This window comes from Streptomyces sp. NPDC008139 (genome assembly GCF_042957025.1).
In the GTDB taxonomy this organism is placed as follows: Bacteria; Actinomycetota; Actinomycetes; order Streptomycetales; family Streptomycetaceae; genus Actinacidiphila.
Map to the genome: position 1 here is coordinate 1 of NZ_JBIBHM010000023.1, position 56,763 is coordinate 56,763.

The window sequence follows — 56,763 nt, forward strand, 5'->3', positions numbered from 1 at the left end:
GGCCGGCTCACCCCCATCGAATACGAGACCGTCATGACCACACCGGCCTACCAGGCCGCGTGACCCAACCTGTCACCCGCCCCTGCACCAGCCCCGTGGTGCGGCGGATGTTGTCGGCGCCGGTCAGGCGGGCTGTCCAGCGTTCCAGGCCGAGGGCGAAGCCGCCGTGCGGGGGCATCCCGTGCGCGAAGGCGGACAGGTAGCTCTCGTACGGCTCCGCGGACTCGCCGCGCGCGGCCAACGCGGCCACGTAGTCCTCGTAACGGTGCAGCCGCTGCCCGCCGGTGACCAGTTCCAGGCCGCGGAAGAGCAGGTCGAAGCTGTTGGAGTACGCAGGCCGCTCCGGGTCCGGATGGGTGTAGAAGGGGCGCTTGGCCATCGGGTAGCCGGTCACGAACAGCAGCTCGCTGCCGTGCTCGCGCAGCGCCCATTCGCTGAGGAAGCGTTCGTGTGCCGGTGCGAGGTCGGGCTCGTCCACGCCGAGCATCGTCATCGCGTCGGCGAAGTGGATCTGCGGGATCTCCGCAGGCACCTCAGGCAGCGTCAACTCCAGCCGCTCCACAGCCTCGGCGGACCGCTCCTCGATGCCCTCGACCATGCCGGCAACGGCTTCCCGCACCACGGCCATCACGTCGCGGTGGTCGGTGATGAACCCCAGCTCGGCGTCGAGGCTGGTGTATTGGGCCAGGTGGCGGGCGGTGTCGTGCGGCTCGGCGCGGAAGACCGGGCCGGTCTCGTAGACCCGCTCGAAAACCCCGACCATGGCCTGCTTGAAGAACTGAGGGGACTGCGCGAGATAGGCGGGGCGGCCGAACCAGTCCAGAGCGAAGACGTTCGCACCGGACTCCGTTGCCGAGGAGACGACCTTCGGCGTGTGGATCTCGGTGAAGGACAGTGCGTCCAGTGCGGCCCGGAATCCGGCCACCGAGGCGGCGGAGAGCTGGAACGGCGCCTTGAGCTGCGGATGGCGCAGGGCTACGGGTGCGTGGTCGAGGATGGTGGGCAGTCCTGCGGACACTGCGGGGCGGTACAGGTCGAACGGCGGGGCTTGGGCAAGCGAGGACAGCGGCTCGATCTGCGGGGAGGTCAGTTCGACCCCGCCGGGCGCCTGCGGGTTGGCGGTGACCGTGCCGCGTACCCGCAGCACGGTCTCTTCGGGGACGTCACCACCGGGCGCGGTCAAGACGACCTGGGCCAGCCCGGAGCGGTCCCGCAGGACCAGGAAGGTGACGGATTTCAGTTCGCGGCGGCGGTGCAGCCAGCCGGAGACTTCGACGGTTTCGCCTACGTGCGCCGGCAGTTCGGCCGTCAGGACGCGGTTCGTAGTGTGGATCATCGCGGCCCTCCAAGGGGCGTCGTGGTGATCCCTTCTGGGTGCGGGCGAGAAGGGCAACTCGCGGTGCCACCGCACCTTCGCCGCCACGCGCAGCGTGACGGCCTCGTTCCTGCCCGGTGACGGGGGCAAACCGGCGGGGCATGGGGCCTTCGGCCGTTCCTCCCCGCGCTCGGGAGTGTCTTCACCCCAGGTCGCGAGGCTGCCTTCTCAGCTACCGGCAGCTCTCTCGGCTCGCGTGGGCCTGTGGTTACTCGTCTCCGTCTACGCGTTACGGCCGAGAATACGGAGACTACTGCGTGTCAGCAACGAGATACCCAGCGGGTCGCTGGTCGGAGAGATCGAGCTGGCCGGCGGACCTGCTGCGGCCGGGCGGCCGCAACCTCGGCCCTCAGCCCGGGGAGAGGTCGGCCCGGCCGCTCTTCATCGCCGGACACCTCGACGCCGGCCCGGCCGCGGGCGTGTGGTTCTTTCCCGGCCCGAGAACCTGAACCAAGTGCCGTCTGGCGCGGCACACGAGGAGCTCGGTCAGGCCCTGGCCGGATGAGACGCCCGGACCTCGTCGCGGGGAAGAGGGACAGGGCTCGGGCGGGCGTTCCGTCGGCCTACGGGGTGCCGTTGCGCCGGTAGCCGACCCAGAGCCGGCCTCCGGCTTGGTCCAGCACCTCGTTCACCATGGTGACCAGCGGCGTCGTCTGGCCTTCGAGGGCTTGCTGGACGGCGTCGTGCAGGCGCGCGCTCATGCCGGGGGCCGCGGCGTCAAGGCGGCGGGCGAGCCACTTGCCGCCGCCGTTCCAGGCGGTGTGGAGCGCGAGGGCGAGTTCGGCGGTGCGGCGGGCGAGTTCGGTGCAGATGAAGAGGCGCTCGCCCTGCTCGGTGCAGCCTGCGAGATCGTCCAGGAGGTCGGTGAGCGCGTAGCGACGGTCTTCGATCTCCTGGGCGGGGGTCGGTGAAGGCCCCGCGGCGGCCAGCGACTTCGCGTGGGCGCCGATGCGTGCGCCTACGCCGTCCCGGTCGAAGAGCAGAACGCCGCCTGCGCACATCCACATGAGCGGCGAACTGCGGTTGCGTACCTCGCGTTCGACGAAGGTGTGCCAGGACTCCTCGGTGTGCACGAGCAGTTCGACCGGCCAGCCGTGCTCGTGGACGTTCAGGCGGTAGGGCGCCGGGACGCCGTGCAGCAGGACCACGATGTCCAGGTCGGAGGTCGCCGTACGGCGGTCTGTGATGACGCTGCCGCCGAGGAAGGCGCCCCGTGCCTCGGGGTGGTGTTCCTCGACTACGGCGTGCGCGGCGTCGATCGGTTCCATGAGGGGATTGTCGACGGTCGGGATCCGGGACGCACCACCGTTTCCTCCGGCGGATCCCGGGCTCGACCGTTGGACTTGGAGAGCTACCGCGCCGATCAGTGGATGTGGTGGCCGTCCACGTTCCAATTGTCGGGGAGGGGCGACTCGCAGAAGACGCAGACGAAGTCGCCCTCGCGCACGACGTTGACCTCATCGCAGGCGGGGCAGCGGCGGAACACCACCTCGTGGGTGAAGCCCCCAGGGTGGACGATTCCGGCGCGGGCAAGGGCTGCGGCGACGCTCGGCCAAGAGCTGGGGTCCGGGCAGTAGCCGGTCGACTGGTTGCTGACGTCGGTGATCGACCACCGCCCGGAGGACTGGAGGAAGCTCATCTCGCCCGCGCTGAGGACCGGTGCTCCTCCGGCACAGGACACATGCTCGCTCCGGCGTGGTGCGAGGCGCAGCAGGCCGTCGGTGCCGATCACGAAGGTGAAGGGCTCCGCCCGTTCCTCCGGCCCTCGGGATGAGAACCAGCGGGCGAGGTCTTCGGGGGTACGGACGCTGTGGCCCTCGTCGCCGGGCCGGACGCGGGCCTTCAGCTCGGCCGGGCCCACGTACCGATAGCTCCGCCACTCCGTGGTCATCTCGTCAAGCTACCCACCCGAGGGGCTGGGGCTGGACGAATTACCTCCTCCGGCTCGGGACCCGCGCAGGCGGCGGAGGAATCTGTGGCACTGGGTGGGGCGTTGGAGTCGGGCGCTGTTGCTGGGGTGCGTACTTCGGGGCAGCGGGGAGGTTGGCCTCGTGGCGGAGGCACCAGAGGAGGACGTCGGTCAGGGAGTCGGCTGTCGTGAGTTCGCGGTTGTCCACAGCCCTGTGGAGGAGGGTGACGGGGTCGTGGCCGGCTTGGGCGGCTTCGGTGAGGGTGGCGGCCAGGGCGGGCCAGTGGGGTTCGGCTTGGATGCAGGCGGCCTCCGTCGGGAGGACAGCGCGGATCACTTCTGCCGCGTGTTGCTGGGCCGAGGCGGGGAGGGTCTGGCCGGTGGCGCGCATCGTCGTGAGGGGCGTACTGGCTGCGGCCTCGTAGGCCGCGCGGAGGTCGGTGGCCGTCTGGCGCGCGGCTGCGGCCTGTTGGGCGTGACCGCGGGCTGCGTGCCAGTGGGCTGCCATCACTGCGGCCGTGATGAGGATGCTCAGGAGCATGGCCGCCGCGGCACCGTCTTCGCCTTTGCCTAGGGCTGGGCCGGACTGGATGAGGTCGCGGGCTGCCTTGCGCAGAACCTGGTTGTGGGCGTTGCTGGCCTGGATGTGGGAGCGGGTGGCTCGTTCGAAGGTGCGGGCTGCCGCTTGGAGTTCGGTGCGGGTGGTGGCCGGGCTGGTCTGTGCGAGAGCGTCGAGGACTTCGCCGATGCCGATGAGGTGGTCGGCTGCGGATTCGTCGTCGTCCTGGGCCAGCGATCGGAGAACGTCTGCTGCGGCTGTGGTTGCGGCGCGACGGGCCCGGGCTGGTTCGGTGGTTCCTTCGGAGGGTGGCGTGGCGTCGGCGGCCAGGCGCTGCCGGATGCGGGGGAGGGACAGGTCGGGGGCGAGCTTCGAGCCGGAGAACCAGATGGGCTTGCCGTCGCGGTTGCGGTCGCCCGGGAGGGCCACGGAGAAGCCGGTCACGTCGCCGGAGGGCGCCACGCGTTAGGTGATCCGTACGCCCTGTGCGGTGAGGCGGTGGAAGAACTCCTCCTCGGTCGACGCTCCTGCCAGGGCGCGGCGGACGGCGTCGCGGAGCTGGTCGCGGGCCGGGCTCTCCAGGCCGCGGCGGTCGGCCTTGCGGCGTTCTGCGCTGCTGGCGCGTTGGGCTGCGGTGCCGTCGCCCGGGTGGAGTTCGCGCAGGCCGTAGTCCTTCTCGATCGCTCGGGATTCGGCCTGGACCGCTCGCTTGTCGAAGTTGCGGCGGGCGGTGCGGCCGTCTTCGCGGACCAGGGTGGCGGCGATGTGGATGTGGTCGGGCGCATGGCGTACGGCGACCCAGCGGCAGGCCTTCGCGTCGCCTTCGGGTGCGATGCCGGCGGCGTGCACCATGCGGCGGGCAACGGCGGCCCACTCGTCGTCGGACAGGTAGCGGTCGTCGGCGGCGGTGCGGACCGAGCAGTGCCAGATCGTCGTCTTCGGGCGCTGTTCGCGGGGGAGGGACTTGACCGGCAAATCGAGTTGGCGGGCGAGCTTCGAGACGGCTTCGCGGCCGGCGGTGGGGCCGGGGTCAGGGGCGAAGCCGTTCCAGGAGGCGACCATGTGCTGGCCGGTGTGCTCGTTGGCTTTGCCGGGGCCGTAGAGGTACGTGATCAGGCCGTACGTGCCGCCTGTGCCGGTGGTGATCTTGGGTATCACGGGGCCGCTACTTCCAGGCGATCTCGGTCGCGACTGCGTCTACGCCGTCGAGGGCAGCACGGGTGAGCCGGAGGGTGCTCTGGGCCAGGGCGTGGAGGGGGTTGGCCGGGCGGAGGTGGAACAGGACCTGGTTGAGGTTGTTGCCGACGCCTGCGAGTTGGCGGTTGGACTCCATGAGCTCTTCGAGTTGGCGGCGGGTGTCGGCGATGGCCGCCCTCGGGTCGGAGCGTCGTGCGGCGAGGAGTGCGGCCGCAGCGGCGTACCCGCCGGGCTTGAGGTTGCAGGTGCCGGCTGCTGTGGTGAAGGCGGCCCATTCGCTGTCGCTGAAGCAGGGGTGTGCGCGGTTCCGGCGGGGTTCGCACATCCGCCTGCGGTGCTGGAGGGTGATTTCGGCGGCCGGGGCACGATGGGGCCGCTTCGGTTCGGTGCGGGGGACGGCAGACACGGCGGAATCGACGTGGCTTACGGCCAGGGCGACGCCTTGGAGGAGGGCGGCCGATCGGGCGTTCGGAGTGCCGCCGGAATTGAGGTGGTGGGCGAGGTGGTTGAGTCGGCCGCCGGTCGCTCCGAGGGCGCTGTTGGCGGTCATCAAGGCTTCGAGGTGGCGGCGTTCGTCGTCGATGCTGGTACGTCGGCCGGTCCGGGAGTACGCCACGGTTGCAGCTGCGGTGAAGCCGCCCGGCGTGAGCTGGCAGGCGTGTGCTGCGGCGGTGATCTCGGTCCATTCGTCGTCGCTGAAGCAGGGGTTGACGCGGTGGCTGCGCGGGACCGCAAGGCGTCGTCGGTGGTGGGTGACGGTTTCGGCAACGGTGGTGATGGGGGCAGTGCTTGCGTCGGCTTCTGGGCTGGCAGCGGGTGCTGTCGTGATGCGGTCGTACGTCCCACTCGGCACCCCTGGGCCGAGAGCCGCCGACGCCGCCCGCCCCGTGGCGGCGGCTTCGGCCCAGCCCGCCACCCCTGGGGCGGGCAGTACCCCGGGATGACTCATCCCGGGACAACTTGCTCCGCCGGACGGTGGGCTGTTGCGGTTGCCCGCGAGCCTGGGTGCGGTGCTGGGGCCGAGGTGCGATGAGGTGGCTGGTGTATGGCTGCTGGCGGGGTTCGACATGGCGGGACTCCGTGGCTGTGGGCCGCTCCCGAGGGTTGGGAGGGCGGCGGCGGGGGCGCTCGGAGGGCTGGTTGCGCCGGTTCTTCGAGCACCACCGCCGTCTCGTCGGCTCAGTCCGTGGGGGATGCGGGCTGCTCTCGGGCGAGCTGGGCGAGGGCTTGGGCGATGCGGTCGTTGCCGGCGGACAGCCCGGCGGCCTGGATCGCTTCGCGGGCCTCGGCTCGGCTCACCTGGCCGGAATCCGGGTACGCGCCGGCGATGACGGCTGCCAGTTCGTCGATGGTGGCGTCGGCTCGTCGGCCGGGGCGGCCGGTGCCGGTCTGCATTCGTGAACGGCTCGGTGCAGTGCGGCGGGTGGGTGCTGCTTTCCGGCCGGAGGTTTCGGCGCGATGGGTTTCGGCCCGTACTTCCGTGAACGGCGTGGTCGATGCGGCGGCCGGAACCCGCTCCGTTACGGCCGGACTGGGGTTCGGTGTTCCGGCCGGTGTTGGTTCCGGCGAGGAGGGGGCGTGGCGGGTGACCAGGACGTGGAGGTGGGTGGCACCGCCGAGGGCCAGCGGGGCGATCGTGGAGAGGATCCCAACCGGGGCGTTGCCCAGGATCAGGGTGTGGGTGCCGGGGGAGTTCAGGCGGATGGCGTGCGGGGCGTTGGCCCACAGGCTGGCGGTGCTCGCGGCGGCGAAGAGGGTCCAGGCGTAGCGGCGGGCGCTCGGCGGAGCGTCGCGCAGGAGGAGGATCGCGCGGACCCCGTACCCGATGAAGCCGTCGACAATGATCGGGAAGAGGTAGGCGAGGACGGGTCGTACGTGGGCGGCCAGGGCGACTTGGCGCAGCGCGTCGAAGGACAGCGTGCACGCGGAGCCGCCCAGCAGCAGGATCGCGAGGCTGTCGAGTGGTCGCGCGCGGCGTCGTCGGGTGCGCTCGGGTATCGGGGTAGAAGGCGTTGGCGACACGGGCGTGGGCATGCGGGCTCCAGGCATGGCGGTGGGCGGTGCGAGGCGCGCGTGAGCGCGGGCAGGCGGCATCGCCCGGTGGATCGGGGGAGGGGCGCGCGTCAGGGCAGGGACGGGCGCGGGGCGGCGACAGCCGCGAAAGGCGAGGTCAGGCTCTTGCGCCGACCAGCGGGCCCGGGCGGTGGCTGCTGAGGGCGGCGCGGGCCAGGGCTCGTCCGCGTGCGGCGGTACGGGCCCGCTCGGCCAGGGCGTCCTGTGAGGTGGCGTCCAGGCCCGCGCAGGTGCGGCAAATGCCCTCGTACGGGGTCGGCCGCGCGCATGCCGTGCACTCGTACCGGCGAGGCGGCGCGGTGATCGGCTCCGGCGCCGGGGGCAGCTTGCGGGTGAGGCGGTCGCGCAGGAAGGCCGACGCGCTGTGCACCCGTTCGGGCAGGCCGCCCAGGAGAGCGGAGGAGAGGTCGCGCGGGCCGAGGCCGCGCTCCAGCCAGGGCGCCACCAGGGGCGCGAGCGTTATCGCCTCTGCTGCCCCGAGGTGCAGGCGCGGCTCCGCTGCGGTCACGCGGTGGAGAAGCGCCGCCGCCTCGGCGAGCGCCGGGCTTGGGGGTGCGGACGGGGTCTCCCGCCGCCCTCCCGGGGCTGGGGCCGGTGTCCGCTGCGCGGGGAGGGTGGGTTCTTTCCCGGGGTCCTTTAGGGGGTGGGCGTCACGAGAACCGCCCGCTGATCGACCGGAGCCCGGACGTACGGCACCCGGTCCCACCCGCGGGGAGTCGTACACGTGGCTCTCGCTGACGAAGGTGCCGTCCGGGCGGCGTACCCGCTCGACGCGGTAGTAGCCGAAGGCGGCCAGCTCACGGAGGGCCTTTGCCACGGTCAGGCGGCCCTGGGGGCTGGTGTCTGCCATGTGGCGGCCGTCCTCGCGCCAGCCGTCGGGGCGGGAGAGGAGATCGGCGAGCAGGCCGCGGGCGGTGTAGGACAGCCGCCGATCTTGCAGCAGCGCGTTGGGCAGGACCGTGAAGCCGCACGTGTGGCGGCTACGATGAATCTGCATGGGGAGTGGGAGCTCCTTGTGCCGGACCCCGGAGCGTTGGCGCGCTGCCGGGGTCACCCTATTAAGTTCACTGGTGACAGAACGTACCACGTGGTTCGCCCAAGATCGACTGCTCTTGGGCGTCTTGTTGCCCGGCGGAACGTTCCTCCCTTGAGCGAGGGCGAGACCGCAGGCGAGAAGCATGCGCACGGCGTCCTCCCTCGGTCGGCGGCCGGGCTCGACCCGGCGGTGGGAGCGGCACAGTACACCCTTTTTCCGGACTGGCCTCCGACGGCGATCCCCGCGTAGCTCCGTCGGGGGCGCGTACGGCGTTCGCTGCTTTCAGGCGCGCGGGAGTGCCAACCACCGTTCGGCGCGACTTCGTTTGTCCGAGTCTCCGGAGCGGAGAGCATGCGCCAGCAGCCGGGCGCGCAGGGGTTCTGGGGAGGCCGGCGACGTCCAGCTTCTGGCGCGGGCGGGTTTTCCAGCCGACCAGGTGCCGCACCGCTCCGGCGTCGTGCCGTTCCTCCGCCCGCTGGTCGGCCAGAGCGGTGAGCAGGTCGGCGATCGGCACCCTGCCGAGCAGTTGGCCGGGCACGTCCTCGTGGACGGGGTAGCCGGAGCAGCGCCCGCTTCCGGAGCCGTGCCAGTGGAGCAGTGCCAGCACCCGTTCCACTGGATCGGGGAACGTCGACTGCAATCGCTCCGTGAGTCCCGCGAGCAGGTCGGGGGAAGGCCTGGCGCCGGTGCGGGAGAGGTCGAGGATCCGGTCGGCGGACCCCTCCAGCCCGGTGGGCATCGCGGCCAGCCAGCTGCGCTCCTCTTCGGCCCCCTCCTCCGCGCGCTGCCGGTCGGCCTCGAACTGCTCCGTGGGGCCGGGCATGCCGTGCCTGTCCAGCCAGGCCAGGAGCAGGTAGCCGTTGGCGAGGACGGCGTCGCCCTCCCACTGCCCCCACCTCAGGGTCGCTCCGTGGTGCAGGACGACGACGGCGAGCCGCTCACCGTCCCGGCCGAAGAATTCGAAGCGGACGTCCCCGAGGCACATGCAGTGGAACCCGGGCAGCGATTCCACGGCCATCGCTGTTCTGAGTTGGGTCGACTCCGCCAGATCGGAGAGGTCCACCCGGATCTCTCAGTTCGCCCCGAGCCCGTTCACCGCGCTCATCCGGGCGACGTGTGCTTGCTGCAGCACGCTGTCCAACGCCGCCGTCTCGTCCGCCAACTGGTCCTCCTCGCCGGGGGCCACGGATGCCCGGTTCGCGCGATCTCACCGCAGCTCCGGCTGTCTCGCAACCCAATTCCCCCAGGCTCGTTGCTCAGCTCGCACGCCGACGGGCGGACCCTTCCGGGGTGAAGACGAAGCTGTCCGTGAACAGGGCGCCGCCGTTCCGGAAGGCCCAGAGGACGGGTTCGGCATGGACGGAAGCCAGCGATTGGCCTGGAGTCTGGGCGAAGTCGTTCCAGAGGTGGAAGCAGAGCAGAGCGTCGTCGCGTTGGTCGGTCGCGTAGGCCAGCGTCTTGGGGCGGTTGGGGTTGTTCCCCCCGAAGAGGACCGAGGGCGGGCCGAACTCCGCAAAGACGTCGCTGAGGAGACGGTCCTTGCGGCACCAGGTCTCGCTGACGCGACGGATCTCGTCGTGCTCGGCCGAGGTGAGGGTCCGGTCACGGCGCAGCCATCCCTGGCGGTGTGCGATCTCGGCGTAGACCGAGGCAACGGCGCCCTCGTGCGCCTCACCCCAGAGATCTTGGAAGGCTCCGCGCACACCGGTGGAGAAAGATGCTCGGCGGGTTTGCAGGTCCTCCAGCTCCTGCTTCCACGCCTGCTCGGCCGCGTCCGTGAACGCCACGGCGTCGAAGTAGAGCCTGATCGCCACCTCGCCGCCATACATTCCTGGGCGGCGCAGGGCGCCGTTCAAGTGCGTGACCAGGTAATCGAGCACATCTTGGACTGTGCGCTCGTCGCTGGGGCCGGTCGCGTCGGTCATCGTCTGCCTTTCGGTTGGCCCTTGGCGAGGCACTCGTCCCAGCCCCGGCGGGCGCGGGGCGTCGTCGGAGCGTGACAGGTCAGCGCATGCGGGAAGATCTCCGGCGGCCTGTCGGCCGAATTCGAACTACCAGCCGGGGAGGGAGGGCCAGCAGCCCGGCGTCGGCGCGTCGAAAACCCGGGCCTCCGCGCGGGCAGCCGTGGGGCGACTACTCGTCGTCCAGGCGCTGGAGGATCTTCTCGAAGTCGCCCTCGTCGAGGGCGCCACTGATCGCCTCGGCCATGCTGACGACGCCGGCCTCGCGAACGATCAGCCCGTCCGAGCACCAGAAGTAGCTACCTCCCGCCTCCTCGCCGGTCTGGGCCCACCTTTCCATCAGGCGCTGCACCTCGTCGACGGTGAACAGGGTCGCGCTCCAGCCTGAGCCGTCCGTCAGTCGGACCTCGACGTCGACGTTGCACACCGCATCCAAGTCCTCGCCCGCTCTGGGCAGGAAGGACGCCACGAACCTGTCGGTGCGGACCCGGTACCAGGGCTCGTCCCACCAGCCTTCGGCCGACTCAAGCGGTTCGTCTGTCATCGGCTAAGTATCCCGAGCGGATCGCCGGGGGCTCAACGGACTTCCTGCGGCGCCCCGAGGCGTGTCCGGGATTTCGTGCTACCGTCCCGCAACGACCGCCCGACCAGGCGAAGTCGTACGCGAATCCGCTTCCGCAGGGCCGCGACAACGAGGTACAACAGCACCTCCGCCAGCCGACCGGCCGCCCGTACCCGTACCGCCGACGAAGGAGGGACCATGCGTTTGCCAGTCATGCCGTGTTGGGACCTCAACCGGCGCCGGAGAACCGCCTGCTGACCTTGCGCCGTTCCGCGCCAAGGGTCTGAGCAATGTCGTCCCGCTGCGCCAACCGCAGCCCCCACGCGCCCTGTTACTGCCCCTCCCTTGTCCTGAGGTCCCACCATGTCCCCTCCCGCTTCCCCGCTGCCCGTGCTCTACCGGCCCGCCCAGATCGCCGACGTCATCGGCTGCTCCGAGTGGTGGGTCAAGGAGCAGGCCCGGCGCCGCCGGATTCCGTTTACGCGGCTCGGTGGCAGCTATCGCTTCACCGCCGCGCACCTCGCGGAGATCATCCGCATCTTCGAGGAACGGCCGCTCGCACCGCCCGACGCCAGCACCCTGCCGTCCGCCAGGTCGGCGTACCGCCACGCTCGCGCCCCCGGACCGGCCGAGCCTCGGCTTAGCGCCCGACCGCCGCGCCGACGGCGGGCGCCCGCGGGACCCCAGACCACCAGCCAGGAAGGTGCCAGACATGGGATACGGCGAAAAGCGCGGCGACTACTGGCGGGCCCGCTACAAGATCGCGCCCGGCAAGTACCGCACCCTCGCCGACGGCAACGGCGAGTTGCTGCGCTTCCGGACGAAGCGGGCTGCTGAGCAGGCCGCCAACGAGGAAGAGGCGAAGGTACGCGGCGGGCGGTGGCATGACCCGGCGGCGGCGCGGATCACCTTCGGGGAGTACGCCAACCGCTGGTACGCCGCCCAGGACCTGGCCCTCTCCACCATGCAGAACTACCGGCGGCACATCGAGGAGCACCTGCTGCCGTACTTCAACGACCTGGAGGTCAGTGAGATCAACCGGCACCACGTCGAGCAGTGGGAGCGGCAGGAGCGGGGGCGGGGATACGCGGCCGCCACCCTGAAGACCTGGCGCAGCACCCTGCATCTGATCCTCGGGGACGCCGTGGACGACGGGCTGCGCGAGACCAATCCCGCCGCTAGGCGCAGGGGGCGCGGCAAGCGTGCCGGGCGCTCGCGCAACCGCGGGCGGGAGAAGGTGATCACCGACGCGCTCGGCATCCTGCTCATCGCCGAGCGCGCCGCGCTGCTCACAGGGCGGGACGACGAGTTCGTCGCCCTCGTCACCAAGGGCTACACCGGTGTCCGGGGGGGCGAACTCATGGGCCTGGAGACGCAGTTCATCCGGCCCGGCACTCTCCGTGTCGAGTGGCAGCTCTACGAGCTCGACGGCGGCGAGTTCCACCGCTGCCCGCCCAAGGACGACTCCTACCGGACCATCGACACCCCGGACTTCCTGACGAGGCTGCTCACGCGCCACGTCTCCGCCAAGCGGCCGGAGCCCTGCCGCTGCCACGGACTCCGGTACGCCTTCAACGGCTACAGCACCGCCAATGGGGCAGCCCGCCGACCCGGTGCGAAGATTGTTGATGTCGCCCGCAAGGCCGGGGTCTCCGCCGGGACCGTCTCCAATGTCCTCAACTGGCCCGACAGCGTTTCGGAGGACAGGCGGCTCCGGGTGGAGGCAGCCATCGCCGAGCTCGGGTACGTCCGCAACGCCAGCTCAGGCGAACTCGCACCCCACTGGCGGCGCAGCGGCTTCGCCTCGTGGCTCTTCTATCCGGCCACCACCGGCTCCTACCCGAACCGAGCCCCGTACGACGCTCACCCGGTGCCGCTGCTCGCCGATCCCTGGCCCGGCATCCCCGCCCGCGGCCGGGGCGCCGCCAACCGGGCCCAGGCATGCTGGGTGCCGATCGCCCCGGGCCTGACGCCCCACGGCCTTCGCCACACCCACCGGACGATCATGGAAGAAGCCGGCACCCCACCCAAGCTCATGGACGAACGCCTCGGCCACGAGGACGGCTCCGTCCAGGCCCGCTACTCCCACGTCACTCCGCGCATGCGCGCCCGCCTCATGGACGCGCTCACCGAGCAGTGGGAGGAGGCACTCGACATACGCCGCGCAATGAATCCCGGCTCCCCGGTCGGGGCGCTCGACGCGCTCCTCAGATCGGGAGAAAGGCCAGGCCAGAAGGCGGAAGAAGAGAGCCCCCGACCAAGATCTTCTCCCAATTTTCTCCCAAGACCCCCTCGGAACGCCGTGAGGGGCGGTCTTCCTGATTGGAAGACCGCCCCTCACCTGCGTGTTTCACCGTCGGGGTGGCGGGATTTGAACCCACGGCCTCTTCGTCCCGAACGAAGCGCGCTACCAAGCTGCGCCACACCCCGGTGCAACGGGGTTTACTTTAGCGGACGGGGGGCTGAGGGCGAAATCCGGTTTCTTCGGGGGGAGGGGCGGTGGTGGGCGAGGAGGATCAGGAGGAGGGAGGGGGCGGCGAGGGCGAGGGCGAGGAGGAGGGTGGCGGGGTAGCCGCGGGTGTCGACGTCGAGGAAGGGATAGGGGTAGCCGGAGAAGGGGCCGCGGATGGGGGCGACGGCGAAGTAGGCGAGGGGGAGCAGGAGCCATTGGCCGGCGTAGCGCCAGGGGAAGCGGCCGGGGGCCGTGAGCAGGAGCCAGTCGAGGACGACTGTGAGGGGGGTCATGGTGTGGAGGAGCTGGTTGGAGAAGGTGAGGGCGCCGGTGCGGGCGCCCAGGGCCTCGGACTCGGAGAAGTCGCTCGCGTCATTGGCGAGGACGAGGTGGTAGACGAGGCCGGTGATCACGATGCAGAGCAGGACGGCGCCGTAGATCAGCGGGGGGATCGGGGGACGGCGGGTCCAGGTGCGGTACGCGGACCAGGCGAAGGTCAGCGCGATCGCCGCGTTGGTGAGGATCGTGAAGTACGTGAAGACCCGCAGCGGCGGGAAGTGCGCGCACTCGATGGTGATTCCCGTCACCGCCGCTGCCGCGATCAGCAGCCGGAAGGCCGCCACGTACGGACGGGGGCTTGCAGGCATGCCTCACCGTACGAGACGGCGGACGGCGGGACGGGTCAGCGGCTGGTGAGCGTCAGGAGTGTCGCCTCGGGCGGGCAGGCGATACGGACCGGGGTGAAGCGGTTGGCGCCGCAGCCCGCGGAGACGTGCAGGTAGGACGTGGAGCCGGTGGCCGTATGGGTGGACAGGCCCTTGACGCGGTCGGTGTCGAGGTCGCAGTTGGTGACCAGCGCGCCGTAGAAGGGGACGCAGATCTGGCCGCCGTGGGTGTGCCCGGCGAGGATCAGCGGGTAGCGGTCGGAGGTGAAGGCGTCCAGGACGCGCAGGTAGGGCGCGTGGACGACCGCCAGGTTGAAGTCGGTGTCCGGGTCGGGGCCGCCCGCGACCGCGGCGTAGCGGTCGCGCTTGATGTGCGGGTCGTCCAGGCCGGTGAGGCCGAGTACGGGGCCGTGGTCGAGCTTGAGCTGCCCGCGGGAGTTGCTGAGGCCGACCCAGCCCGCCGCGTCGAACGCGTCGCGCAGCTCGCCCCAGGGGTTGCGCAGGACGCCGTGCGCGGCGCGGTCCTTGCCGTTCAGACCGTGCTGGCCGCGCGCCTTCTCCACCAAGTACCGGGCGGGATTACGGAACTTGGGACCGTAGTAGTCGTTCGACCCGAAGACGTACGTGCCGGGGAATTGCATCAACGGGCCCAGCGCGTCCAGGACTTCGGGTACGGCGGTGGGGTCCGACAGATTGTCGCCGGTGTTGACGACCAGGTCGGGGCGCAGGCCCGCCAGTGACTGGAGCCAGCGGCGCTTCTTGTTCTGGCCGGACACCATGTGGATGTCGGAGACCTGGAGGATACGGATCGGGCGCATGCCCTCGGGCAGCACCGGGACATCGACGCGGCGCAGGCGGAAGGACCGCGCCTCGAAACCGGCCGCGTACGCCAGGCCGGCCGCGCCGGCCGCCGTCACACCGAGGGGAATTCCGTATCGCGCGCGCATACGTCCATCGTGTCAGAGTCCGGGCCGTGCGCGCGCCAAGGCCCCCGACCGGTGCCGGGCGCACCCTTGAGCCGGGGGCACCCTTCAGGCGGGCGCGCCCTTCAGCCGGGGGCACCCTTCAGGCGGGCGCACCCTTCAGCCGGGGGCACCCTTCAGGCGGGCGCACCCTTCAGCCGGGCGCACCCTGACATGGGCAGCCACACTGGGCAGCCGCACGGGCCCTCGACGGACAGCCGGGCGCACCCTGCCACGGACAGCCGCACAGCCCCCGACGGGCAGTCGCCCCCCACCTCCCTCGTATATGCGGCGCGACCGCCCCGCAGGGATGCGAAACTCGGCGTATGACCACCACGCTCAAGCAGCGACTGCACGACGACCTCACCAAGGCGATCAAGGGACGCGACGAACTGCGCTCCGCCACGCTCCGGCTGACCCTCACGGCCATCACGAAGGAGGAGGTCGCGGGCACCACCGCGCGCACCCTCTCCGACGACGAGGTGCTGAAGGTGATCACGCGCGAGGCGAAGAAGCGGCGGGAGGCGGCCGAGGCCTTCGCGCAGGGCGGCCGGGCGGAGTCGGCGGAGCGGGAGCGCGCCGAGGGCGAGGTGCTGGCGGAGTACCTGCCCAAGCAGCTCGGGGACGAGGAGCTGACCGCGATCGTCCGGGACGCCATCGCCGAGTCGGGGGCCGAGGGACCGCGCGCCATGGGCGCCGTCATGAAGATCGTCAACCCGAAGGTGGCCGGGCTCGCGGAGGGCGGCCGGGTGGCCGCCGAGGTGAAGCGCCAGCTCGCGGGCTGATCCGCCGCACTCATCAGCAGACCTCACGCGTAAGGGGCGCCCTCCCAGGAGGGCGCCCCTTACGACGTCACTTATGCGCGGGCCGACGCCTCACACCTGCGTCGGCCTGCGTCGGCCTGCGTCGACCCCTACGTCGCCCCCGTCGTACCCCCGGCCCGGCCGTTCCCGCCGCCGGTGGTCAGGCCGGGGAAGGTCGGAAAGGGGTTGGGGCTGCCGTTGGTGGCGCCGTTGGCGCCGGTCGCGCCCACGGTCGTACCCGCCGTCGCACCGCCGTTGGTGCCGCCGCCGGTGGCGCCCGCCGTGATGGCGCCGGTGGTCGTGCCCATGGTGGTGACGCCGCCGGGGCCGTGGCCGCGGCCCTTGTGCTTGTTGTCGGTGTTGGTGGCGTTGCCCGGGTTGTTCGGATCGGGCGACGCCGGAGGGTTCTTGCCCTTGTCCGGGATGTTGAGCGGCACCGTCACGAAGCTGAGCACCGGCTTGCCCTCCAGGGACGCGGAGACGGCGTCCTTCCAGATGGGGGCGGGGCCGTCGGCGCCGTATACCAGCGGGTAGTACTTGCCGCCGATGGTGATGTTCTTCATCTTCTTGGAGTGCTTGGGGTCACCCATCCACACGGCCGCCGCCATGTTCGGCGTGTAGCCGGCGAACCAGGCCGCCCACCGGTCGTCGGTCGTACCGGTCTTACCGGCGGTGTCCCGGCCGTCGTCCAGGTTGGCCGCCTCGCCCGTACCGTCGTCGACGACGCCCTTGAGCATCGTGTTGATGGTGTCGGCCGTGTTCTGCGACATGGCCTGCGAGCAGAGCGACTTGGGCACCGTCAGCTTCTTGCCGCCCGCGGCCGTCACGGACTGGATGGCGATCGGCGTGCAGTAGACGCCGCGGTTGGCGAAGGCGGCGTACGCGGCGGCCACGTTGAGCGGCGACACCTCGTTGGTGCCGAGGGTGAGCGAGGCGATCTGGTTCAGCGGCTTGCCGTCGGCGCGGTTGAGGCCCAGCTTGGTCGCCATGTTGACGATCGGGCAGAGCCCGGTCTGGCTCTCGAGCTGGAGGAAGTAGGTGTTGATCGACTTCTTCAGCGCCTCGGGCATCTGGTACGGGCCCACCTCGGACGGGTCCTCGTTGCCCGTCTCGTCGGTGCCGTGGATCGTGTTGTTGTCGCAGGTCGTGACGTCGGGATACGTCATCTTGTTCGGCGACGGCTCCGACTGGTCCGGCTTGTAGCCCGCTTCGAGCGCCGCGGCGGCCGTGATCGGCTTGAACGTCGAACCGTTCTGGAAGCCCTGGCCGCCGCCCATGTTGGCGTTGACCGAGAAGTTGATCTGCGTCTCGTTCTTGCCGAAGCCGTACGGCTTGCTCTGGCCCATCGCGACGATCTTGCCGGTGCCGGGCTCCACCAGGGTGACGGCGGCGGCGATGGCGTCGCTCTTGTAGACGTGCTTGCTGATGCCGTCCAGCACACCCGCCTGCGCCTTGGGGTCGAGCGTGGTCTTGACGGTCAGACCGCCGGTGTCCCAGGTCTTGGCGCGCTCCTCCTTCGTCTTGCCGAAGGCGGCGTTGGTGAGGAAGGTGTTGCGCACGTAGTCGCAGAAGAAGCCCGCGCCGTTGACGGCGGTGATGCAGCCGTTCTTCGGCGAGCTGACCTTCAGGCCGAGCGGCGCCTTCTGCGCGGCGGCGGACTGCTCAGGGGTGATGTCCTTGAGCTGCGCCATGCGCGCCAGCACCGTATTGCGGCGCTTGAGGGCTTCCTGCTCGTCGTTGATCGGGTCGTAGCGGCTCGGCGACTGGACCAGGCCCGCCAGCAGCGCGGCCTCGGTGAGCGACAGGTTCTTGGCGTGCTTGCTGAAGTACCGCTGCGAGGCGGCCTCGACGCCGTACGCCTGCTCGCCGAAGAAGGTGATGTTGAGGTAGTTCTCCAGGATCTTCTTCTTGCCGAGTTCCTTCTCGACCTGGATCGCGTACTTCATTTCCTTGATCTTGCGGCCGATCGTCTGCTGGGTGGCGAGGGCGACCTTGCTGGGGTCGTCGCCCGCCTCCTCCACGAAGACGTTCTTCACGTACTGCTGCGTCAGGGTCGAGGCACCCTGGGTGCCGCCCTCCGACGCGTTGTTGCTGAGCGCGCGCAGGATGCCCTTGGGGTCGAGCGCGCCGTGCTCGTAGAAGCGCGAGTCCTCGATGGCGACGATGGCGCTGAGGACATTGGGGCTCATGTCCTCGATCGGGACGACGGTGCGGTCGCGCGAGTAGACCGTGGCGATCAGGCCGCCGTGCGCGTCCAGGATCTTCGACGCCTGGCTGAGCGGCGGGGTCTTCAGCTCGCCCGGCAGGTCGTCGAAGCCGGCCGCGGTGCCCTTGGCCGACAGGCCGAGCGCGCCCACGGCGGGCAGCGCGATGCCCGCGAGGACCACGCCGGAGAGCACGCTGACGCCGAGGAACTTGGCGGCCTGCTGGGCTGTGCTCAGCCCCCCGCCCGATCGCTTGTGTGCCATGGAGGCAGCCTACGTTGCGATTCCCCGGACGTGCGCCCAACTGTTCGCCTACTCTGTAACGGACAGGGCGCGATCGTCGGGCGCGTTTCTGCCTTCCATCGTCACTCTTGTGAGTGATGAGAACTGCCCGAAATTCGGCATATGCCGAGGGACTTGTCCCTTATGGCGAGACGATGTGTGCCGCTTCGCCTCTTAAGTCCGATATTGGTGCCGCATAAGCCCGCCTCACTCCGTTGGGTGATCTCCCGCGCACGCATAGTCCGTTCGGGCCATGCAAGATTGGGCCGGAAAGGGCTGTTGCGCCGCGCCTACCTTCCGTAACGTCCTCAACTGGCAACGGTGAATATGCCGCTTGCCGCCGTGGGGGAGCCTCGATTCGGGAGAGGACGGCGCCAGCATGAGTAGCTGGGTAACCGACTGGAGCACGCAGGCGGCGTGCAGGACCACAGATCCGGACGAGCTGTTCGTCCAGGGCGCGGCTCAGAACAGGGCCAAGGCGGTGTGCACCGGCTGCCCGGTGCGGACCGAGTGCCTGGCGGACGCGCTCGACAACCGGGTGGAGTTCGGCGTGTGGGGGGGTATGACCGAGCGTGAACGCCGTGCGCTGCTGCGACGGCGCCCCATGGTGACCTCGTGGCGCAGACTGCTGGAGACGGCACGCACCGAGTATGAGCGCAGCACCGGCCTCATCCCGCTCGACGACGAGGACGACTACGCCGCTGCGGGCTGACGACCGGTCAGAACCGCACCATGATGTACGTGGTCCGGCCCCGCGTCACCGCGCGGTCCCACCTCGCACCACTACGCGGCCGCGATCCGACCTCGCACCACTACGCAGCCGCGGGCCGACCGTCCGCCAACTGCTCGCCGATCGCCCGCAACCCGGTCAGATCGTGTACGTCACCGGGCAGCGCTGTCACGTCCACCATGGGCACCTCCGGGTGGACGGACACAAAGCGGTCGCGCGTGCGTCGTTCACGCGCGACCACCTGCATGCGTTCGGCATGGAGGCGCAGCAATCCGGCGGCCAGCCGTTCGGTACCGGCCGCGGTCGCTGTGCTGGACGTGCTCGCAGTGCTGGACGTGCCTGAACCGCTGGCGCTCGAGCTGCCGGCGGTGCTTGCTGGACTGGATGCGGAGGCCCGCTGGGAGTCAGCCTTCCCGGTCGGATGATCCACAATGCCGCCGTCCGCAAGATTTTCTTCCAGCGCCTCCTCCAGGGCCTCGGCGGCGGCCAGCGCCCGCTCCGCGGTGAGGTGCGCGGCGCCGCTGCCGTGGACGCGGTTGAGTACGAGACCGGCGAGCGGCATGTCCTCGGCCGCCAGGCGCTCCACGAAGTAGGCCGCCTCCCGAAGGGCGTCCCGCTCCGGGGCGGCGACCACCAGGAAGGCCGTGCCCGGCGCCTGGAGCAGCCGGTACGTGGCGTCGGCGCGGGTCCTGAAGCCGCCGAACATGGTGTCCATGGCGGCCACGAAGGTCTGCACGTCGCGCAGCAGCCCGGCGCCCATCACCTTGCTGAGGGTGCCGGTCATCATCGACATCCCGATGTTGAGGAACTTCACCCCGGCCCGGCCGCCGACCTTGGCCGGGGCCATCAGCAGCTTGATGAACTTGCCGTCGAGGAAGGAGCCGAGCCGCTTGGGCGCGTCCAGGAAGTCCAGTGCGCTGCGGCTCGGCGGGGTGTCGACGATGATCAGGTCCCAGGCGTCCTGGGCCCTGAGCTGGCCCAGCTTCTCCATCGCCATGTACTCCTGCGTGCCGGCGAAACCGGCCGACAGGGACTGGTAGAAGGGGTTCTCCAGGATCGCGCGGGCCCGCTCCTGATCGGAGTGCTGGACCACGACCTCGTCGAAGGTCCGCTTCATGTCCAGCATCATCGCGTGCAGCGAACCGCCGGCGGACCGATCAATTCCGGCCACCTCGCGCGGGGTGTTGTCCAGTTCGGTCAGGCCCATGGACTGGGCCAGCCGCCGCGCCGGGTCGATCGTGAGTACGACGGCTGTACGGCCGCGCTCGGCCGCGCGTACGCCCAGGGACGCGGCGGTCGTCGTCTTGCCGACACCGCCGGAACCGCAGCACACGATGATCCGCGTCTTGGGGTCGTCGAGCAGCGGGTCGATCTCCAGCACGGGGCTCTCCAGGCTCATGGGTCAGGCCTCGTCTCCGGTGTCGGTGTCTTCGTCCGGGTGAGCGGCGGCGTCCGCAGCGGCACGATCGGCCTTCGAGCCGTCACCCTCGGCGCCCGCAGCGGCGCCACCGGCGTCCGGGCCGTCAACGTCGGCGTCATCGGTGTCTTCGTCCGGGTGAGCGGCGGATTTCCCGCGGGCGCCGTCCTCCGCGAAGGTGCCGCCGAAGCCCGGCACGGCCTGCTTGCGCAGGCTGTCGGCCAGCCGGTAGAGCCCGCCGAGGTCCACGCCCTCGCCGATCAGCTCCAACTCCCTTACGGGAAGGCCGAGTCCGCCGATCTCGGCGCGCTGCTCGCGCTCCAGGACCACCCGCTCGGCGTGCTCGTACGCCTGGGTCAGCAGCGGGTCGACCAGCCGCTCGGCGACCCCGCCGCGCCGGGCGCCGCCGAGCCCGGCCTGGGACAGCGCCTTGGCGACGGCCGTGCGCCGCTTGCCGACGCCGCCACCGCTGCCGACCGCCGGGAGGTCGGTGACCTGGGCGAGGGCCGCGTCCTCCAGGAGCACGGGGCGCACCATGTTGACGATGACGGCGCCCACCGGCAGCCCGGCGGAGCGCAGTTCCGCGACGCCGTCCATCGTCTCCTGGACCGGCATCTCCTCCAGGAGCGTCACCAGGTGGACGGCCGTCTGCGGGGACTTCATCACGCGCATCACGGTCTGCGCCTGGTTGTGTATGGGGCCCATCCGGGCCAGCCCGGCGACCTCGTCGTTGACGTTGAGGAAGCGGGTGATCCGCCCGGTGGGCGGGGCGTCGAGCACCACCGCGTCGTACACCGGCCAGCCCGCCTTGTCCTTGCGGCGGACGGCCTCGCACACCTTGCCGGTCAGCAGCACGTCCCGCAGCCCGGGGGCGACGGTGGTGGCGAAGTCGATCGCGCCGAGCTTCTTGAGCGCGCGCCCGGCGCGGCCGAGCTTGTAGAACATGTCCAGGTAGTCCAGCATCGCCAGCTCGGCGTCGATGGCCAGCGCGTGCACCTCGCCGCCGCCGGGTGCGGAGGCGATTTTCCGCTCCTGGTACGGCAGCGCCTCGGTCTCGAAGAGCTGGGCGATGCCCTGCCGCTCCTCCACCTCGACCAGCAGCACACGCCGTCCCTCGGACGCGAGCGCGAGGGACAGCGCGGCGGCGACCGTGGTCTTTCCCGTGCCGCCCTTGCCCGTCACGATGTGGAGCCTGACGGCGGAAGACTGTTGAGGGCTCACCTTGCGAGCCTAACCACTGAAGGCACCCCGTACTCGGGCGGCCGTCCGGTTGGGGTGACGGCGCGATGACCGCCGGGTGTCGATCCGGGGCGGCGGCGCGGGGCCGAGCGGGGGCGCGGCAGGGGTCCGGACGTGGTCCGCGTACGGTCCCCGCCGGTCGGGGAGCGCCGTGCCGGACGGCCGCCGGGGAGGCACTACAGTCGCCGTATGGCGAAGAAGTGGGAATACGCGACCGTGCCGCTGCTCGTGCACGCGACGAAGCAGATCCTCGACACGTGGGGCGAGGACGGCTGGGAACTGGTGCAGGTCGTGCCGGGGATGAGCCCCGAGCAGCTCGTGGCGTACTTCAAGCGGGAGAAGGCGGCGTGAGCGGCGCCGTCGACGCGCGGCTCGCGGAGCTGGGGCTGACGCTGCCGGACGTGGTCCCGCCGCTGGCGGCCTACCAGCCCGCGGTGATCTCCGGGCGGTACGTCTTCACCTCGGGGCAGCTCCCCATGGTCGAGGGCAAGCTCGCGCTGACCGGCAAGGTCGGCGCCGAGGTCACCGCCGACGAGGCGAAGGACCTGGCCCGCACCTGCGCGCTCAACGCGCTGGCCGCCGTCCGCTCGGTCATCGGTGACCTCGACCGGATCGCCCGTGTGGTCAAGGTCGTCGGCTTCGTCGCCTCCGCCCCCGACTTCACCGGCCAGCCCGGTGTGATCAACGGCGCCAGCGAACTGCTCGGCGAGGTCCTCGGCGAGAAGGGCGTGCACGCGCGCAGCGCCGTCGGCGTGGCCGTCCTCCCGCTGGACGCCCCGGTCGAGGTCGAGGTCCAGGTCGAGCTGACGGACTGAGTCCGCCTGTCCGGCGCCCGCGGGGGAGCTCCCTGCGGGCGGCGGCTCTCGAACGTCGCGGGCAGCTCCCTGCGGGCGGCGGTTCTCGAACGTCGCGGGGGGCTCCCTGCGGGCGGCGGCTCTCGAACATCGCGCCGGATGGACGTAGCATCCCGCCCATGACCAGGACCGACGGACAGATGTTCCCCGCCTCGTGGCCGGACCGCATCCGGGCGCTGACGAGCGGGGAACTGGTCCCCGTCACGCCGCGGCGGGCGGCGACCGTACTGCTGCTGCGGGACACCGACGCCGGCGGACCCGCCGTCCACATGCTGCGCAGACGCGCCTCCATGGCCTTCGCCGGGGGCGCGTACGCGTATCCGGGCGGCGGCGTGGACCCGCGCGACGAGCGTCCCGTGGGGTGGGCGGGGCCGTCGCTGGAGGCGTGGGCGGCGGCGCTGGGGGCGACCGAGGCGGTCGCGCAGGCCGTGGTGTGCGCGGCGGTGCGGGAGACCTTCGAGGAGTCGGGGGTGCTGCTCGCCGGGCCCGACCCCGAGACCGTCGTCGCCGACATCACCGGGGCGGACTGGGAGGCGGACCGGGCCGCGCTGGCCGGTCACCAGCTGTCCTTCGCCGACTTCCTGGCCCGCCGCGAACTCGTCCTGCGCTCCGACCTGCTCGGCCCCTGGGCGCGCTGGATCACCCCGGAGTTCGAGGAGCGCCGCTACGACACCTGGTTCTTCCTCGCCACCCTCCCGGCCGGGCAGCGCACGCGGGACGTGTCGGGCGAGGCGGACCACACCGTGTGGCTGCCGCCCGCCGCGGCCGTCGCGGGCTACGACCGCGGCGAGCTGAGCATGCTGCCGCCGACCGTCACCACCCTGCGCGACCTGCTGCCGTACGCCTCGGCCGCGGACGCGCTCACCGCCACGGGTGACCGCGACCTCACCCCGGTCCTGGCCCGCGCCGCCCTCGACGAGCACGGCGACGTCGTCCTGACCTGGCCGGGCCACGACGAGTTCACCCGCTTCATCCCGGGCACGGCGGGCCCGCTGCCGGACCGGGGCCAGAGCCGGGACCAGGACCAAGACCGGGCTCAGGACCAGGACCGGGCTCAGGATCAGGGCCGGGCTCAGGACGCGGTGCGGAGCGAGGACCCGGACCGGGCCCGGGACGAGGGAGCGGGCCGATGACCGCCGCGAAGCCGCCCGGCGAGCCGCGCGCCACCATCGGCGGCCGGGCCACCGCCCGCGCCCTGTGCGTGCTGGCTCCCAACCCCTCGGCGATGACCCTGGACGGCACCAACACCTGGATCGTGGCCGAACCCGACTCACCGCTGGCCGTCGTCATCGACCCCGGCCCGCTGGACGAGGGCCACCTCGCCCACGTGGTGGAGGTCGCCGAGCGGGCGGGCAAGCGCGTCGCCCTCACCCTGCTCACCCACGGCCACCCCGACCACGCGGAGGGCGCGGCCCGCTTCGCCGAGCTGACCGGCACCCGCGTACGGGCCCTGGACCCGGCGCTGCGGCTCGGCGACGAGGGCCTGGCCGCGGGCGACACCGTCACCACCGGCGGCCTGGAACTCCAGGTCGTCTCCACACCCGGCCACACCGCCGACTCGCTCTCCTTCCACCTCCCGGCCGACGGCGCCGTCCTGACCGGCGACACCGTGCTGGGCCGCGGCACCACCGTGGTCGCGCACCCCGACGGGCGGCTCGGCGACTACCTGGACTCGCTGCGGCGGCTCCAGGCCCTGACGGTCGACGGCGGGGTGGACACCGTGCTGCCCGGGCACGGCCCCGTGCTCACCGACGCCCGCGGCGCCGTCGAGTACTACCTCGCCCACCGCGCCCACCGGCTCGCCCAGGTCGAGACCGCCGTCGAGTCGGGGCTGCTCACCGCCGCCGACGTCGTCGCCCACGTCTACGCCGACGTCGACCGCTCCCTGTGGCCCGCCGCCGAGCTCTCCGTCCAGGCCCAGCTGGCCTACCTACGCGAACACGGACTCATCGATCTGCCATGACACCCACCTCTCCGGCGTCACCCGCCGCCCCTTCGCCCGGACCCGCCTTCGAGCCCTGGTCGCCCTCCTTCGTCGCCGACCCCTACCCGGCCTACGAGGCCCTGCGCGCGGCCGGCCGCGCGCACTGGTTCGAGCCGACCAGGCAGTGGCTCATCCCGCACTACGACGACGTCAACGCCCTGCTGCGCGACCGCCGTCTGGGCCGCACCTACCTGCACCGCTTCACCCACGAGGAGTTCGGCCGCGAGGCACCGCCTCCCGAGCACGAGCCGTTCACCACGCTCAACGGCAACGGGATGCTGGACCTCGAAGCCCCCGCGCACTCCCGCATCCGCCGCCTGGTCGCCAAGGCCTTCACTCCGCGCACGGTGGAGAATCTGGCCCCCACCGTCGAGCGCCTGGCCGCCGAACTCATCACCTCCCTGCACGCCGACGGCGGCGGCGACCTGCTCTCCCGGGTCGCCGAGCCGTTGCCGGTCGCGGTCATCGCCGAGATGCTGGGCATCCCGGCCGCCGACCGCGGTCTGCTGCGGCCCTGGTCGGCGGCGATCACCGGGATGTTCGAGCTGAACCCCACCGAGGAGAGCGCCCGCCGCGCGGTCGCCGCCAGCGAGGAGTTCTCCGCGTATCTGCACGAACTCATCGCCGCCCGGCGCACCGACCCCGGCGAGGACCTGATCAGCGCGCTGATCGCGGCCCGCGAGGACGGGGACGTGCTCAGCGAGCAGGAGATGATCTCCACCATCGTGCTGCTGCTGAACGCGGGCCACGAGGCCACGGTCAACACCACCACCATCGGCTGGCTCAACCTCTTCCGGCACCCCGACCAGCTCCGGCTCCTCTACGACGCCCCCGACCGGCTGCGGGACGGCGTGGACGAGATGCTGCGCTACGACACTCCCTTGCAGATGTTCGAACGCTGGGTGCTGGACGACATCGAGGTCGGCGGCACGGTCATCCCGCGCGGCTCCGAGGTCGCCCTGCTCTTCGGCTCCGCCAACCGCGACCCGGCCCGCTTCACCGACCCCGACCGCTTCGACGTCACCCGCCCCGCCGCCGACAACCGGCACGTCAGCTTCGGCGCGGGCATCCACTACTGCCTCGGCGCCCCGCTGGCCCGCCTCGAACTCGGCGCGTCCTTCGGCACCTTCCTGCGCCAGGCGCCCGGCCTGCGGCTGGTCGCCGAGCCCGCCTGGAGCCCCGGCTATGTGATCCGCGGACCGGAGGAGCTGCTGGTCACCTGGTGACGGCGCGGGACCGTGCGCAGGACGGTGGGGCGGACGGGCGCAGGACCGTACGACGGGCTCGCGCGCACGGCCCTGCGGGGATCGCCGCGGGTCAGCCGGTGACGAGGTCGCGGCGGCGAAGCCCGGCCAGGCCGGCCGCGAGGGTCCCGGCGGTCACGAGTATCAGCCAGGCGTACGGCGTCGCGGTGATATCGCCGCCGGGCAGCTTCGGCACGTGGGTGAACGGCGAGAGGTCGAGCAGCGGCTGCGGCAGCCGCAGCAGCGGGCCCAGCTGACCCATCATCACGAAGAGCCCGAGCAGGCCCCAGGCGGCCGTGGACGCCCTCGGCAGCAGGCCGAACAGCAGGGTGCCGAGCCCGATCAGCACCCACACGGCGGGCGCCTGCGCGACGGCCGCCCCGATCAGCCGGGGGACCTGCCCGCCGATGTCGTTGATGGCGCCGCCGTAGGCCAGGCCCATCAGCAGGCCGCCGGCGGCCAGCAGGACGACGGTGCCGAGCAGCGCGTGGACGAGGTGGCTCGCGGCCCAGCGCACCCTGCCGACCGACTGGGCGAGCACGGCCTCCGCGCCCTGCCCGGTCTCCTCGGTGCGCAGCCGCAGCACGCTCTGCACGGCGAAGACGGCGGCCATGATGCCGAGCAGGCCCATCGAGGTCGACAGGAACGCGTCGGTCAGGCCCTGGTGGCCGCCCATCCGCTGGAAGATGTCGTCCACCTGGCCGTTGCCCCCGATCAGATCCCCGACGGAGTCGGTGACCGAGCCGTAGACCCCGCCCGCGACCGCCAGGCCCGCGGCCCACGCGTACAGGGTGCCGCGCTGCAACCGCCAGGCCAGGGCGACGGGTCCGTTCAGCGAGCGGGCCGCCCACGCGGGTCCCGGACGGGCGGGCAGGAGACCGGCCCCGGTGTCCCGGCGGGCGACCAGCGTGTACGCGGCGCCGCAGGTCAGTACGGCGAAGGCGGCGGCGGGCAGCAGCACCCACCACGCCTCGTCGGCGTACGGGTGGAGGTGTTCGAGCCAGCCCAGCGGTGAGATCCACACCAGGGGCGAGGAGGAGTCGGTGGTCGCGGCGTCCCCGGCGGCGCGCAGCAGGAAGGCGCCGCCTAGCACGGCTCCCGCGACGCCCTTGGCGAGCCGCGCGGTCTCGGTGAGCTGGGCGGTCACCGCGGCGACCCCGGCGAACATCATGCCGCCGACCGCGAGGGCGACGGCGAGCGCGACCGAGCCCGTCAGGCTCTGGCCGAGCACGGTCATGCCGCACAGGACGACCAGGGCGATGGCGACGTCGGCGGTCGCGGCGGCCGACAGGGCGGCGGTGAGCGGGGCCCGGCGGTCGACCATGGTCGCGCCGAGCATTTCCTGGCGGCCGGTCTCCTCTTCCTCACGGGTGTGCCGGACGACGATCAGCATGCTCATCAGCCCGGTGAGGGACGCGCCGAGCACGCCCATCCGCCAGCCGGTGAGCGCGCCGATCGTGTCCCAGTCGTAGATGGGTCCGAAGAGCGCGCGCAGCGGCGCGCTGGCGTTGGTGCTGCGCGCGAGGTCCGCGCGGTCGGCCTGGTCGCCGTAGAGCGTGCGGAAGGAGGCGGCGGTGCCGATGACGGACGCGGCCAGCACGTACAGCCAGGCCGGGATCATCAGCCGGTCGCGGCGCAGGGCCAGTTGGGTGAGGGCGCCGGTGCCCGCGAAGCCGCTCATCGGGGCGTCGCCTTACGCGGACCGGTCGCGGACGGCGTACCGGATGCGGACGTATCGGTAGCGGACGGCCCGTCGGGTCCGGACGGCGTACCGGCCGGGCCCTCGACAGCCGACGCGTGACCGTCGGCGTCCGGGTCCTCGTAGTGCCTGCGGAACAGCTCCTCCAGGGTGGGCGGGCGGCTGGTGAGGCTGCGGACGCCGGTGTCGGCGAGAGCGCGCAGCAGGGCGTCGAGCTTGTCGGTGTCGGCCTGGAGGGTGACGTGGTGCCCGCTGACGTCCACGTCGTGCACGCCGGGCAGTTCGTCGAGGCCGTGCGGTGGGGCGGCCAGTTCGGCGGTGACGCTCGTGCGGGTCAGATGGCGCAGCTCGCCGAGGGCGCCGGTCTCCACGGTGCGGCCCTGGCGGATGATGCTGACCCGGTCGCAGAGCGCCTCGACCTCGCTGAGGATGTGGCTGGACAGCAGCACGGTCGCCCCGCGGTCCCTGGCCTGCTCCACGCAGCCCTGGAAGACCTCCTCCATCAGCGGGTCGAGTCCCGAGGTCGGCTCGTCCAGGATCAGCAGGTCGGCGTCCGAGGCGAAGGCGGCGACCAGGGCGACCTTCTGCCGGTTGCCCTTCGAATACGCGCCGCCCTTCTTCGTCGGATCCAGCTCGAACCGGTCGAGCAGTTCCTGTTTCCGGCTCGCGGCACCGCCGTCGCCCCGCTCGCCGGTCTCCCCGCGCCCGCGCCACCGGCCGCGGACAGCGCCTCCGCCGCCTCCGCCGCCTCCGCCGCGCAGTCTGCCGAAGAGGTCGATGATCTCGCCGCCGCTGAGATTGGGCCACAGCGTGACATCGCCCGGCACATAGGCGATCCGCCGGTGCAGGGCCACCGCGTCCCGCCACGGATCGCCGCCGAGCAGCCGGGCCTCGCCGCCGTCGGCTCTGATCAGGCCGAGCAGGACGCGGATCGTGGTGGACTTCCCCGCCCCGTTGGGACCCAGGAAGCCGTGCACCTCGCCGGTGCGGACGGACAGGTCGAGTCCGTCGAGTGCGTGTGTGCGGCCGAAGGTCTTGCGGAGCCCGGCCACCATGATTGCGTCCGTCATGCTTGTGAAGCTACAGTACATTCAGAAATTTGTGAAGATAACGAAGCGGATAAACTTCACTCAGCGTGACTTGGTCGGATCGGACGAGGGAGGCGGCGGCCATGGCGGACCCGCGGGACGACGAGAGACCTGCGGAGGTGCTGACGTTCATCGAGCGCTTCGCCGCCGAGATGGTCGAGGCCGGAATGCAGCGGATGGCCGCCCGGGTCTTCTCCGCGCTGCTCGTGTCCGAGAACGGCGCGCTCAGCTCCGCCGAGCTGAGCGAAAGGCTCCAGGTCAGCCCGGCCGCGGTCTCCGGCGCCGTGCGCTACCTCGCCCAGGTCGGCATGGTGCACCGCGAGCGCGACCCCGGCTCGCGCCGCGAGCTCTACCGGGTGCACCACGACCAGTGGTACGAGACGTTCACCAGCCGCAGCGGCGTGCTCGCCCGCTGGGAGAACACCTTGCGCACCGGAATAGACACCGTCGGCGAGGAGACGGACGCCGGTCAGCGGCTCGCCGAGACCGCCGCCTTCTTCGAGTTCCTGCAAAGGGAGCTCGGCGCGATGATGGACCGCTGGCGGGAGCACAAGGCCACGATGTGACGCGCGGCCCGCTGAAACGCTCCTGCCGCCCTCAGCGCGGCACCGTCAGCCGCCACGCCGACCGCTCCACCGTCCACGTACGGCTGCGCACCGGCCCGGTGACGGCGGAATCCGCGCGGTAGCGGAAGTCACGGCCCGAGACGGTGATGGTCCGCGCCTGCGCGCGTACGTGCTCCGCGCCCTCCGTGCGGCGGACGAAGACCTCCGCCACGCCCGACGGCGAGGTGCGGACCGAGATCTCCTGCACCGGCTGGTCCAGATCGGCCAGCAGCACGCCGTCGGCCTCCACGCGCAGCCGTTGCCGCGGCTGCTGACCGTTGACCGGGATCGGCGCGGTGAGGGTGCGGACCAGGGAGCGGGCGGTCTTCTCGACCGGCGTCCACCAGTGCGCGGCGGTCTGCGAGACCGGGGTGCCGCACGGGATGCTCAGCGTGCCGAGCACGATCCCGCCGCTCTCGTCGACCAGCAGGTCGAGCTCCCGCTCGACGCCGTCGAGCACCGCCCGCGCCGCCGCCAGCACCTGGCCCGGCACACCGAGGCCGCGGGCCAGCGCGGACCGCGGCCCGATCGGCACCAGCGCGACCGGCGCCTCCCCGAGCGTGCGGTCGCGGTGCAGCGCGCGCACCATCCGCAGCAGCGCCGCGTCGTCGCCGAGCACCACAGGGTGACGGCGACCGCGGTGCGCCAGCGCGCGCTCCGCCTCCTCCGCGGAATCCGGGACGCAAACTTTTACGGAGTACGCGCCCGCGCACAGGACATCTTTGGCGATCCGCACGGATTCGCCGTCGACCGCGCGTGCCGCGGGGTCGATGACCAGGAGCAGGGGGTGCCCCCGGCCGGAGTCCGGGGGAGGATGCCCAGGAGACACGGCCGACACCTTGGTCCTTCCTCAGGTAAAATCTCGGTGCAAGAGCCCCTTGCGCCTTTGCGTCAGGGGCTTCGTCTATTCCGGGGCAGGTTCGACGGCTCTCTGCACGTTGGACATGCCCCGCCCGGAAGGGGTGTACGCCTGTGCCCGCACTTGTGCTGCTCGGTGCTCAGTGGGGTGACGAGGGCAAGGGGAAGGCCACCGACCTGCTCGGTGGCTCCGTGGACTATGTGGTGCGATACCAGGGCGGCAACAACGCCGGCCACACGGTCGTCGTCGGCGACCAGAAGTACGCACTGCATCTCCTCCCCTCCGGAATCCTGTCACCGGGGTGCACCCCGGTCATCGGGAACGGTGTCGTCGTCGACCCGGCGGTCCTGCTCTCCGAGCTGAGCGGGCTGAACGAGCGCGGTGTCGACACGTCCAAGCTCCTGATCAGCGGTAACGCACACCTGATCACGCCGTACCACCAGACCATCGACAAGGTGACGGAGCGGTTCCTCGGCAACCGCAAGATCGGCACCACCGGGCGCGGCATCGGCCCGGCCTACGCCGACAAGATCAACCGGGTGGGCATCCGCATCCAGGACCTGTTCGACGAATCGATCCTCCAGCAGAAGGTCGACGCGGCGCTCAGCGAGAAGAACCAGGTCCTGGTCAAGCTCTTCAACCGGCGCGCGATCAGCACCGACCAGGTCGTCGAGGAGTACCTCGGCTACGCGGAGCAGATCAGGAGCTACGTCGCCGACACGACCCTGATCCTCAACAACGCGCTCGACGAGGGCAAGGTCGTCCTGATGGAGGGCGGCCAGGGCACGCTCCTCGACGTCGACCACGGCACGTACCCCTTCGTCACGTCGTCCAACCCGACCTCCGGCGGCGCCTGCACCGGCAGCGGTATCGGCCCCACGAAGATCAGCCGGGTGATCGGCATCCTCAAGGCCTACACAACGCGTGTGGGCTCCGGACCGTTCCCCACCGAGCTGTTCGACGCGGACGGCGAGCGACTGCGCACGGTGGGCCACGAGTTCGGCGTCACCACCGGGCGCAACCGGCGCTGCGGCTGGTTCGACGCGGTCATCGCCCGTTACGCGACCCGGGTCAACGGCCTCACCGACTTCTTCCTCACCAAGCTGGACATCCTCACCGGCTGGGAGCAGATCCCGGTCTGCGTCGCGTACGAGATCGACGGCCGCCGGGTCGAGGAACTGCCCTACAGCCAGTCCGACTTCCACCACGCCAAGCCGGTCTACGAGTACCTGCCCGGCTGGACGGAGGACATCAGCAAGGCCAAGTCGCTCTCCGACCTGCCGAAGAACGCGCAGGCGTACGTGAAGGCGCTGGAGGAGATGTCGGGCGCGCCGATCTCCGCGATCGGCGTCGGCCCCGGCCGTACCGAGACGATCGAGATCAACTCGTTCCTCTAGAACGGCCCCAGGCCCCAGGCCCAAGCCGAGGCAGTCCAAGTCCAGGCCCAGGCTGCGGCTCCGTAGGTAAGCCCCGCTCACCCAGGTGAGCGGGGCTTACCTGTGTCCGGACGCGGTCAGTGGTCGACCTTGGTGTACGTCAGCGGCGCCTTGCTCGTGTCGAGGTTGTCGCGGCGCAGATGGGTGTCGTCCACCAGGGTGAGCGTGGTGCCGTCGCCGGGGCTGCACGAGGACGCGGGCGTCCCCGTCACCACCTGCGACGGGCTCAACTCGACCGGCGGGCCCACTGAGACGACGTGCATGGACCAGAAGCAGGCGTAGGAGGCGCTGTCGCCCGACAGTTCCACGGAGCCGTCCGCCTTCACCGTCAGCGTCCGGGTGTTGTCGCCCGCGTCGTCACTGGTGAAGGAGGTCCGCCAGGTGCCGACCATGCCGCCGGGCACCGCCGCGTTCGCGGGGTCCGCCTGACCCGGCGACGTCCGCGCGGGACCCGAGGTCGGCGGGGACGTCGGACCGGTGGGTGTGCTCACACCGGGGTCCGGATCGGCCGTGTTCTTCGTGCCCCCCTGGCCCGCGATGTACGCCGTCACGCCGCCTGCGACGACCACCAGGGCGACGATCGCCGCGATCAGCGGCCCGCGCCGCGTCTTGCGCGGCCCGCCCGCGTCCGGCCCTGCCGGCCGCGGTTGCGTGTACGTCGGCGGGGGCGGCGTCGGACCGGCCGGTGCCGCACCGGCCGGGGGCGCGTACGAGCCGTAGGTCGGTGAGTACGCGGTCGGCGGCGGTTGCCTGACCGGGGTCGCTCCGTCGGTGCGCGCGCCGGTGCCCGAGAGATGGCCGGGGTCCGCCCGTGTCGGCGTGGGGGCGCCCGGTCCGCCGACGGCCACGACCCCCACGTCCAGCTCCGTCGGTGTGGGGGACTCCGCCGCCGCCTCCACCTCCAGCAGCCGCACCGCGTGCCGTCCGAGCTGCGCCACGATCGCGCCGGACAGCCACGGCTCGGCGGTCGAGTCCTGCGCCGCGCTGTCGTCGCTCCCGCCGTCCGCCTCGCCCAGCCGCTCCAGCACCCGCGCCAGCGAGGGCCGCTCCCCGGGCTCCTTCACCAGGCAGGCGGCCACCAACTCGCGCAGCCCGTCGGGCACTTTGTCCAGGTCGGGCGGCTCCTGCACGATCCGGAACATCTGGGCGTGCACACCGCTGGCCGCCGCGCCGAACGGCTGGAGACCGGTCGACGCGTAGGCCAGCACCGAGCCGAGGCAGAAGATGTCGCAGGCGGGCGTCACCCGGTCGCCGCGCACCTGCTCGGGCGACATGAAACCGGGGGAGCCCACCATGGCGCCGGTATAGGTGAGGGAGCCGCCGTCGACGACCGTCTCCAGGGCGCGCGCGATCCCGAAGTCGATCACCCGCGGACCGTCGATGGTGATCATCACATTCGAGGGTTTGAGATCGCGGTGCACCAGACCGGCGGCGTGGATGTCGCGCAGCGCGTGCGCGAGCCCGGAGGCGAGCACCCGCACCGAACGCTCCGGCAGCGGACCGTACTCCTTGATCACCTGGCTGAGCGAGGGCCCCGCCACATAACCGGTCGCCACCCACGGGACCTCGGCCTCGGTGTCGGCGTCCAGCACCGGCGCGGTCCACTTCCCGCCCACCCGGCGCGCGGCCTGCACCTCACGGCGGAAACGGGTGCGGAACTCCTCCTGGGACGCCAGTTCGTCGCGGACCAGCTTCACCGCCACCGTGCGACCGCGCTCGGAACGCGCCAGGTAGACGATGCCCATCCCGCCCACCCCCAGCCTGCCCAGGAGGCGGTACGCGCCGATCGACCGCGGATCGCCGGACCTCAGCTCGTCCATCGTCGCTCTTCCCCGTCCCGCTCCGCACTGTGCGGCTCCGTCCCGGCACCGCGCCGCCGCCCACCCGTACGCCGAAGAATAAGCGTATGAACGCCAGGGGGTCAGAGGTGTTCCCCGTTCCGCTCGCCGCGCATACGCGTACGGGCTTCGCATATCGTGTGCGGCAGTCACCCGCGCGTACGAACGTACGAATCACCGGAGTACGTGGGCGCGCGCGACGCACAAGGACGACGAAGGAGACGGCATGCCGGACGGCGGCGTATCGCCTGTGCGGCGCAGCAGTCTGCGCCAGCAGATCGCCGACGCCCTGCGCGACGAGGTGCTGACCGGACGGCTCCAGGCCGGTCGCCACTTCACCGTCAAGGAGATCGCCGAGCTGTACGGCGTCTCCGCGACCCCCGTCCGCGAGGCCCTGGTCGACCTCGCCGCACAGGGACTGCTCGAAGTCGAGCAGCACCGCGGCTTCCAGGTCCGCCGTTTCACCGCGCAGGACTTCCACACCCTCACCGAAGCGCGGCTCTTCGTCGTCGAGGCGTCCTTCCGGCGGATGGCCGAGGTCGGCATGGGCGACGTGCCGCCCGACGCCATCGCGTCCGTACGGCGCCGCGCCGAAGCCGCCGCCCGCGCCGCCCGCTCCGGTGTCCTCGACATCCTCATCGGCTGCGACCTGCGCTTCTGGCGCGAGTTGACGGCCCTCGGCGGCAACCCGCACATCTGCGAATTCCTCGACCGCATGCGCACCCAGACCTGGATCTACGCCGTCCCCCACCTGCGCGCCCTGCACGACACCGCCGGGGTCTGCTGGTCCGACCACGTCGCCCTCGTGGACGCCGTCGCCGCTCGCGACACCGCGACCGCCCGGCAGCTCACCCTGGAGCACAGCGACCACACCAGCGCCCTCATCGAAAAGCTCGTCCCCGCCCGGCCATGACGGGACCGGCGCGGGCGTTTTAGGCTGTACGCCCCCGACCGGATGGAGTGTTCGTGGCCTGCGACTTGTGGCTGGTGCCCCTCGTGGACGTGCTCTGCCACAGCCCGGAAAACCCCTTCTCCGAGGAACTCGCCCGATACGACAAGGCATTGAACGACGCCGGACAGCCGCCCGTCCCCGTCTACAACTACATGCCGGGACTGTCGGGCGACGTCGGCCCGATCGCGTGCTTCGACTACGACGCCCTGCACTTCCTGCGCCGCGCCTATCTGCTCAGCCTCCAGGGGCTCGAGGTCACCCCGGTCGACGCCCTCGGCGGCGACTACGAACAGCTCCTGGAGATGTTCGAGGCCACCGCCCAGCGGTCGCACCTGGTCTGGCACTACGACCACGCGGGCGCGTACGTCCCCCTCGACTTCCCCCAGCCCGTCGTCAACGACGAACTCCTCGAAGGCGGCGGCCCCCTCGGCTCCAGCCACGGGCTGCTGCGCGAACTCGAATTCGTCGCCCCCGTCATCGGCATCGACCCCGCCAACCCGCCGCTGCCGCCCGCGCCGCCCGAACACCACACCACCCTTGAGGAGCCTGCCGTCTCCCCGGTCGTGGGCAACGGGCCGTTCGCGCGGGAACACCACGTGTGGCTCGGCCTGCACGCGGCGGCGACGCGGAGCCTGGGCCAGGGCTCGATGATCGTCTTCAGCTAATCGCACCGGGCTGCTTGGCGAGCCGCACCGCGCTACCTGGCGAGCCGCCCCGCGGCTACCCGGCCACTTGGCGAGCCGCCCCCCCCGGCTACCTCGGGCTCTCCGGCGGCCGTTGGCGCGGCATGTTGGGGCGCGTGCTCGGGTGCGCCAGGCGCGGACCCTGCGACGGCTCCTGGCGGCTCGGCCACCAGGCGGCGGACTGGGTGCGCAGCGGAGCGCCGGAGGTGTGGCCGCCGAATTCGACGATCCAGTCGGACGTCTCCATCCGGACGAGGTCGGCGAGGTCGTCGCAGAAGCGGCGGAGGATGGCCAGACAGCGTTCGGCGGCCTCGGCGGCGGTGCCCTCGGTGGGGCCGAGGACCTCGCGGACGCTCTCGGAGGCCCAGTCGAAGCGCAGGGACTCCAGGCGGCGCTGGACGGCCTGGGCGGTGGCGACGTCGCGCATCCACCCCGAGGTGAGGCCGAAGAGGCGGTCGGTGCCGAGGCAGACACCCGCCAGGAGCAGCGCGAGATAGCCCCAGCTCGCGCCGGTGTCCGCGGTGCCGGTCAGCTCCACGAGCGGCAGGGCGGCGCCGGCGGTGCCGAAGAGCACGGCGCCAAGACGCAGGGCGCGGGCGCCGCGGCGCTTGCGGATCCGGTCGTCGAGGTACCAGTCGGCGGTGCGCAGGGCGCCCGTCTCGGCCCAGCGGTACAGCTCCGCCAGGCGTTCCGCGGGCTCGCCCCAGTCGCCGAGCGGGAACGGCAGCGCCCGCAGGTCCTCGTGCTGATGATGCAGCGCCCGCCGCTGAGGCTCGTCCCGAGGCGCTTCCTCGGGAAACATGTCCGGCTGGCTCACTGCACGCTCCCTCGTATGGCCCCAAGGGCCCCTCGTGGACCTCATATGCGGCTTTCGGCACCGGATGTCCGGCCCGGTGGTGAAGCACTCTTCTTACCGCCGAACGGCTGAGCGCGGGGTAGCGATCTCCGGATATCCGCCCATACGGGCAGCGTGATCAGGTATAGGCCGATGAATGCGGTCGCTCGAAAGAGTGAGGGCGGCCCGCCGCCCCGCGGCCCACTACCCTGGTGCGCGTGAAGGTCCTTGTCATCGGCGGCGGCGCCCGCGAACACGCCCTGTGCCGCTCCCTCTCGCTCGACCCCGACGTCACCTCGCTGCACTGCGCGCCCGGCAACGCCGGAATCGGCGAGGTCGCCGAGCTGCACCAGGTCGACGCCCTCGACGGCGCGGCCGTCGCAGAACTCGCCGTCTCCCTCGGCGCCGACTTCGTGATCGTGGGGCCCGAGGCCCCGCTGGTCGCCGGGGTCGCCGACGCGGTACGGGCCAGGGGCATCGACTGCTTCGGCCCGACGGCGCGGGCCGCGGAGCTGGAGGGCTCCAAGGCGTTCGCCAAGGACGTGATGGCGGCGGCCGGGGTGCCGACCGCGCGTAGTTACGTCTGCACGACGGCCGACGAGGTCGACGTGGCGCTCGACGCCTTCGGCGCGCCCTATGTCGTCAAGGACGACGGGCTCGCGGCGGGCAAGGGCGTGGTCGTCACCGGCGACCTGGCCACCGCCCGCGCGCACGCGCTGAGCTGCGACCGGGTGGTCATCGAGGAGTTCCTCGACGGCCCCGAGGTGTCGTTGTTCGCGGTCACCGACGGCGAGACGGTCGTACCGCTCCAGCCCGCGCAGGACTTCAAGCGGGCGCTGGACGACGACGAGGGCCCCAACACCGGCGGTATGGGCGCCTATTCGCCGCTGCCGTGGGCCGACCCCAAGCTCGTCGACGAGGTCGAGCGGACCGTGCTCCAGCCGACCGTGGACGAACTGCGCCGCCGCGGCACGCCCTTCGCGGGCCTGCTCTACGCCGGTCTCGCCATCACCTCGCGCGGTGTGCGGGTCATCGAGTTCAACGCGCGCTTCGGCGACCCCGAGACGCAGGTCGTACTCGCCCGGCTCAAGACGCCGCTGGCCGGACTGCTGCGGGCCGCGGCCACCGGGCAGCTCGCCGCCTTCCCGCGGCTGCGCTGGAGCGACGGCGCGGCGGTGACCGTGGTCATCGCCTCGTACAACTACCCGGACACCCCGCGCACCGGCGACCCGATCTCCGGGCTCGCGGACGTCGCCGAGAAGGACGAGCACGCGTACGTACTGCACGCGGGCACCCGGGAGGACGACGGGCGGATCGTCAGCGCGGGCGGCCGGGTGCTGTCGGTCACCGCGACCGGTTCCGACCTCGCCAAGGCCCGTGACCGGGCCTATCGCGCGGTCGACCGGATCGGTCTGGACGGTGGCCACCACCGTACGGACATCGCCGCGAAAGCGGCCGGTCTCTGACCAAAGCCACTCCAAGGAGTGATGACTCGGCCATAAGGCTGACTCCTTCCCGGCGCCGAACTATGGTGCCCCGAAAGCGCACTGCGGGACATTGCGGCAATCAGCCGTACGGCCATTGCGATGTCCGTGGGCGGTGCGACAGTGGGGGGAGGCCGCCATCGGGGCGGTCACCACAGCGCAGGGGGTGAGTCGCCGATGGCCGGAGAAGCAGGTGAGGCGGTCGCGCGCTCCCGTGCCCTGGCGGTGCTCCGGGTCCGGGGCGCCGCGCTCGGCGCGGCCCTGCTGCCCGCCGCCGTCGCCGTCGTCCTGCACGCGGGCGGCGCGACCGGCCGGATCGGCTCGGGCTGGGACGGTGTGCGCTGGGGGATGACCGGTGGCGCGCTGGTGGTGCTGCTGGTCGCGGCGGCCGTCGCGGCGGTGATCGTACGGGCCAGCCCCGCGGTCAGTCCCGCGGTGCCGGTGGCCGAGACCGCCGCGCCCGACCTCTACCGGATGGTCCGCGACCTGGCGGAGCGGATGGAGGTGCCCGCGCCGTCGGCGATAGAGCTGACGCCGGACTGCGACAGCTGGCTGGAGGAGCGCAGGGCCGACCGGCCCGCGGGCCGCAAGGCCAGGAAGGCCGCCAGGGAAGAGGGCAGGCGGACCGCGCCCGTGCTGGTGATCGGCTCGCCCTTCATGTGGTGGATGCGGATCGCGGAGCTGCGCGCGCTGCTCGCGCCCGTGGTGGCGGGCACAAGACCGGCCGCCGATCCGGAGATAGCTGCCGCCCGCCGCTTCGTGCGCGGCCTCGACGCGGCGGCCGGAGTCGCCGCGCACGGCCGCGAGGGCACTGTGCTGTTGCGACCGGTGTTCGGCGTCCTCGGCTGGACGGTCCGGCTGCTGCTGAACGGCTGCCGTGTCCATGTCGCCGAGATGGAGCGAGGTGTCGCCGCCTCCGCCTCCGAGCGCGCGCAGGCCGTCGACTACGGGCTGCGGATCGTCGCCCAGGAACAGGTGGGTCTGGCCTACGCGGGCTGGGACCGGCTGCTCACCCGCGTCGCGCTGCCCGCCTGGCGGATGGGCCGCTGGCCGTCCCGGCTGGACGCCGGGGTGGTCGCCGCGCTCACCGAGCTGTCCCGGCGCGACCGGCTGGCCGACGGCTTCGAGACCCGGCTGGGCGAACGCCCGGCCTGCGATCTCCTGGAGGAGCCCGGCGCGATGGACGAGGCCGTCTCGCTGCTGGCCGCCCGGCTCTTCCACGCGGGCCCGCAGCGGCCCGGCCCCGACTGGGCGCCCGTGAGCTGGAGCGGCTATCCGGACGAGGTCGTCGACCGCATCTGGCGCACCGAGGCCGCCCGGCTGATACGCGTCCTGGACGAGGTGCCGCCGCCGGAGCCCGGCATCGCCGCCGCGGCCGAGGAAGAGGACGAAGGACCGGCCGCGATCGGCGGCGGGCGCCGCAGCGGCCTGCTCCTCGGCGACCGGGCCACGACCGGTCCGACCGCCGCCGCCCGCACCTCGGCGGCGGAACGGGCCGCCGCCGCGCTCGCCGACGAGCCGGGCCGCGCCACCCTCACCCGCGTCATCGACCGGCTCTCGCGCGGCGGCAGCGAGGAGCTGGCCGCCAGGATCGGCGCGCTCGCCGCCCGCGACGAGGCGGCCCGGCACGCCGCGACGGCCGAGAACGCCAAGGGCGGCGGCGGAAACGGCGGCGGAACCGGCGGCGGTACGGAGGAAACCCCCGTGCCCGTCTCCCCGTTGCTGCCACCCCGCACCGGCCGTGAGCTGCTGACCGACCACGTCACCGCCGTCGTCTGCTGCGCCGCCGTGGACACCGCGGGCGCCGACGCGGGCCTGGACTGGCTCGACGGCCCCACGCTGCTCGTCGGCGGCACCCGCCGGGCCGATCTGACCTGGCCGGTGCTCCGCCTGGTCGAGAACGGCGACGCGGCACCGCTGCGCTCCTGGCTCAGGGCCGTCGGCGTCCGCCCCGACAAGCCGATCCGGCTGGTGTGATCAGCCGACGTGGCGCGCCGCCGTGAAAGCCGACGTGATGCGCCATCGTGATCAGCCGACGTGATGCGCCATCGTGATCAGCCGACGTGATGCGCCATCGTGATCAACCAATGTGACAAGCGCCACGTCGCCCCCGCGCGAGCGCCGTCCGGGGGCGGTGCGTTTCGGCCACGACCGCACGCCGTCCGGCACCACCTCGCACCCTGCCGCGCAGCGCGCCACGCGGCGCGGAACCCGCCCGGCTTCTGGCCCGTACCGCCTGCTTCCGACCGCTCGGAGCGCGCGGCGCGACCGCTTGACCTGGGTCATGTGACGTTCACCACACGCCGGTTGACCGAATCTGCTTCACTCGTCGCCCGATCCGTTCCGATAATTCACCACGAACGGTAACCGGTGCGGTGCTTTCTGTGATGTGCTGGGTATGTGCACCGCACTATTGCACCGCATGGGTGAACGACGGGTGGAGCGGGGAACCGCGGGAGCCAGCGCGGCCGGGGATCGGTGAGGGAGGGGCTTCGATGAGTACGGACCAGATCCGACGGTGGGAGTCCGGAGCGCATGCCCACGGGGTCTCCGACCCCTTCGGCCAGGGCCCGCTGCCCTGGCTGCGCGGCGCCTCCCAGTATTTGGACGACGACGGCCAGGTCGTCCCCTGGTACGTCGACCTGGCCGTGAGCAGCGGTGGCGCCGCGCACCGCCCGCGCTTCCCCGGACCGCGTACCGCCGACGACGTACGCCGTCAGATCAAGGGCTTCGCCTCCGCGGGATCCGTCGTACCCGGCGAGGCCATCGACTTCCGGATCACCGTGGACCCGCCGCAGGAGTTCACGGTCGACGTCTACCGGATCGGCCACTACGGCGGCGACGGCGCCGCGAAGATGTCCGCGAGCCCCCGGCTGTCCGGCATCGTCCAGCCCGCGCCGCTGGCCGCCGGAAGGACGGTTTCCTGCCATCACTGGTGGCAGTCCTGGCGGTTGCAGATCCCCACGTACTGGAACACCGGCGCCTACGTGGCCGTCCTCACCACCGCAGACGGCTACCGCAGCCACGTCCCCTTCACCGTCCGCGCCACCCACGAGGCGGACCTGCTCCTGCTGATGCCCGACGTGACGTGGCAGGCGTACAACCTCTACCCCGAGGACGGCAGGACCGGCGCCAGCCTGTACCACGCGTGGGACGAGAAGGGGCAGCTCCTCGGCGAGGAACAGGCCGCCACCACCGTCTCCTTCGATCGCCCCTACGCGGGCGCCGGCCTTCCGCTGCACATCGGCCACGCCTACGACTTCGTACGCTTCGCCGAGCGCTACGGCTACGACCTCGCGTACGCCGACGCCCGCGATCTGCACGCGGGCCGTATCGACCCCACGCGCTACCGCGGCCTGGTCTTCCCCGGTCACGACGAGTACTGGTCCAAGCCGATGCGCCGGGCCGCCGAGACCGCGCGCGACGCGGGCACCTCGCTGGTCTTCCTGTCGGCCAACACCATGTACTGGCAGGTCGAGTTGGCCGCCTCCCCGGCCGGGGACGCGGACCGGCTGCTGAGCTGCCGCAAGCGCCGCGGCGACAACAAGGGCCGCACCGCGCTCTGGCGCGACCTCGGCGAGCCGGAACAGCTCGTGCTCGGCGTGCAGTACGCGGGCCGCGTCCCCCAGCCGTCGCCGCTCGTCGTCCGCAACGCCGAGCACTGGCTGTGGGAGGCCACCGGCGCCACCGAGGGCGACGAGATCGACGGCCTGGTCGCGGGCGAGGCCGACCGCTACTACCCGCGCGCCCCGCTGCCCGAGAGCATCGGGCGCATCCTGCTGGCCCACTCGCCGTACGAGTCCACCGACGGCCGCCGCTGCCACCAGGAGACCTCGCTCTACCAGGCCCCCAGCGGCGCGTACGTCTTCGCCTCCGGCACCTTCGCCTGGTCCCCGGCGCTCGACCGCCCCGGCCACGTCGACCCGCGCGTCCAGCGCGCCACCGCCAACCTCCTCGACCGCATCTGCAAGCACGACTGAGGGCCCGACAGGGCCCTTCTGGCCCACCCCCGCGCACCCCAGGTGTCCCGATAAGCGAGAATCGGGAACTGAACCGCCGAGTGGGGAGGACGACCCGTGTCCGGATTCGTCGAGAAACCCGAGCCTGTCCAGGTGCCGGGACTGGTACATCTGCACACCGGCAAGGTGCGCGATCTGTACCAGAACGCGGAGGGCGAGCTGGTGATGGTCGCCAGCGACCGCACCTCCGTCTACGACTGGGTGCTGCCCACCGAGATCCCCGACAAGGGCCGGATTCTCACGCAGCTCTCGCTGTGGTGGTTCGACCTGCTCGCCGACATCGTGCCCAACCACGTGATCTCCACCGAGCTGCCCGAGGGCGCCCCCGCGCAATGGGCGGGCCGCACCATGGTGTGCCGTTCGCTGCGCATGGTGCCGGTCGAGTGCGTCGCACGCGGCTATCTGACCGGCTCCGGCCTGGTCGAGTACGACCGGGACCGTACGGTGTGCGGCCTCGCGCTCCCCGAGGGCCTGGTGGACGGCTCCGAGCTGCCCGCGCCGATCTTCACCCCCGCCACCAAGGCCGAGGTCGGCGAGCACGACGAGAACGTGTCGTACGAGGAGGTCGCCCGCGAGGTCGGCGCCGAGACCGCGACGCTGCTCCGGCAGACCACGCTGGCCGTCTACGGCAGGGCCCGCGACATCGCGCGCGAGCGGGGCATCATCCTGGCCGACACGAAGTTCGAGTTCGGTTACGACGAACAGGGCACGCTGGTCATCGCCGACGAGGTGCTGACCCCCGACTCGTCCCGCTTCTGGCCGGCCGACCTGTGGGAGCCGGGCCACCCGCAGCCGTCCTTCGACAAGCAGTTCGTCCGCGACCACCTCACCGACCCGGCACTGGGCTGGGACCGCAACGGCGAGGAGCCGCCGCCCGGCCTGCCCGCCGAGGTCGTCGAGCAGTCCCGCGCCCGCTACGTGGAGGCGTACGAGCGCCTCACCGGCACCACCTGGTCGTAGCACCCCGGTGGGAAGCGCAGATACGACGAAGGCCCCGGTCGTGGTGACCGGGGCCTTCGCGATGCTGGAGCGGACGACGAGATTCGAACTCGCGACCCTCACCTTGGCAAGGTGATGCTCTACCAACTGAGCCACGTCCGCAGGCCGTGCAGACACTGTACCCGATCGGACGCGGCCATTAGAAACCGATATATCCCGCCGCCCCGTGACGCGCCGAGCGGACGCCCGGGTACGACGAAGGCCCCGGTCGTGGTGACCGGGGCCTTCGTGACGCTGGAGCGGACGACGAGATTCGAACTCGCGACCCTCACCTTGGCAAGGTGATGCTCTACCAACTGAGCCACGTCCGCATTGCTGCGGCCACTCTACCCGATCCATAGGACCGGCCGGAGCGACCAGAGCGGGCGACAGGAATTGCACACTGCCCCTCCCCCCTGGAAGGGGGGCGCTCTGCTACTGAGCTACACCCGCGTGACCTCCGCTGACCTGGCCTTTTCGGCCCTGCCCTCGGCGTGCTCCACACACTAGCGGAAGGGTGGGGGTGGCTGTCCAGTCGGCACCACCGCCCCCGCCCGTTCGCACGGCGGTTGTCAGTGAGTTGTCGCGGAACCGTCAACTGGCCTTGTTGAACGCTTCGTAGACCTTCTTGGGGATCCGCCCGCGGGCCGGGACCTCGAAGCCGTTCGACTGCGCCCAGGCGCGGACGGTGGCCGGGGTCGGGGCGATCGGCGTGCGCTTGTAGGCGCGGCCCGAAAGGGTGCGGCGGCGGCCGGCCTCCACGTAAGGAGCCAGGTCATTGCGCAGCTTGTCCGCGTTCTGGGACGAGAGGTCGATCTCGTACCACTGACCGTCGACGCCGAATGCGATGGTTTCCGCCGCTTCTCCGCCGTCCAGGTCGTCGGCGAGGGTGACCAGTACGCGTTGCGCCATAGGGATGTGGTCCTTTCGTACGCCATCGGCCTTGCCGGGGCCCGGCGATCGCACGCGGCCCGTGTGTCGTGGCGGTCGCGAGCGGGAACGGTCGCGATCGGACGCCGGGCCCCGGTGTCACGGGTGGGCCGACAAGTCGAGTGTCGACAAGTTTTCATTTGTACGATGCCACGAAATGGGCACCGCGTGATACATCGTGACACCTGTTAATTCCCCCGGGTGCCGCTTCGTAATCGGGACCCTATGTTTCACCTACGGGTTTCCCCAAGCATTTCGGCGGCCGATACATAAACGTGATCAGTGATCTAGGGGTGCACTAGGGGTCGCGTTCATATCTACTCGCGTAGATTTTCGCACCGGGTACGCTGAGAGAACCTCACGCACCACACCACCGGGAGTGCAAGTGGCACGCGTCGTAGTCGACGTCATGCTCAAGCCGGAGATCCTCGACCCCCAGGGCCAGGCGGTGCAGCGAGCACTGCCGCGCCTGGGCTTCGACGGGATCTCCGACGTCCGCCAGGGAAAGCGCTTTGAACTAGAGGTCGAGGGGCCGGTCGACGACGCCGCCCTCGCCCGCATTCGCGAGATGGCGGAAACCTTTCTCGCGAACACCGTGATCGAGGACTTCGCCGTAAAGGTGGAGTCGTGACTGCGCGCGTTGGCGTCGTCACATTCCCCGGCACACTCGACGACCGTGACACACAGCGCGCCGTCCGGGTCGCGGGCGCCGAAGCCGTACCGCTGTGGCACCGTGACAAGGATCTCAAGCAGGTCGACGCGGTGGTTCTGCCGGGCGGCTTCTCGTACGGCGACTATCTGCGGGCCGGCGCGATCTCGCGTTTCTCGCCGGTGATGGAAACGATCATCGAACAGGCGAAGGCCGGAATGCCGGTTCTCGGCATCTGCAATGGGTTCCAGGTGCTCACCGAGTCGCATCTGCTGCCAGGCGCGATGCTGCGCAACAACCACCTCCACTTCGTCTGCCGCGACCAGAAGCTGCGGGTCGAGACCAGCGCCACCGCCTGGACGTCGCAGTACGCGGACGGCCAGGAGATCTCCATCCCGCTGAAGAACATCGACGGCCGCTACACCGCCGCCGAGCGCGTGCTGGACGAACTGGAAGCCGAGGGCCGGGTGGTCTTCCGCTATCTGGACGGCAATCCGAACGGGTCGCTCCGCGACATCGCGGGCATCAGCAATGCCGCGGGCAATGTCGTCGGCCTCATGCCGCACCCCGAGCACGCCGTCGAGCCGCTGATCGGCACCGGCCGCACCGACGGCCTCGGATTCTTCACCTCGGTCCTGAAGAAGTTGGTCTCCGCATGACCCTCGATACCGTCAAGCACGCCGCCGAGACGCCCGAGGCGGGGCAGCCGTGGAAGGAACTCGGCCTCAAGGAGGACGAGTACGCCCGGATCCGCGAGATCCTGGGCCGCCGCCCGACCGGCGCGGAACTGGCGATGTACTCGGTCATGTGGTCGGAGCACTGCTCGTACAAGTCGAGCAAGGTGCACCTGAAGCAGTTCGGCGAGAAGGCCCCGCAGACCGACGCGCTGCTCGTCGGCATCGGTGAGAACGCGGGCGTCGTGGACGTCGGCCAGGGCTACGCCGTCACCTTCAAGATCGAGTCGCACAACCACCCGTCGTACATCGAGCCCTACCAGGGCGCGGCCACCGGCGTCGGCGGCATCGTCCGCGACATCCTCGCGATGGGCGCGCGGCCGGTCGCCGTGATGGACCCGCTGCGGTTCGGCGCGGCCGACCACCCCGACACCCGGCGCGTCCTGCCCGGCATCGTCTCGGGCGTCGGCGGCTACGGAAACTGCCTCGGCCTGCCCAACATCGGCGGCGAGGTCGTCTTCGACCCCTGCTACCAGGGCAATCCGCTGGTCAACGCGCTGTGCGTCGGCGTCATGAAGCACGAGGACATCCACCTCGCGCAGGCGTCGGGCCCCGGCAACAAGGTGATCCTGTACGGCGCCAGGACCGGTGGCGACGGCATCGGCGGCGTCTCGGTGCTGGCCAGCGAGACCTTCGACTCGACCGGCCCGTCCCGCCGCCCCGCCGTCCAGGTCGGCGACCCCTTCCAGGAGAAGCTGCTCATCGAGTGCACCCTGGAGATCTTCCGCGAGCAACTGGTCGCGGGCATCCAGGACCTCGGCGGTGCGGGCCTGTCCTGCGCCACCAGCGAGCTGGCCTCGGCCGGCTCCGGCGGCATGCGCGTCGAACTGGACACCGTGCCGCTGCGCGACGCGACGCTCTCGCCCGAGGAAATCCTCATGAGCGAGTCGCAGGAGCGCATGTGCGCGATCGTCGAGCCCGACAAGGTCGAGCGCTTCCTGGCGATCTGCGAGAAGTGGGACGTCATCGCCACCGTCATCGGTGAGGTGACCGAGGGCTCGCAACTGGAGATCTTCTGGCACGGCGAGCAGATCGTGGACGTGCCGCCGCGCTCGGTCGCGCACGACGGGCCGACGTACCACCGCCCGTACGCCCGGCCGGACTGGCAGGACGCGCTCCAGGCCGACGACGCGGGGAAACTGCCGCGGCCCGGCACCTCCGCCGAACTGCGCGAGCAGGTGCTCAAGCTGGTCGGCTCGCCGAACCAGGCGTCCAAGGCGTGGGTCACCGACCAGTACGACCGCTTCGTGCAGGGCAACACGGTGCTGGCGCAGCCCGAGGACTCCGGCATGATCCGGATCGACGAGGAGACCGACCTCGGCGTGGCGATCGCCACCGACGGCAACGGCCGCTTCGCGAAGCTCGACCCGTACACGGGCGCGCAGTTGGCGCTCGCGGAGGCGTACCGCAATGTGGCCGCCTCCGGGGCCAAGCCGCTGGCCATCTCGGACTGCCTGAACTTCGGCTCGCCCGAGGACCCGGCCGTGATGTGGCAGTTCGCCGAGGCCACCCGCGGTCTCGCCGACGGCTGCCTCCAGCTCGGCACCCCGGTGACCGGCGGCAATGTGTCGCTGTACAACCAGACCGGCGACGTCGCGATCCACCCGACGCCGGTGGTCGCGGTGCTCGGCGTGATCGACGACGTCAACCGGCGGACGCCGATGGCCTTCAAGGACGAGGGCCACCTGATCTACCTGCTCGGTGACACCCGCGAGGAGTTCGGCGGCTCGGCCTGGTCGCAGGTCGTCCACGACCACCTCGGCGGTCTGCCGCCCGCCGTCGACCTCGACCGCGAGCGGCTGCTCGGCGAGATCCTGATCTCCGCGTCGCGCGACGGCATGATCGACGCCGCCCACGACCTCAGCGACGGTGGTCTCGTCCAGGCGGTCACCGAGTCCTGCCTGCGGGGCGGGCACGGCGCGCGGCTGGTCGTCCCGGACGGTCTGGACGCCTTCACGTTCCTGTTCTCCGAGTCCGCGGGCCGCGCCGTCGTCGCGGTGCCGCGCTCCGAGGAACTGCGCTTCACCGACATGTGCGGGGCGCGGGGGCTTCCGGCGGCGCGGATCGGCGTCATCGACGGCGACGAGATCGACGTGCAGGGGGAGTTCAGCATTCCGCTGGGCGAACTGCGCGCCGCGCACGAGGGGACGATTCCGGCGCTGCTCGCCTGAGCGTTCCGCTGACGTGACGGAAAGTCCACCGGGTGCCCCGGCCGCGATGACGCGGCCGGGGCATCTGTGTGGTGCGGCGTGGACCGGCGATTGTCTCAACGGTCTGACGAACGGCTTTACATTTTACGGGAATCGGGCGCCCTGGCAATTGCCGGAGGCTTCATAAGACGGCATGTGCCGGATCCACCCGTATGGCGGTGCTCGGGGCTGTGCGCCGTCACCCATGATCGTTTCGCGCGCTCGCACGTCGGCGCACGAAACGAGGGGAATGTGCAGTGATCACACGTAAGAACATCGCCGTGCTGCTGTCCGCCGCCGTGATGACGGCCGGTCTCGCCATGACCGGCGGGGCCTCGGCCACGGCCGCCGCTCCGGCGAAGGAGAAGGTCAGGCCGGCCGCCGAGTGCGGTGTTCGCTCCGACGGCCGTCTGTACTGCGGCAACAAGGTCGGGGCCAGGGGCTTCGCGGACCGCTCCTACCGCTCGGCGACCCGCGGCACCCTGACCACCGGCTTCAACTGGTTCGTCTGCTGGGGCCACGGCGACCCGCACGCGGGCCAGAACGACATCTGGTACTGGACACAGCTCGACAACGGCGCCTGGGGCAACGTCCCGGCCGTCGACCTCTACACCGGCCAGGACCCGGCGCCCGGCTTGCGGGAGTGCTGAGACCGTTCGCCACTCGGGGATGACAGCCTCCCGGTGCCGCGGGCGCCGGGGGGCCGGTCAGAATGGAGCGTGACCTCAGAGCAGACCGAGACCCCCGACCCGCGCACCGGCCCGCCGACCACGGGCGGTGAGCGCGAGACGCTGCGCGGCTTCCTCGACTACCACCGCGAGACCCTCGCCATGAAGTGCGACGGTCTCACCGACGACGAACTGCGCCGCTGCTCCATGCCGCCGTCCACCCTCAGCCTGCTCGGGCTCGTCCGGCACATGGCCGAGGTCGAACGCGCCTGGTTCCGCCGGATCATCGACGGCGAGGACATCCCTCTCGTCTGGTCCGCCACCGGCGACTTCCAGGAGGCGTACGACGCCTCCGGCTCCACCCGCGACGAAGCCTTCTCCGCCTGGCACGCCGAGGTCGCCCACTCCCGCCGCATCGAGGGCGCCGCCCCCACCCTCGACCTCGTCGTCCACAACTCCCGCCACGACGAGGACGTTTCGCTCCGCCTGGTCATGCAGCACGTCATCCTCGAGTACGCCCGTCACAACGGCCACGCCGATCTGCTCCGCGAGGCCATCGACGGCACCGTCGGCGCCTGACGGCGCCGTGCCGCGTGGGGGCGCTCACTCACGACGGAGCTGCGCCCCGTAGGGGCGCGGGGAACTGCGCGCTCACTCACGACGCTCCCGCAGGTCACCACCCGCCCCGGCGGGGCAGTTCGGTGGTCTCGGACCACCGGCCGGTGGGGGCTTGTCGCGCAGTTCCCCGCGCCCCTGCAATGCCCCGCCTTGCGGCAAGGCCAGCGGCCCTCGTCCTCATCCGCGAGGACCTGCGCCCCTGGCGGGGCGGACCGTTTTTCGTCCTGGCGTCGGGCACGGGTTTTTAGGGGCGCGGGGCTGTGTTTGATGTGCGGCTGCCGCCGCGTGGGCGCGCTCGGCCACGATGCTTGGGTGGGGCAGTTCGGTTGTTTCGGGTTCACCGGCCGGTGGGGGCTTGTCGCGCAGTTCTCCCCGCCCCTGACGGGGCACGTCCTCGGTGAGGTCGGCGGAGGGGTAGGGGGCGAAGTCCACGAGGCCGCCCACCGCGCCCCACTAGGACCGGTCCCGGAGTGCCGCCGCTTTCGGTGCGGCGGCACGGGAGTTGGGGCTACCGTCGAAGAGTGACCGGTGTGGAGATTGCGATCGGGTACGTGTGCGCGTGGCTGGTGGCCAAGGCGCGGCGGGTGGCGGGGCGGGCGGACGCGGAGGTGGACCGGGGTCTGGACGCCGGGATGGACCGGCTGCACACGCTGGTCTCCGGAGCGCTGGGGGAGGACCCGGCGCTGGAACGGGCGGCGCGGGAGGCGGACGCCGGGGAGGTGTCCGCCAGGACGCGCCGCCGTCTGACCGACGCGCTGGACGAAGCGGTCGAGCAGGACGGGGAGTTGGCGGAGGCGCTGCGCCGCGTCGTTGACGAGGTACGGGCGTTGACGCCCGCCACGGCCTCGGCGGAAGGCGACGGCGTCGCCATCGGGGGGAACGTCGAGATCCGCGCGGACGGCGGCTCGGCCGCCGCCGTACGAATGGGTGACGTGACGATCGGAAACCCTCCGGCGTCGGACCCTCAGGTGCCGGGTCCGCCACAGGGCTGAGCGCACCCGGCGCTCCACCCGACGAGCCCACGAGGACCCCAACAGCCGTCACGATAACGGCCGTTGACGGCTCCGTCGCGGCCCACACCGTCCACGGCGGACTCCACCAGCACCACCACGCGCCCCCGCGCCCGCCCGCCGCCTGGCCCGTACAGATCGGCGTCGTCCCGCGCGAGGCGGACTGCTTCCAGGACCGGGAGGCCGTCGGCACCCTGGACGCGGCGCTCACCGACGCCGGTACGGCCGTGGTCGGCCAGGTCCTCACCGGCATGGGTGGCGTGGGCAAGACCCAACTCGCCGCGCGGCACGCCCGGGACGCGTGGCGGTCCGGCCGCCTCGACCTGCTGGTGTGGGTCACGGCGACCAGCCGCCAGGCGGTGGTGGACGGCCTCGCGGAGGCCGCGCAGACGCTGCTCGGGGCGGACCGCGAGGACCCCGCCCGCGCCGCCCGCGCCTTCCTGGCCTGGCTGGAGCCCAAACCCGCACCGGACGCGCCGCGTTGGCTCGTCGTCCTGGACGACGTCACCGACCCCGCCGACCTCACCGGCCTGTGGCCGCCCGACAGCCCCACCGGCCGTACGGTCGTCACCACCCGCAGCCGCGACGCCGCCCTCACCGGCCGGGGCCGCCGACAGGTCACCGTCGGTGTCTTCACCGAAGAGGAGAGCGAGGGCTATCTGACCACCGCCCTCGCCGCCCACGACCGCGAGCCGCTGCGCGAACTCATGGCGCTGGGAAGCCAATTGGGCTGGCTGCCGCTCGCCATGTCCCAGGCCACGGCGTACGTCGTGGACGCCGGAATCACCTGCGCGAGCTACCGCGCCCGCCTCGCCGACCGCGCCCAGCGCCTCGCCGACCTGCGTCCCACCGCCCTGCCCGACGACCAGACCACCGGCGTCGCCGCCGCCTGGACCCTGTCGCTGGACCGCGCCGACCACCACGCCCCGGTCGGCCTCGCCCGCCCCATGCTCCAACTCGCCTCGATGCTCGACCCCAACGGCATCCCCGAGGCCGTCCTCACCGGCACCCCGGCGCTCAACTGGCTTGCCCAAGAAGCGCCTTCCCAGGACACGGTCTCCTCCGACGACGCCGTCCGCACCCTCCGCGTCCTCCACCGCCTCAGCCTCCTCGACCACAGCCCCCGTACCCCGCACCGCGCCGTCCGCGTCCACCGCCTCGTCCAGCGCGCGGTGCGCGACACCTTGACCGAGGCGGAACAGGACGCGCTGGCGCGGGTGGCCGCCGATGGGTTGGTGGAAGCCTGGCCCGAGGTCGAGCGGGACACCGAACTGGCGCAGTCGCTGCGGGCGAACACGGCCGCCGTGATCGGGGTCGCGGAGAAGGCGCTGTACGAGCCCGCGTCGCACGCCGTGCTGCACCGCAACGGCAGGTCGCTGGGAATGGCGGGCCAAGTCTCCGATGCCATCGCCTACTACGCGAACGTCGTACGCGTGTCGCACACGCTTTTGGGCCCCGCCCACCGGCACACCTTGTTCAACCGTGCCGTCCTCGCCAACTGGTACGGGCGGGCGGGGGATGCTGCGGGCACCGTCGCCGCGTTGACGGACGTGCTCAACGACATGGAGCACCTGCTGGGACCCGGCCATCCGTACACGCACCTTGTCCGTCCCCTTCTCGCGTTGTGGCGACGCGCGGCAGGAGACGGTACGGCCGCCGCCGCGCTCGGGGAGTGGCTGGAGAACCCGCATCTGAGTGTGAGCCCCGACGATCCACTCATGTTCGCCATCCGCAGCGACCTCGCTCACCAGGAAGGCGGCACAGGCGATCCGTCCTCAGCCGTCGCGACTTTCGTCGAACTCCTGGCGGACGCAACGCGGGTGCTCGGCCCCGATCACGATCAGACGCTCGCCATCCGTGGGCACCTCGCCGAATGGCAGGGCAGAGCGGGTGCTCCGTCCGGCGCCGTGGCCGCGTACGAGGAGCTGTACGAGGACTATGCGCGGGTCCTCGGCCCTGAGCATCCGCACACCTTCCTTCTCCGTGCCAGGCTTGCCAACTGGCTCGGCGTGGACAGGAGCGCCGCCGCCGCTGTCACCGCTCTCACGTCGGTGCTGGACGACATGGTCAAGGTGCTCGACCCCGAGCACCGCGACCTCTTTCTCGTACGCGAGCGTCTGGCCCACTGGCAAGCCAAGTCCGCCACTGACCGGACGCGTTGAAGCACCCGCAGATCGGGGGTCATCGGCTGCCGGCGCGGCTGGGCGCCGCTGGACCCTCAGCAACACGGGCAAGCTGCCGATCCGCTTTCCCGACCCCTGGAGCGCCCAACGCGCGGCACACGTCGTCGCCAAGCTCCGCCGCCGTCTCCACCGCGAGACCGACATCCGGGGCCTCCTCGAACACGAGGTGCCCCCGCCGGTCGGCAACGCGCTCAACCACAACCTCATCACCGACCTTCTCCTCACCACCTACGATCACCAAGGCCGACCTGGACCTCCTGGGCGATTGACGACGGCGATTGACGACGGCGAATGACGACAGCGAATGACGACGCCCGCCCGGTGAAGTGGCGTGGTCAGCCCGCCAGTTCGCCGAGGAGCGTCCAGGTGCGCAGGCGTTCCGCCTCGCCCGCGATGTCGGTGCCCGAGAACACCACTTCGGTCGCGCCGGCGTCCCGGTAGCGCCGTACCTCGGCCGCGACCGTCTCCTCGTCGCCGATGACCGCGACGTCGGAGGCGCGCCGGCCGCCGGAGAGTTCGATGGCGCGGGCGTAGGAGGGGATCTGGTCGTAGAAGGCCAGTTGCTCCGTGGCCTTCGCCCGGACCGCGTCGACGTCGTCCGTCACCACGCCGGACACCAGGGCCACGATCCGGGGCGCGGGGCGGCCCGCCGCCCGCGCCGCCGCGGTGACGGCCGGGACGATGTGCTCGCTCAGGGCGCGCGGGCCGGCCAGGTAGGGCAGGATGCCGTCGGCGAGTTCCCCGCTGACGCGCAGGGCCTGTGGTCCCATCGCGGCGACCAGGAGCGGAACACCGCCCTCGGCGCCCGGCACGCGCGCGGGGACCGGGGTGGTGGCGGTGAGCAGCTCGCCGTGGAAGTCGGCGGCGCCGGTCTGCGTCAACTGCCGTAGAGCGGTGAGGAATTCGCGCAGGCGGGCCACGGGTCGCTCGAAGGGGATGCCGAATCCGGCCTCGGTCAGCAGCTTGGTGCCGAGCGCGAGCCCGAGGTGGTAGCGGCCGTGCGTGGCCGCCTGGGCGGTCTGGGCCTGGCTGGAGACCAGCAGCGGGTGCCGCCCGAAGACCGGGATCGCGGAGGTGCCGACGTGGAGGCCGGGCACCTCACGTCCGACGATCGCGGCGAGCTGCGGCGAGTCGGCGCCGAAGGTCTGCCCGAACCAGGCCGAGCGCAGGCCGTGGGCGGCGGCCTCACGGGCGAGTTCTACGGTGGCGTCGATCTGGTTCGCCGCCTCGGACGCGTGGAGTGTCACTCCTACAGTCATGGTGGTGAGAACCCCGCGCTCCTGACCAGGTATTCCGCCGAGTGTGACGGCATCGTGTCAGGTATGTGAACCAGCGGCGGAAGGACACCGGGCCGGTCCGCGGTCGGCCGGCGTCCGGCCCCGCCGGCCCGCCCGCGGCGCCCGTCCGCACCGGCCGACCGGCCCACTTGTGGCGAACCGGTGCCGGGCGCGCGCCCGGCTGTGACACGATCCGGTGAGACCGTGTTCTGGCGGGCGCGGGAACGGACGGCGGGGGGTGGCGGTAATGCGGTTGAGTATTGCGGCGGTGGACGAGGACGGGGCCGCTGAGCTGCGGGAGCTGTCCGAGTGGCTGCGCACCGACGAGGACGGTCCCGACGAGGTCCGGCTGGCGACGCGGACCGGCGGTACGGCCGGGGAGATGGGTCCCGTCGAGGTCATCGACCTCGTACTCACGCACGCCGTGGCCTTCGCCAACCTCGCTGTGGTGTACGCCGGTTGGTGGAAGTCGCGGGCGCCGCGACCGCCGGGATCGGGCTTCACCTTCACCCGTGACTCCGACGGGCTGACCGTGACCGTGTCGGGGCAGGACGGTTCCGAAGAGGCCGTACGCCGCCTGCTGGCCGTCCTCGCGGAGCCGCAGCAGCCGCCCGCGGGGCCGCCCGAGGTGGAGTAGGGCCGTGGAACTCGCCGACCCGCTCCGCTCGTACGCCGTCCTCATCGGCTCCTCGACGTTCGCCGACCCGGGCCTCGACGACCTGCCGGCCGTCGCGAACAACCTCGCCCGCTTAGGGGAGTTGCTGGAAGACCCCACCGTCTGGGGTCTGCCGCCCGACCGCTGCGTGCGGGTCGCGGAACCCGCGTCGCCGGGCGAGGTGCTGGACGCGGTCCACGACGCGGCCCGCAGGACCGAGGACACGCTGCTCGTGTACTACGCGGGCCACGGTCTCAGCGACGCCGACGGCCTGCTGCTGACGCTGCCGTCCACCGACCCCCAACGCCCCTACACCTCGGTCGGTTTCGACTCCGTACGCCGCGAAGTCCTCAGCGCCCGACGGGACGCGAACCGCATCGTGATCCTCGACTGCTGCTACAGCGGCGGCGCGCTCGTCGGCGGCATGAGCGGCGGCGGCGCGGCGAACGCGCCGGTCGAGATGGCCGAGCAGACCCGTATCGCCGGGTCGTACCTCCTGACCGCGAGCGCCGCCACCCGCAAGGCGCTCGCCCCGCCCGGCGAGACCTACACCGCCTTCACCGGCGAGCTGATCCGCCTCCTCGACCGGGGCCTGCCCGGCGGCGACTCCCTCATCGAGGTCACCAGCGTCTACGAGCGGCTGCGCGGGGAACTCCTCGCCAAAGGACGGCCGTTGCCGCAGCAGCGGCTGAGCAACACCGGCCGCACGCTGGCCATCGCCCGCAACCGGTACGGGGCGGCGCACGCGGCGCCGCCGCCGTCCGAGACGCTGCCGGGCCCGAAACCCGCCCCGCCCGCCCTCACGATCCCGGACGACCTGAAGGAGGCGCTGCGAGGGAAGCCCCGCGCCCTCGCGAGGGAGTACGTGCGGTTGAGGCAGGTCGAGGGCAGAAGCGTGCACGCCCGGGAACTGCTGCGCCTCGCGGGCGCGTTGCGGCCCCCGCAGGAGGTCGCGGCGCTCGTCGCCCTTCTGAACGGGGACAGTTGGGGCATCCCCTTCCAGGAAGTCGCCGCGCGCGGCCCGCAGGCGGTCGTGGAGTGCCTGGAGGCGCTGTACGCCGTGGACGGCGCGGAAGAGGCCCCGCACGGGCTGATCGAGGTGGTGACCACCCAGATCCCCGAAATCGTCGTGGGCACGGTGCGGGCGCTGCGCGCCGCCGGATACCCGGCCGAGGCCGACCGGCTGCTGTCCAGGACGGTCGCGGAGAACGCGTACACCGAGTACGTCCTCGGCCTGCTCGGCGCGCTGTGGTCCGCGGAGTTGGACGCCGACGCCGACCGCGTCCTGGCCGAGGCCACCACCGAGTCGGACGAGGAGGCCGTACGGTTCGCGGACGCGCTGCTGACGATGGGCCGTCGGCAGAAGGCGTTCGAGCTGTACGTGCGGGCCGCGGCGGTCGTCGTCCGAAGGTCGCCGGGCGAACTCATCCGTGTCCTGAAGGCGTTGGACGAGGAGCGGGAGGAGGAGCGGACCGGGGACCGGCCGCCCGAGGCGGCGGACGCGCGGATCGTCCTGCTCCAGGGATTCGCGAGCACCCTGCTGGACACCGCTGTCGCGGAGGCCGAAACACCCGGCGGGCTGGCCGAGTTGTGCGAGGCGCTGTGGAGTGCGGGCATGGAGGGCCGCGCGCTGATCGCGCTCGCGGCAGCCGCCGAGTCGTACGACGCCCCTGCCGTCGTGGAGTTGGCCGACGCCCTCCGCGAGAGCGGCCACGCGGACGGCGTACGCCACCTGATGCGCGCCGCCGCTTTCACACATCCCGTCGAGACGACCCCCTACTTCGTGGAGGCGCTGCGCGACATGGGCTGGCCGGTGGACGCCAACCGGCTGCTCGCCACCGCCCTGACCCGCTCGCCCGAGGAGATCGCGGCGCTGCTCGCGTCGTTCGGGCCGGGCCGGGAGCGGGACCGCGCCCAGCTGGTCACCGCCGTCAACAGCCGCCCGGTCGCCGACCGGCTCCGGCTCCTCGGAGGTCTGCTGGCAGCGCCGGGCGACTACGAGGACTTCCTCGCCTCGGTCGCGCTCCTGCCGGACGAGGACTTCCTGGAGGTCCTGGAGGCGCTGCGCGCCGCCGACGACGCGACCGCCCTGGTCACGCTGCTCCGCTTCCAGATCCGCGCCGACCCGATGGGAGCCGCGAGGCGGCTGCTCTTCCTCATCGACAACGCGGAGGCGTTCGGCGTCGAAAGGGCCGTGCTGGCCGCGCTCGCCGCCAAGGAGCGGGACGGCGACAGCGAACTGTCGGTCGCCGAGGTGAGCCGTCTGGTCGGTCCGACCGTCGCCCTCGAAGCGCGCGTCTACGCCACCGCCGCGTTGTGGGCCGCCGGATACGGCGAGCAGGTCCGCACCGCCCTGTCCCGCCAGCACTACGTGGCGACAGGCACCTACCTGGTGAGCTGGCTCGTCGCCCTGCACGACCACTCCCTACCGGAGTGCGTCAACGCGGTCATCGCCAGCCGCTCCCTCACCGAGAGCAGCCCGCCCATCCTGGCCGACCTCGTCGCCGGTCTCGCCGAGGCGGGCATGAAGGACGCCGCCACCTTCGCCCTCAAGCGGTACGCCTTCGCTCTCGGCCCCAAACAGGTCAGCGCCCTCGCCCGCCGTCTCGCCCTCATGCCCGCCCTCCCGGCCCCGTCCCGCCGATGACCGTCGCTGTCAGTGGGCCCGTATAACCTCGGGCGCATGCCCGTTGAACGGCGCCGACGCGCGCGGACGTATGAGCCCGACCGGACGTGGGGGGCGCTCACCGCGCAGGTGGGGCATCTCCGGTCGGCCGTGAGCGCCCTGACGGGGGAGCGGCTCCAGCGGGAGAGCGGGCTGCCCGGCTGGGACGTACGGACGCTCGTCGCGCATGTCGTACGGCAGACCGTGGTGCTGCCGCGTTACGTGGCCGAAGCCGTGCCCGCCGGGAAAGGGCAGCTGACCGACCTGGACACCTGGGCCGTCTCGACGGCCGGGATCGCCGACCGGCTGGACGCGACGACCAAGGAGGCCGCTGCGGCCATGGGGGACCCGGCCGAGGCGATGGCGGCAGCGGCCGAGGAACTGGCCGGGTGCAGGGAGCGGGCGCTGCGGACGGATCTGGTGGTGCCGGACGTGTTCGGCGGGATGCGGGCGCTGGACTTCACCGTGACGCGGCTCGTGGAGCTGGTGGTGCACAGCGACGACCTGGCGCGGGCGACCGGCGTGGACGTGCCGCTGGACCGGCACGCCGTCGCGGCCGTCGTCCGGCTGCTCGCGGACGCGCTCGCCACCAAGGCGCCGGGCAATTCCGTGGAGGTCCGCGTCCCGCCGTACGCGGCGGTGCAGTGCGTCGAGGGCCCGCGGCACACCAGGGGCACGCCGCCGAACGTCGTGGAGACCGACCCGCTGACCTGGATCCGGCTGGCGACCGGCCGCACGACCTGGGCGCGGGAAGTGGACGCCGCGACCGTGAGCGCCAGCGGCGAGCGCGCCGACCTGGACGCGTACCTCCCCGTCCTGGGCTGACCTCCCCGCCAGGGCACGACCCGGCGCCCCGAGCTGCCCCGCCCGGACCGGCGGCGCCCGACCGGCGGGGCCAACCGACCGGCACCCGAACGGCGGGGCCCACGTCACATGCCCTTGCCCCGCAAGGCACTACGCGCATAGAACCTGGAGATGCAAGGGTCGCCCGTTCGGACGATGGGCAATCCTGCCCTAGACTCGTGAACGTGCCTCGTGGTGATGGACGACTCAGCCACGACCTGCTCCCCGGTGAGAAGGGCCCCCAGGACGCCTGCGGCGTTTTCGGTGTCTGGGCCCCCGGTGAAGAGGTCGCCAAACTCACCTATTTCGGGCTGTATGCCCTGCAGCACCGCGGACAGGAGTCCGCGGGCATCGCAGT

Annotated in this window: 49 protein-coding genes, 4 tRNA genes and 1 pseudogene (1 of these 54 only partly in view); 27 read left to right on the forward strand and 27 right to left on the reverse strand. The window is 71.8% G+C overall.

Annotated features, from left to right (window positions below; translation table 11 throughout):
* Window positions 1-31: 31 nt before the first annotated feature.
* The 11 genes from aspS to ACFZBB_RS33015 form a co-directional block, all read right to left on the reverse strand.
* Complete coding sequence (gene aspS / locus ACFZBB_RS32965; protein WP_391130345.1) at window positions 32-1,336, reverse strand: aspartate--tRNA(Asn) ligase; 1,305 nt, start codon at window positions 1,334-1,336, stop codon at window positions 32-34.
* A 602-nt stretch (window positions 1,337-1,938) separates the two neighbouring features.
* Window positions 1,939-2,643, reverse strand: a complete 705-nt coding sequence (locus ACFZBB_RS32970) for a nucleotidyltransferase domain-containing protein (RefSeq protein WP_391130348.1) — start codon at window positions 2,641-2,643, stop codon at window positions 1,939-1,941.
* 95 nt (window positions 2,644-2,738) lie between these two features.
* Window positions 2,739-3,266, reverse strand: a complete 528-nt coding sequence (locus tag ACFZBB_RS32975; protein WP_391130351.1) for a hypothetical protein — start codon at window positions 3,264-3,266, stop codon at window positions 2,739-2,741.
* A gap of 40 nt (window positions 3,267-3,306) precedes the next feature.
* The gene (locus ACFZBB_RS32980) at window positions 3,307-4,305 is read right to left on the reverse strand and encodes a hypothetical protein (protein ID WP_391130354.1); all 999 of its coding nucleotides are present in this window, start codon (window positions 4,303-4,305) and stop codon (window positions 3,307-3,309) included.
* A 3-nt stretch (window positions 4,306-4,308) separates the two neighbouring features.
* Window positions 4,309-5,001, reverse strand: coding sequence for a relaxase/mobilization nuclease domain-containing protein (locus tag ACFZBB_RS32985; protein WP_391130358.1), 693 nt, complete (start codon window positions 4,999-5,001; stop codon window positions 4,309-4,311).
* 7 nt (window positions 5,002-5,008) lie between these two features.
* Complete coding sequence (locus ACFZBB_RS32990; RefSeq protein WP_391130360.1) at window positions 5,009-5,989, reverse strand: hypothetical protein; 981 nt, start codon at window positions 5,987-5,989, stop codon at window positions 5,009-5,011.
* Between the two features lie 230 nt (window positions 5,990-6,219).
* Window positions 6,220-7,074 carry a DUF2637 domain-containing protein gene (locus ACFZBB_RS32995; protein ID WP_391130363.1) on the reverse strand — a complete coding sequence of 285 codons (855 nt, stop codon included), beginning with the start codon at window positions 7,072-7,074 and terminating at the stop codon, window positions 6,220-6,222.
* Between the two features lie 136 nt (window positions 7,075-7,210).
* Window positions 7,211-8,110, reverse strand: coding sequence for a hypothetical protein (locus tag ACFZBB_RS33000; RefSeq protein ID WP_391130366.1), 900 nt, complete (start codon window positions 8,108-8,110; stop codon window positions 7,211-7,213).
* Between the two features lie 67 nt (window positions 8,111-8,177).
* A complete protein-coding gene (locus ACFZBB_RS33005) occupies window positions 8,178-9,212 on the reverse strand; it encodes a hypothetical protein (RefSeq protein WP_391130369.1) in 1,035 nt (344 codons plus the stop codon).
* Between the two features lie 193 nt (window positions 9,213-9,405).
* The gene (locus tag ACFZBB_RS33010; RefSeq protein ID WP_391130372.1) at window positions 9,406-10,074 is read right to left on the reverse strand and encodes a hypothetical protein; all 669 of its coding nucleotides are present in this window, start codon (window positions 10,072-10,074) and stop codon (window positions 9,406-9,408) included.
* A gap of 208 nt (window positions 10,075-10,282) precedes the next feature.
* Complete coding sequence (locus ACFZBB_RS33015; protein WP_391130375.1) at window positions 10,283-10,654, reverse strand: hypothetical protein; 372 nt, start codon at window positions 10,652-10,654, stop codon at window positions 10,283-10,285.
* A 982-nt stretch (window positions 10,655-11,636) separates the two neighbouring features.
* Between ACFZBB_RS33015 and ACFZBB_RS33020 the strand changes: the two are divergent.
* A pseudogene (locus tag ACFZBB_RS33020) lies at window positions 11,637-12,758 on the forward strand (LacI family DNA-binding transcriptional regulator); the annotation flags it as partial.
* 270 nt (window positions 12,759-13,028) lie between these two features.
* On the opposite strand, the gene ACFZBB_RS33025 reads toward ACFZBB_RS33020, so the two are convergent.
* From ACFZBB_RS33025 to ACFZBB_RS33035, 3 genes are all read right to left on the reverse strand, one after another.
* Window positions 13,029-13,102: transfer RNA gene (locus ACFZBB_RS33025), tRNA-Pro, on the reverse strand.
* 12 nt (window positions 13,103-13,114) lie between these two features.
* A complete protein-coding gene (locus tag ACFZBB_RS33030) occupies window positions 13,115-13,771 on the reverse strand; it encodes a Pr6Pr family membrane protein (RefSeq protein WP_391130377.1) in 657 nt (218 codons plus the stop codon).
* A gap of 35 nt (window positions 13,772-13,806) precedes the next feature.
* Window positions 13,807-14,736, reverse strand: a complete 930-nt coding sequence (locus tag ACFZBB_RS33035) for a metallophosphoesterase (protein ID WP_391130380.1) — start codon at window positions 14,734-14,736, stop codon at window positions 13,807-13,809.
* A 341-nt stretch (window positions 14,737-15,077) separates the two neighbouring features.
* Between ACFZBB_RS33035 and ACFZBB_RS33040 the strand changes: the two genes are divergently transcribed.
* On the forward strand, window positions 15,078-15,536 hold the full coding sequence (locus ACFZBB_RS33040; RefSeq protein WP_391042635.1) for a GatB/YqeY domain-containing protein: 459 nt from the start codon (window positions 15,078-15,080) through the stop codon (window positions 15,534-15,536).
* A gap of 128 nt (window positions 15,537-15,664) precedes the next feature.
* On the opposite strand, the gene ACFZBB_RS33045 is transcribed toward ACFZBB_RS33040, so the two are convergent.
* The gene (locus ACFZBB_RS33045) at window positions 15,665-18,022 is read right to left on the reverse strand and encodes a transglycosylase domain-containing protein (protein WP_391130383.1); all 2,358 of its coding nucleotides are present in this window, start codon (window positions 18,020-18,022) and stop codon (window positions 15,665-15,667) included.
* A gap of 397 nt (window positions 18,023-18,419) precedes the next feature.
* Here ACFZBB_RS33045 and ACFZBB_RS33050 point away from each other — a divergent pair, with 397 nt between their 5' ends.
* On the forward strand, window positions 18,420-18,752 hold the full coding sequence (locus ACFZBB_RS33050) for a WhiB family transcriptional regulator (protein ID WP_093716024.1): 333 nt from the start codon (window positions 18,420-18,422) through the stop codon (window positions 18,750-18,752).
* A gap of 100 nt (window positions 18,753-18,852) precedes the next feature.
* On the opposite strand, the gene ACFZBB_RS33055 is transcribed toward ACFZBB_RS33050, so the two are convergent.
* A complete protein-coding gene (locus tag ACFZBB_RS33055; RefSeq protein WP_391130386.1) occupies window positions 18,853-20,169 on the reverse strand; it encodes an ArsA-related P-loop ATPase in 1,317 nt (438 codons plus the stop codon).
* 3 nt (window positions 20,170-20,172) lie between these two features.
* A complete protein-coding gene (locus ACFZBB_RS33060) occupies window positions 20,173-21,408 on the reverse strand; it encodes an ArsA-related P-loop ATPase (protein WP_391130389.1) in 1,236 nt (411 codons plus the stop codon).
* A gap of 207 nt (window positions 21,409-21,615) precedes the next feature.
* Between ACFZBB_RS33060 and ACFZBB_RS33065 the strand changes: the two genes are divergently transcribed.
* The 5 genes from ACFZBB_RS33065 (at window position 21,616) to ACFZBB_RS33085 (ending at window position 25,490) form a co-directional block, all read left to right on the forward strand.
* Entirely contained in the window at window positions 21,616-21,777 is a 162-nt protein-coding gene (locus ACFZBB_RS33065; protein ID WP_188284144.1) for a DUF4177 domain-containing protein, read from the forward strand.
* Window positions 21,774-22,241 (forward strand): Atu1372/SO_1960 family protein, encoded by a 468-nt coding sequence (locus tag ACFZBB_RS33070; protein ID WP_391130392.1) that lies wholly within the window; start codon window positions 21,774-21,776, stop codon window positions 22,239-22,241. The genes ACFZBB_RS33065 and ACFZBB_RS33070 overlap by 4 nt, the downstream gene beginning before the upstream one ends.
* A 158-nt stretch (window positions 22,242-22,399) precedes the next feature.
* Window positions 22,400-23,413, forward strand: a complete 1,014-nt coding sequence (locus ACFZBB_RS33075) for an NUDIX hydrolase (RefSeq protein WP_391130394.1) — start codon at window positions 22,400-22,402, stop codon at window positions 23,411-23,413.
* The gene (locus tag ACFZBB_RS33080) at window positions 23,410-24,243 is read left to right on the forward strand and encodes an MBL fold metallo-hydrolase (protein ID WP_391042643.1); all 834 of its coding nucleotides are present in this window, start codon (window positions 23,410-23,412) and stop codon (window positions 24,241-24,243) included. Before ACFZBB_RS33075 ends, ACFZBB_RS33080 begins: the two co-directional genes overlap by 4 nt.
* On the forward strand, window positions 24,240-25,490 hold the full coding sequence (locus ACFZBB_RS33085) for a cytochrome P450 (protein ID WP_391130397.1): 1,251 nt from the start codon (window positions 24,240-24,242) through the stop codon (window positions 25,488-25,490). The genes ACFZBB_RS33080 and ACFZBB_RS33085 overlap by 4 nt, the downstream gene beginning before the upstream one ends.
* 91 nt (window positions 25,491-25,581) lie before the next feature.
* Here the strand turns inward: ACFZBB_RS33085 and ACFZBB_RS33090 are convergent, their stop codons facing one another.
* Window positions 25,582-27,189: an ABC transporter permease gene (locus ACFZBB_RS33090; protein ID WP_391130400.1), complete on the reverse strand. Its 1,608-nt coding sequence runs from the start codon at window positions 27,187-27,189 to the stop codon at window positions 25,582-25,584.
* Window positions 27,186-28,277: an ATP-binding cassette domain-containing protein gene (locus tag ACFZBB_RS33095; RefSeq protein WP_391130403.1), complete on the reverse strand. Its 1,092-nt coding sequence runs from the start codon at window positions 28,275-28,277 to the stop codon at window positions 27,186-27,188. Before ACFZBB_RS33095 ends, ACFZBB_RS33090 begins: the two co-directional genes overlap by 4 nt.
* Window positions 28,278-28,378: 101 nt before the next feature.
* On the opposite strand from ACFZBB_RS33095, the gene ACFZBB_RS33100 reads away from it, so the two are divergent.
* Window positions 28,379-28,861: a MarR family transcriptional regulator gene (locus ACFZBB_RS33100; RefSeq protein ID WP_391130406.1), complete on the forward strand. Its 483-nt coding sequence runs from the start codon at window positions 28,379-28,381 to the stop codon at window positions 28,859-28,861.
* Between the two features lie 31 nt (window positions 28,862-28,892).
* On the opposite strand, the gene ACFZBB_RS33105 is transcribed toward ACFZBB_RS33100, so the two are convergent.
* Complete coding sequence (locus ACFZBB_RS33105) at window positions 28,893-29,738, reverse strand: diacylglycerol kinase family protein (protein ID WP_391130409.1); 846 nt, start codon at window positions 29,736-29,738, stop codon at window positions 28,893-28,895.
* 134 nt (window positions 29,739-29,872) lie between these two features.
* Between ACFZBB_RS33105 and ACFZBB_RS33110 the strand changes: the two genes are divergently transcribed.
* Entirely contained in the window at window positions 29,873-31,156 is a 1,284-nt protein-coding gene (locus tag ACFZBB_RS33110) for an adenylosuccinate synthase (protein ID WP_391130413.1), read from the forward strand.
* Window positions 31,157-31,272: 116 nt separating this feature from the next.
* Here ACFZBB_RS33110 and ACFZBB_RS33115 read toward each other — a convergent pair whose 3' ends face one another.
* Window positions 31,273-33,015, reverse strand: a complete 1,743-nt coding sequence (locus tag ACFZBB_RS33115) for a protein kinase (RefSeq protein ID WP_391130416.1) — start codon at window positions 33,013-33,015, stop codon at window positions 31,273-31,275.
* 244 nt (window positions 33,016-33,259) lie between these two features.
* Between ACFZBB_RS33115 and ACFZBB_RS33120 the strand changes: the two genes are divergently transcribed.
* Window positions 33,260-33,946, forward strand: coding sequence for a GntR family transcriptional regulator (locus ACFZBB_RS33120; RefSeq protein ID WP_391130419.1), 687 nt, complete (start codon window positions 33,260-33,262; stop codon window positions 33,944-33,946).
* Window positions 33,947-33,999: 53 nt separating this feature from the next.
* Entirely contained in the window at window positions 34,000-34,650 is a 651-nt protein-coding gene (locus ACFZBB_RS33125) for a hypothetical protein (RefSeq protein WP_188284155.1), read from the forward strand.
* 88 nt (window positions 34,651-34,738) lie between these two features.
* Here ACFZBB_RS33125 and ACFZBB_RS33130 read toward each other — a convergent pair whose 3' ends face one another.
* Window positions 34,739-35,485, reverse strand: coding sequence for an SLATT domain-containing protein (locus ACFZBB_RS33130; protein WP_391130422.1), 747 nt, complete (start codon window positions 35,483-35,485; stop codon window positions 34,739-34,741).
* A gap of 236 nt (window positions 35,486-35,721) precedes the next feature.
* Between ACFZBB_RS33130 and purD the strand changes: the two genes are divergently transcribed.
* The 4 genes from purD (at window position 35,722) to ACFZBB_RS33150 (ending at window position 41,966) form a co-directional block, all read left to right on the forward strand.
* Window positions 35,722-36,969, forward strand: coding sequence for a phosphoribosylamine--glycine ligase (gene purD, locus ACFZBB_RS33135; protein WP_391130425.1), 1,248 nt, complete (start codon window positions 35,722-35,724; stop codon window positions 36,967-36,969).
* A 195-nt stretch (window positions 36,970-37,164) separates the two neighbouring features.
* Window positions 37,165-38,964, forward strand: coding sequence for a hypothetical protein (locus ACFZBB_RS33140; protein WP_391130428.1), 1,800 nt, complete (start codon window positions 37,165-37,167; stop codon window positions 38,962-38,964).
* Window positions 38,965-39,482: 518 nt separating this feature from the next.
* Window positions 39,483-40,967: a N,N-dimethylformamidase beta subunit family domain-containing protein gene (locus tag ACFZBB_RS33145; RefSeq protein WP_391130431.1), complete on the forward strand. Its 1,485-nt coding sequence runs from the start codon at window positions 39,483-39,485 to the stop codon at window positions 40,965-40,967.
* 96 nt (window positions 40,968-41,063) lie between these two features.
* Window positions 41,064-41,966 carry a phosphoribosylaminoimidazolesuccinocarboxamide synthase gene (locus ACFZBB_RS33150; RefSeq protein ID WP_391130434.1) on the forward strand — a complete coding sequence of 301 codons (903 nt, stop codon included), beginning with the start codon at window positions 41,064-41,066 and terminating at the stop codon, window positions 41,964-41,966.
* Window positions 41,967-42,031: 65 nt separating this feature from the next.
* Here the strand turns inward: ACFZBB_RS33150 and ACFZBB_RS33155 are convergent.
* The 4 genes from ACFZBB_RS33155 to ACFZBB_RS33170 form a co-directional block, all read right to left on the reverse strand.
* A tRNA-Gly gene (locus tag ACFZBB_RS33155) sits at window positions 42,032-42,107 on the reverse strand.
* 133 nt (window positions 42,108-42,240) lie between these two features.
* Window positions 42,241-42,316 (reverse strand) — tRNA-Gly (locus ACFZBB_RS33160).
* A gap of 49 nt (window positions 42,317-42,365) precedes the next feature.
* Window positions 42,366-42,437: transfer RNA gene (locus ACFZBB_RS33165), tRNA-Gly, on the reverse strand.
* A gap of 141 nt (window positions 42,438-42,578) precedes the next feature.
* Entirely contained in the window at window positions 42,579-42,896 is a 318-nt protein-coding gene (locus ACFZBB_RS33170; RefSeq protein ID WP_188284161.1) for an Lsr2 family protein, read from the reverse strand.
* 403 nt (window positions 42,897-43,299) lie between these two features.
* On the opposite strand from ACFZBB_RS33170, the gene purS reads away from it, so the two are divergent.
* From purS to ACFZBB_RS33205, 7 genes are all read left to right on the forward strand, one after another.
* Window positions 43,300-43,545 (forward strand): phosphoribosylformylglycinamidine synthase subunit PurS, encoded by a 246-nt coding sequence (gene purS, locus ACFZBB_RS33175; protein ID WP_093716007.1) that lies wholly within the window; start codon window positions 43,300-43,302, stop codon window positions 43,543-43,545.
* On the forward strand, window positions 43,542-44,222 hold the full coding sequence (gene purQ, locus ACFZBB_RS33180; RefSeq protein WP_391130436.1) for a phosphoribosylformylglycinamidine synthase subunit PurQ: 681 nt from the start codon (window positions 43,542-43,544) through the stop codon (window positions 44,220-44,222). Before purS ends, purQ begins: the two co-directional genes overlap by 4 nt.
* Window positions 44,219-46,468, forward strand: coding sequence for a phosphoribosylformylglycinamidine synthase subunit PurL (purL, locus tag ACFZBB_RS33185; protein ID WP_391130439.1), 2,250 nt, complete (start codon window positions 44,219-44,221; stop codon window positions 46,466-46,468). The genes purQ and purL overlap by 4 nt, the downstream gene beginning before the upstream one ends.
* A 275-nt stretch (window positions 46,469-46,743) precedes the next feature.
* Complete coding sequence (locus ACFZBB_RS33190) at window positions 46,744-47,136, forward strand: hypothetical protein (RefSeq protein ID WP_391130442.1); 393 nt, start codon at window positions 46,744-46,746, stop codon at window positions 47,134-47,136.
* 69 nt (window positions 47,137-47,205) lie between these two features.
* A complete protein-coding gene (locus tag ACFZBB_RS33195; protein WP_391130444.1) occupies window positions 47,206-47,733 on the forward strand; it encodes a DUF664 domain-containing protein in 528 nt (175 codons plus the stop codon).
* A gap of 569 nt (window positions 47,734-48,302) precedes the next feature.
* Window positions 48,303-48,764 (forward strand): hypothetical protein, encoded by a 462-nt coding sequence (locus tag ACFZBB_RS33200; RefSeq protein ID WP_391130447.1) that lies wholly within the window; start codon window positions 48,303-48,305, stop codon window positions 48,762-48,764.
* A 245-nt stretch (window positions 48,765-49,009) separates the two neighbouring features.
* Entirely contained in the window at window positions 49,010-50,944 is a 1,935-nt protein-coding gene (locus tag ACFZBB_RS33205; protein WP_391130450.1) for a tetratricopeptide repeat protein, read from the forward strand.
* A 356-nt stretch (window positions 50,945-51,300) separates the two neighbouring features.
* Here ACFZBB_RS33205 and ACFZBB_RS33210 read toward each other — a convergent pair whose 3' ends face one another.
* Window positions 51,301-52,257, reverse strand: coding sequence for a TIGR03564 family F420-dependent LLM class oxidoreductase (locus ACFZBB_RS33210; RefSeq protein WP_391130474.1), 957 nt, complete (start codon window positions 52,255-52,257; stop codon window positions 51,301-51,303).
* A 232-nt stretch (window positions 52,258-52,489) separates the two neighbouring features.
* Here ACFZBB_RS33210 and ACFZBB_RS33215 point away from each other — a divergent pair, with 232 nt between their 5' ends.
* The 4 genes from ACFZBB_RS33215 to purF form a co-directional block, all read left to right on the forward strand.
* Window positions 52,490-52,879, forward strand: a complete 390-nt coding sequence (locus ACFZBB_RS33215) for a hypothetical protein (protein ID WP_391130453.1) — start codon at window positions 52,490-52,492, stop codon at window positions 52,877-52,879.
* Between the two features lie 4 nt (window positions 52,880-52,883).
* A complete protein-coding gene (locus ACFZBB_RS33220; RefSeq protein WP_391130456.1) occupies window positions 52,884-55,544 on the forward strand; it encodes a caspase family protein in 2,661 nt (886 codons plus the stop codon).
* A 36-nt stretch (window positions 55,545-55,580) separates the two neighbouring features.
* Window positions 55,581-56,387: a sterol carrier family protein gene (locus ACFZBB_RS33225; protein ID WP_391130460.1), complete on the forward strand. Its 807-nt coding sequence runs from the start codon at window positions 55,581-55,583 to the stop codon at window positions 56,385-56,387.
* Window positions 56,388-56,590: 203 nt separating this feature from the next.
* Window positions 56,591-56,763, forward strand: partial view of an amidophosphoribosyltransferase gene (gene purF / locus ACFZBB_RS33230; protein WP_355336160.1) — the beginning only. The gene runs 1,345 nt beyond the window's last position; 173 of the gene's 1,518 nt are visible here — the first part of the coding sequence; its start codon is at window positions 56,591-56,593; the stop codon falls past the right edge of the window.

Excerpts from the sequence above, each read along its gene's own strand:
- ACFZBB_RS33015 (WP_391130375.1), bottom strand. The coding sequence starts at position 10,654 with ATGACAGACGAACCGCTTGAGTCGGCCGAAGGCTGGTGGGACGAGCCC.
- ACFZBB_RS32970 (WP_391130348.1), bottom strand. The coding sequence starts at position 2,643 with ATGGAACCGATCGACGCCGCGCACGCCGTAGTCGAGGAACACCACCCC.
- ACFZBB_RS33035 (WP_391130380.1), bottom strand. The coding sequence starts at position 14,736 with ATGCGCGCGCGATACGGAATTCCCCTCGGTGTGACGGCGGCCGGCGCG.
- ACFZBB_RS33140 (WP_391130428.1), top strand. The coding sequence starts at position 37,165 with ATGGCCGGAGAAGCAGGTGAGGCGGTCGCGCGCTCCCGTGCCCTGGCG.
- ACFZBB_RS33075 (WP_391130394.1), top strand. The coding sequence starts at position 22,400 with ATGACCAGGACCGACGGACAGATGTTCCCCGCCTCGTGGCCGGACCGC.
- ACFZBB_RS33170 (WP_188284161.1), bottom strand. The coding sequence starts at position 42,896 with ATGGCGCAACGCGTACTGGTCACCCTCGCCGACGACCTGGACGGCGGA.
- ACFZBB_RS32995 (WP_391130363.1), bottom strand. The coding sequence starts at position 7,074 with ATGCCCACGCCCGTGTCGCCAACGCCTTCTACCCCGATACCCGAGCGC.
- ACFZBB_RS33055 (WP_391130386.1), bottom strand. The coding sequence starts at position 20,169 with ATGAGCCTGGAGAGCCCCGTGCTGGAGATCGACCCGCTGCTCGACGAC.
- aspS (WP_391130345.1), bottom strand. The coding sequence starts at position 1,336 with ATGATCCACACTACGAACCGCGTCCTGACGGCCGAACTGCCGGCGCAC.
- ACFZBB_RS33100 (WP_391130406.1), top strand. The coding sequence starts at position 28,379 with ATGGCGGACCCGCGGGACGACGAGAGACCTGCGGAGGTGCTGACGTTC.
- ACFZBB_RS33000 (WP_391130366.1), bottom strand. The coding sequence starts at position 8,110 with ATGCAGATTCATCGTAGCCGCCACACGTGCGGCTTCACGGTCCTGCCC.
- ACFZBB_RS33080 (WP_391042643.1), top strand. The coding sequence starts at position 23,410 with ATGACCGCCGCGAAGCCGCCCGGCGAGCCGCGCGCCACCATCGGCGGC.
- ACFZBB_RS33095 (WP_391130403.1), bottom strand. The coding sequence starts at position 28,277 with ATGACGGACGCAATCATGGTGGCCGGGCTCCGCAAGACCTTCGGCCGC.
- ACFZBB_RS33145 (WP_391130431.1), top strand. The coding sequence starts at position 39,483 with ATGAGTACGGACCAGATCCGACGGTGGGAGTCCGGAGCGCATGCCCAC.
- ACFZBB_RS33065 (WP_188284144.1), top strand. The coding sequence starts at position 21,616 with ATGGCGAAGAAGTGGGAATACGCGACCGTGCCGCTGCTCGTGCACGCG.
- ACFZBB_RS33115 (WP_391130416.1), bottom strand. The coding sequence starts at position 33,015 with ATGGACGAGCTGAGGTCCGGCGATCCGCGGTCGATCGGCGCGTACCGC.
- ACFZBB_RS33010 (WP_391130372.1), bottom strand. The coding sequence starts at position 10,074 with ATGACCGACGCGACCGGCCCCAGCGACGAGCGCACAGTCCAAGATGTG.
- ACFZBB_RS33090 (WP_391130400.1), bottom strand. The coding sequence starts at position 27,189 with ATGAGCGGCTTCGCGGGCACCGGCGCCCTCACCCAACTGGCCCTGCGC.
- ACFZBB_RS33040 (WP_391042635.1), top strand. The coding sequence starts at position 15,078 with ATGACCACCACGCTCAAGCAGCGACTGCACGACGACCTCACCAAGGCG.
- ACFZBB_RS33215 (WP_391130453.1), top strand. The coding sequence starts at position 52,490 with ATGCGGTTGAGTATTGCGGCGGTGGACGAGGACGGGGCCGCTGAGCTG.
- ACFZBB_RS33085 (WP_391130397.1), top strand. The coding sequence starts at position 24,240 with ATGACACCCACCTCTCCGGCGTCACCCGCCGCCCCTTCGCCCGGACCC.
- ACFZBB_RS33225 (WP_391130460.1), top strand. The coding sequence starts at position 55,581 with ATGCCCGTTGAACGGCGCCGACGCGCGCGGACGTATGAGCCCGACCGG.
- ACFZBB_RS33030 (WP_391130377.1), bottom strand. The coding sequence starts at position 13,771 with ATGCCTGCAAGCCCCCGTCCGTACGTGGCGGCCTTCCGGCTGCTGATC.
- ACFZBB_RS32990 (WP_391130360.1), bottom strand. The coding sequence starts at position 5,989 with ATGAGTCATCCCGGGGTACTGCCCGCCCCAGGGGTGGCGGGCTGGGCC.
- purL (WP_391130439.1), top strand. The coding sequence starts at position 44,219 with ATGACCCTCGATACCGTCAAGCACGCCGCCGAGACGCCCGAGGCGGGG.
- ACFZBB_RS33120 (WP_391130419.1), top strand. The coding sequence starts at position 33,260 with ATGCCGGACGGCGGCGTATCGCCTGTGCGGCGCAGCAGTCTGCGCCAG.
- ACFZBB_RS33050 (WP_093716024.1), top strand. The coding sequence starts at position 18,420 with ATGAGTAGCTGGGTAACCGACTGGAGCACGCAGGCGGCGTGCAGGACC.
- ACFZBB_RS33045 (WP_391130383.1), bottom strand. The coding sequence starts at position 18,022 with ATGGCACACAAGCGATCGGGCGGGGGGCTGAGCACAGCCCAGCAGGCC.
- ACFZBB_RS32975 (WP_391130351.1), bottom strand. The coding sequence starts at position 3,266 with ATGACCACGGAGTGGCGGAGCTATCGGTACGTGGGCCCGGCCGAGCTG.